At 49.9% G+C, this 57,671-nt stretch carries 45 protein-coding genes (2 of these 45 running past the window's edge); 18 read left to right on the forward strand and 27 right to left on the reverse strand.

Going from position 1 to position 57,671, the window contains the following annotated elements:
• Positions 1 to 155, reverse strand: the 5' portion of a protein-coding gene (locus tag MKX70_RS29535) for a glycoside hydrolase family 43 protein (RefSeq protein ID WP_042234353.1). It extends 1,411 nt beyond the left edge of the window; the window shows 155 of its 1,566 coding nt (coding positions 1–155); it begins with the start codon at positions 153 to 155; the stop codon falls past the left edge of the window.
• 200 nt (positions 156 to 355) lie between these two features.
• Between MKX70_RS29535 and MKX70_RS29540 the strand changes: the two genes are divergently transcribed.
• On the forward strand, positions 356 to 2,590 hold the full coding sequence (locus tag MKX70_RS29540) for an AraC family transcriptional regulator (protein WP_042234351.1): 2,235 nt from the start codon (positions 356 to 358) through the stop codon (positions 2,588 to 2,590).
• A gap of 136 nt (positions 2,591 to 2,726) precedes the next feature.
• On the opposite strand, the gene MKX70_RS29545 is transcribed toward MKX70_RS29540, so the two are convergent.
• The 3 genes from MKX70_RS29545 to MKX70_RS29555 form a co-directional block, all read right to left on the reverse strand.
• Positions 2,727 to 2,966, reverse strand: coding sequence for a hypothetical protein (locus tag MKX70_RS29545; protein ID WP_197073061.1), 240 nt, complete (start codon positions 2,964 to 2,966; stop codon positions 2,727 to 2,729).
• A gap of 316 nt (positions 2,967 to 3,282) precedes the next feature.
• The gene (locus tag MKX70_RS29550; RefSeq protein ID WP_042234347.1) at positions 3,283 to 3,672 is read right to left on the reverse strand and encodes a hypothetical protein; all 390 of its coding nucleotides are present in this window, start codon (positions 3,670 to 3,672) and stop codon (positions 3,283 to 3,285) included.
• Positions 3,673 to 3,811: 139 nt separating this feature from the next.
• On the reverse strand, positions 3,812 to 4,072 hold the full coding sequence (locus MKX70_RS29555) for a hypothetical protein (protein ID WP_042234345.1): 261 nt from the start codon (positions 4,070 to 4,072) through the stop codon (positions 3,812 to 3,814).
• 1,055 nt (positions 4,073 to 5,127) lie between these two features.
• On the opposite strand from MKX70_RS29555, the gene MKX70_RS29560 reads away from it, so the two are divergent.
• The 3 genes from MKX70_RS29560 to MKX70_RS29570 all read left to right on the forward strand — a co-directional run bounded on the left by MKX70_RS29560 (position 5,128) and on the right by MKX70_RS29570 (position 8,691).
• On the forward strand, positions 5,128 to 6,108 hold the full coding sequence (locus MKX70_RS29560; protein ID WP_052416168.1) for an ABC transporter permease: 981 nt from the start codon (positions 5,128 to 5,130) through the stop codon (positions 6,106 to 6,108).
• Positions 6,109 to 6,120: 12 nt separating this feature from the next.
• On the forward strand, positions 6,121 to 7,005 hold the full coding sequence (locus tag MKX70_RS29565) for a carbohydrate ABC transporter permease (RefSeq protein ID WP_039304534.1): 885 nt from the start codon (positions 6,121 to 6,123) through the stop codon (positions 7,003 to 7,005).
• A 141-nt stretch (positions 7,006 to 7,146) separates the two neighbouring features.
• On the forward strand, positions 7,147 to 8,691 hold the full coding sequence (locus tag MKX70_RS29570) for an ABC transporter substrate-binding protein (protein ID WP_042234341.1): 1,545 nt from the start codon (positions 7,147 to 7,149) through the stop codon (positions 8,689 to 8,691).
• 104 nt (positions 8,692 to 8,795) lie between these two features.
• Here the strand turns inward: MKX70_RS29570 and MKX70_RS29575 are convergent, their stop codons facing one another.
• The gene (locus tag MKX70_RS29575; RefSeq protein WP_042234338.1) at positions 8,796 to 9,596 is read right to left on the reverse strand and encodes an AraC family transcriptional regulator; all 801 of its coding nucleotides are present in this window, start codon (positions 9,594 to 9,596) and stop codon (positions 8,796 to 8,798) included.
• A 138-nt stretch (positions 9,597 to 9,734) separates the two neighbouring features.
• On the opposite strand from MKX70_RS29575, the gene MKX70_RS29580 reads away from it, so the two are divergent.
• Positions 9,735 to 11,984 (forward strand): FAD-dependent oxidoreductase, encoded by a 2,250-nt coding sequence (locus tag MKX70_RS29580; protein WP_042234334.1) that lies wholly within the window; start codon positions 9,735 to 9,737, stop codon positions 11,982 to 11,984.
• A 105-nt stretch (positions 11,985 to 12,089) separates the two neighbouring features.
• Here the strand turns inward: MKX70_RS29580 and MKX70_RS29585 are convergent, their stop codons facing one another.
• The gene (locus tag MKX70_RS29585) at positions 12,090 to 13,205 is read right to left on the reverse strand and encodes a glycoside hydrolase family 88/105 protein (RefSeq protein WP_042234332.1); all 1,116 of its coding nucleotides are present in this window, start codon (positions 13,203 to 13,205) and stop codon (positions 12,090 to 12,092) included.
• A gap of 36 nt (positions 13,206 to 13,241) precedes the next feature.
• The gene (locus MKX70_RS29590; protein WP_340841407.1) at positions 13,242 to 15,026 is read right to left on the reverse strand and encodes a glycoside hydrolase family 2 protein; all 1,785 of its coding nucleotides are present in this window, start codon (positions 15,024 to 15,026) and stop codon (positions 13,242 to 13,244) included.
• 537 nt (positions 15,027 to 15,563) lie between these two features.
• On the opposite strand from MKX70_RS29590, the gene MKX70_RS29595 reads away from it, so the two are divergent.
• The 3 genes from MKX70_RS29595 (at position 15,564) to MKX70_RS29605 (ending at position 18,597) form a co-directional block, all read left to right on the forward strand.
• A complete protein-coding gene (locus MKX70_RS29595; protein WP_042234324.1) occupies positions 15,564 to 16,481 on the forward strand; it encodes an ArsR/SmtB family transcription factor in 918 nt (305 codons plus the stop codon).
• Between the two features lie 141 nt (positions 16,482 to 16,622).
• Entirely contained in the window at positions 16,623 to 17,042 is a 420-nt protein-coding gene (locus MKX70_RS29600; protein WP_063840069.1) for a hypothetical protein, read from the forward strand.
• A 157-nt stretch (positions 17,043 to 17,199) separates the two neighbouring features.
• Complete coding sequence (locus MKX70_RS29605) at positions 17,200 to 18,597, forward strand: SpoVR family protein (protein ID WP_340841408.1); 1,398 nt, start codon at positions 17,200 to 17,202, stop codon at positions 18,595 to 18,597.
• A gap of 291 nt (positions 18,598 to 18,888) precedes the next feature.
• On the opposite strand, the gene MKX70_RS29610 is transcribed toward MKX70_RS29605, so the two are convergent.
• From MKX70_RS29610 to MKX70_RS29640, 7 genes are all read right to left on the reverse strand, one after another.
• Positions 18,889 to 19,821 carry a VanZ family protein gene (locus tag MKX70_RS29610; RefSeq protein ID WP_042234274.1) on the reverse strand — a complete coding sequence of 311 codons (933 nt, stop codon included), beginning with the start codon at positions 19,819 to 19,821 and terminating at the stop codon, positions 18,889 to 18,891.
• Positions 19,822 to 19,889: 68 nt separating this feature from the next.
• Positions 19,890 to 20,081 (reverse strand): hypothetical protein, encoded by a 192-nt coding sequence (locus tag MKX70_RS29615; protein ID WP_042234272.1) that lies wholly within the window; start codon positions 20,079 to 20,081, stop codon positions 19,890 to 19,892.
• A 13-nt stretch (positions 20,082 to 20,094) separates the two neighbouring features.
• Positions 20,095 to 22,047 carry an ABC transporter permease gene (locus tag MKX70_RS29620; RefSeq protein ID WP_042234270.1) on the reverse strand — a complete coding sequence of 651 codons (1,953 nt, stop codon included), beginning with the start codon at positions 22,045 to 22,047 and terminating at the stop codon, positions 20,095 to 20,097.
• Positions 22,022 to 22,792, reverse strand: a complete 771-nt coding sequence (locus tag MKX70_RS29625; protein WP_042234268.1) for an ABC transporter ATP-binding protein — start codon at positions 22,790 to 22,792, stop codon at positions 22,022 to 22,024. Before MKX70_RS29625 ends, MKX70_RS29620 begins: the two co-directional genes overlap by 26 nt.
• A 141-nt stretch (positions 22,793 to 22,933) precedes the next feature.
• Positions 22,934 to 23,929 carry a sensor histidine kinase gene (locus MKX70_RS29630; RefSeq protein ID WP_042234266.1) on the reverse strand — a complete coding sequence of 332 codons (996 nt, stop codon included), beginning with the start codon at positions 23,927 to 23,929 and terminating at the stop codon, positions 22,934 to 22,936.
• Positions 23,926 to 24,624 carry a response regulator transcription factor gene (locus MKX70_RS29635; protein ID WP_042234264.1) on the reverse strand — a complete coding sequence of 233 codons (699 nt, stop codon included), beginning with the start codon at positions 24,622 to 24,624 and terminating at the stop codon, positions 23,926 to 23,928. The genes MKX70_RS29630 and MKX70_RS29635 overlap by 4 nt, the downstream gene beginning before the upstream one ends.
• A 55-nt stretch (positions 24,625 to 24,679) precedes the next feature.
• On the reverse strand, positions 24,680 to 25,600 hold the full coding sequence (locus tag MKX70_RS29640; RefSeq protein WP_231637814.1) for an AraC family transcriptional regulator: 921 nt from the start codon (positions 25,598 to 25,600) through the stop codon (positions 24,680 to 24,682).
• A 459-nt stretch (positions 25,601 to 26,059) separates the two neighbouring features.
• Between MKX70_RS29640 and MKX70_RS29645 the strand changes: the two genes are divergently transcribed.
• The 6 genes from MKX70_RS29645 to MKX70_RS29670 all read left to right on the forward strand — a co-directional run bounded on the left by MKX70_RS29645 (position 26,060) and on the right by MKX70_RS29670 (position 37,893).
• A complete protein-coding gene (locus tag MKX70_RS29645) occupies positions 26,060 to 27,226 on the forward strand; it encodes a GntR family transcriptional regulator (protein ID WP_042234262.1) in 1,167 nt (388 codons plus the stop codon).
• A gap of 218 nt (positions 27,227 to 27,444) precedes the next feature.
• On the forward strand, positions 27,445 to 29,742 hold the full coding sequence (locus MKX70_RS29650; protein ID WP_042234260.1) for a helix-turn-helix domain-containing protein: 2,298 nt from the start codon (positions 27,445 to 27,447) through the stop codon (positions 29,740 to 29,742).
• Positions 29,743 to 29,999: 257 nt separating this feature from the next.
• Entirely contained in the window at positions 30,000 to 30,989 is a 990-nt protein-coding gene (locus MKX70_RS29655; RefSeq protein WP_331281909.1) for an ABC transporter permease, read from the forward strand.
• Positions 30,990 to 30,991: 2 nt separating this feature from the next.
• On the forward strand, positions 30,992 to 31,891 hold the full coding sequence (locus tag MKX70_RS29660; protein ID WP_231637813.1) for a carbohydrate ABC transporter permease: 900 nt from the start codon (positions 30,992 to 30,994) through the stop codon (positions 31,889 to 31,891).
• Positions 31,892 to 31,963: 72 nt separating this feature from the next.
• On the forward strand, positions 31,964 to 33,550 hold the full coding sequence (locus MKX70_RS29665) for an extracellular solute-binding protein (protein ID WP_442950507.1): 1,587 nt from the start codon (positions 31,964 to 31,966) through the stop codon (positions 33,548 to 33,550).
• A gap of 146 nt (positions 33,551 to 33,696) precedes the next feature.
• The gene (locus MKX70_RS29670) at positions 33,697 to 37,893 is read left to right on the forward strand and encodes a sugar-binding protein (protein WP_042234256.1); all 4,197 of its coding nucleotides are present in this window, start codon (positions 33,697 to 33,699) and stop codon (positions 37,891 to 37,893) included.
• Here the strand turns inward: MKX70_RS29670 and MKX70_RS29675 are convergent.
• Both MKX70_RS29675 and MKX70_RS29680 read right to left on the reverse strand, forming a co-directional pair.
• Positions 37,890 to 38,351 carry a flavodoxin domain-containing protein gene (locus tag MKX70_RS29675; protein ID WP_042234254.1) on the reverse strand — a complete coding sequence of 154 codons (462 nt, stop codon included), beginning with the start codon at positions 38,349 to 38,351 and terminating at the stop codon, positions 37,890 to 37,892. The genes MKX70_RS29670 and MKX70_RS29675 overlap by 4 nt on opposite strands.
• A gap of 144 nt (positions 38,352 to 38,495) precedes the next feature.
• Entirely contained in the window at positions 38,496 to 39,083 is a 588-nt protein-coding gene (locus MKX70_RS29680; protein WP_042241978.1) for a TetR/AcrR family transcriptional regulator, read from the reverse strand.
• A 159-nt stretch (positions 39,084 to 39,242) separates the two neighbouring features.
• On the opposite strand from MKX70_RS29680, the gene MKX70_RS29685 reads away from it, so the two are divergent.
• A complete protein-coding gene (locus MKX70_RS29685) occupies positions 39,243 to 39,959 on the forward strand; it encodes a hypothetical protein (RefSeq protein ID WP_340788962.1) in 717 nt (238 codons plus the stop codon).
• Between the two features lie 631 nt (positions 39,960 to 40,590).
• Here the strand turns inward: MKX70_RS29685 and MKX70_RS29690 are convergent.
• On the reverse strand, positions 40,591 to 42,486 hold the full coding sequence (locus MKX70_RS29690) for a PrkA family serine protein kinase (RefSeq protein ID WP_042234249.1): 1,896 nt from the start codon (positions 42,484 to 42,486) through the stop codon (positions 40,591 to 40,593).
• A 170-nt stretch (positions 42,487 to 42,656) separates the two neighbouring features.
• Between MKX70_RS29690 and MKX70_RS29695 the strand changes: the two genes are divergently transcribed.
• Positions 42,657 to 43,451, forward strand: a complete 795-nt coding sequence (locus tag MKX70_RS29695) for a DUF2161 family putative PD-(D/E)XK-type phosphodiesterase (RefSeq protein WP_340841409.1) — start codon at positions 42,657 to 42,659, stop codon at positions 43,449 to 43,451.
• A gap of 442 nt (positions 43,452 to 43,893) precedes the next feature.
• Here MKX70_RS29695 and MKX70_RS29700 read toward each other — a convergent pair whose 3' ends face one another.
• The 3 genes from MKX70_RS29700 to MKX70_RS29710 all read right to left on the reverse strand — a co-directional run bounded on the left by MKX70_RS29700 (position 43,894) and on the right by MKX70_RS29710 (position 46,548).
• On the reverse strand, positions 43,894 to 44,472 hold the full coding sequence (locus MKX70_RS29700) for a hypothetical protein (protein ID WP_340841410.1): 579 nt from the start codon (positions 44,470 to 44,472) through the stop codon (positions 43,894 to 43,896).
• A gap of 134 nt (positions 44,473 to 44,606) precedes the next feature.
• Positions 44,607 to 45,824 carry an aminotransferase-like domain-containing protein gene (locus MKX70_RS29705; RefSeq protein ID WP_042234243.1) on the reverse strand — a complete coding sequence of 406 codons (1,218 nt, stop codon included), beginning with the start codon at positions 45,822 to 45,824 and terminating at the stop codon, positions 44,607 to 44,609.
• Positions 45,825 to 45,891: 67 nt separating this feature from the next.
• Positions 45,892 to 46,548, reverse strand: coding sequence for a response regulator transcription factor (locus MKX70_RS29710; protein ID WP_340841411.1), 657 nt, complete (start codon positions 46,546 to 46,548; stop codon positions 45,892 to 45,894).
• A 277-nt stretch (positions 46,549 to 46,825) separates the two neighbouring features.
• Between MKX70_RS29710 and MKX70_RS29715 the strand changes: the two genes are divergently transcribed.
• Together MKX70_RS29715 and MKX70_RS29720 are read left to right on the forward strand one after the other, a co-directional pair.
• Positions 46,826 to 47,233 (forward strand): hypothetical protein, encoded by a 408-nt coding sequence (locus tag MKX70_RS29715; RefSeq protein WP_042234240.1) that lies wholly within the window; start codon positions 46,826 to 46,828, stop codon positions 47,231 to 47,233.
• Positions 47,230 to 48,297, forward strand: coding sequence for a phosphodiester glycosidase family protein (locus MKX70_RS29720; protein WP_042234238.1), 1,068 nt, complete (start codon positions 47,230 to 47,232; stop codon positions 48,295 to 48,297). Before MKX70_RS29715 ends, MKX70_RS29720 begins: the two co-directional genes overlap by 4 nt.
• 409 nt (positions 48,298 to 48,706) lie before the next feature.
• Here MKX70_RS29720 and MKX70_RS29725 read toward each other — a convergent pair whose 3' ends face one another.
• The 7 genes from MKX70_RS29725 to aroF all read right to left on the reverse strand — a co-directional run.
• Positions 48,707 to 48,961: an AbrB/MazE/SpoVT family DNA-binding domain-containing protein gene (locus MKX70_RS29725; RefSeq protein ID WP_039303382.1), complete on the reverse strand. Its 255-nt coding sequence runs from the start codon at positions 48,959 to 48,961 to the stop codon at positions 48,707 to 48,709.
• 174 nt (positions 48,962 to 49,135) lie between these two features.
• The gene (trmL, locus tag MKX70_RS29730) at positions 49,136 to 49,600 is read right to left on the reverse strand and encodes a tRNA (uridine(34)/cytosine(34)/5-carboxymethylaminomethyluridine(34)-2'-O)-methyltransferase TrmL (RefSeq protein ID WP_039303379.1); all 465 of its coding nucleotides are present in this window, start codon (positions 49,598 to 49,600) and stop codon (positions 49,136 to 49,138) included.
• A gap of 160 nt (positions 49,601 to 49,760) precedes the next feature.
• Positions 49,761 to 50,852: a 3-phosphoserine/phosphohydroxythreonine transaminase gene (gene serC, locus MKX70_RS29735; RefSeq protein ID WP_340841715.1), complete on the reverse strand. Its 1,092-nt coding sequence runs from the start codon at positions 50,850 to 50,852 to the stop codon at positions 49,761 to 49,763.
• A 106-nt stretch (positions 50,853 to 50,958) separates the two neighbouring features.
• Positions 50,959 to 51,843 (reverse strand): hypothetical protein, encoded by an 885-nt coding sequence (locus tag MKX70_RS29740; RefSeq protein WP_340841412.1) that lies wholly within the window; start codon positions 51,841 to 51,843, stop codon positions 50,959 to 50,961.
• Positions 51,844 to 52,083: 240 nt separating this feature from the next.
• Positions 52,084 to 54,828 (reverse strand): GH36-type glycosyl hydrolase domain-containing protein, encoded by a 2,745-nt coding sequence (locus MKX70_RS29745; RefSeq protein WP_340841413.1) that lies wholly within the window; start codon positions 54,826 to 54,828, stop codon positions 52,084 to 52,086.
• A 790-nt stretch (positions 54,829 to 55,618) separates the two neighbouring features.
• Positions 55,619 to 57,043, reverse strand: coding sequence for a type I glutamate--ammonia ligase (glnA, locus tag MKX70_RS29750; RefSeq protein ID WP_042135170.1), 1,425 nt, complete (start codon positions 57,041 to 57,043; stop codon positions 55,619 to 55,621).
• 281 nt (positions 57,044 to 57,324) lie between these two features.
• Positions 57,325 to 57,671, reverse strand: partial view of a 3-deoxy-7-phosphoheptulonate synthase gene (gene aroF, locus MKX70_RS29755; protein ID WP_042234235.1) — the end only. 700 nt of this gene lie beyond the right edge of the window; the window shows 347 of its 1,047 coding nt (coding positions 701–1,047); the start codon falls outside the window, past its right edge; it ends in the stop codon at positions 57,325 to 57,327.

Consider the following 57,671-nt stretch of genomic DNA (forward strand, 5'->3'; position numbering starts at 1 on the left):
AGCTGGCGCCAGTTCACCAGGTCCTTGCTGTGGAAGATAGGAACACCGGGGAAAAATTCAAAACTCGACGTGACAAGATAATAGTCCTCACCTACGCGGATAGCGGAAGGGTCAGGGTAAAAGCCCGGCAGCACCGGATTGCGGAATGTTCTCAATACAGAAATCCTCCTTCAAACGAGCGAAATGTAAGCATAACCAATTATAGTTCGTATAAGTTCAACTTTCTTGCTCTTTCTATGCTCTTTTTCCCGTTTTTTATACTTTCATGCTATTTGGCTCCATCTCCCATCTTGTCAATGAATAGCTTGTCCCCCTAGAATAGGTGTAGTAGGATTTACATAAAGGGGCGATCATCTTGGGAAAGAGAAAGAAACTGTATACCCGCTTTTTTATGAGCCTGACCCTGATCTCTGTCTGCTGCATTCTGGTACTGGCTATGGTGATCTTCTACTGGTACCGGAACATATCGATTGATAATGTCGACAAGGCTAACCAGAATGTGCTGCTAAATACTGAAACCGTATTCACGAACTATAAGGAAATTGTTCAGAACTATACGATGGACTTCTATGCCAACCCGAACATCAGTGCCCTGATGCGGAGCGGAGAGACGGACTGGAGTGACCAGCTCTACAGTGTCTTAAGCCAGATTCGCGGTGCGCTGGTCGTTAACCAGTATCTGGAGAACGCCTATATCTTCGGGGAGAAGGAACCTTCTGTCATCTATGAGAACATGCCGCTAAGCCCGGAAGCCAAGCTGGAGCTGGCCCGGAGGATGCGGAGCAGCCGTATTATTGAATCTCCCTTTGTGTGGCAAACCACCCAGAACAACGGCACGCCTGTCACCCTGCTGACCGTCTTCTATAACGACCGGGCCTTTGCAGACAGCGAATATTACGGCGCAGTTGCGCTGACCGTCAATCTCGCCAAGCTCCAGAACAATTTGTTCACTCAAAAAGAAGGCGGAACTACACGTTATGCCGTCATTGACCAGAATGGCGAAATTCTCATGCACAGCACACTCTCCGGCAGCACCTTACATCCGGAGATGCTGAAGCAGGTCGCTGCCTCCACCTCTGGAAGTGGCTCCTTCGTCTATAAGGGCAACGGAGACAAGCAGCTGATTACTTATGTGTATTCCGCGCAGGATAAGCTGTGGTTTGTATCAGAGATGTACTATAAAGACAGCATCCGTGAGCTTGCAAATGCCCGCAATCTGATGATTGGTCTCTGCCTGGCTCTAATACTGGCTGCTGCTGTAACTGCCAACCTGATTTCCCGGCAGATCTATAAACCGATCGGCAGGCTGTTTGGCAGCATCGCTAATATCTCCGGCAATGAAGAAGCCTTGAAGGCCGGCAGTGACCTGGATACCGTGAATCTGGAGCTGGAATCTATAGGTGTGAAGCTGGCTCAGCTCAAGAAGGAGAGCGACGGCAGTGCCCTGATGCGCTGGCTGCTCTCCCCGCGCGGTGCGGCAGACCCTTCCGGCGGCCTCCCGATGATGGGCATCGGCGCAACGGAAGGTGCTTATTGTGTCTGTGTACTGGCCGTGCTGGAACCGGGACAGACCGGGAATGCCCCGGAACCTGTCCAGGAAGTCATTCACCGGATTCAAACTGCATTCTCGGAGCTGGCCGAGGTTCAAATCTTCCGCCCCCATCAAGGGTCGGCCGTCCTTATTCTGAGTGAGCTCTATAGCGGAAGCTTCGGGGATTATGCCCATTACCGCAGTACATGGGAGGAGCTCGCTGCAATATACCTTAAGTCCGGCGGCCGCTGCGCGTTCGGCATCAGCGGGCTGGAAAGTGATCTGGGCCTGCTGAAGTCCAAATACGCTGAAGCAGCAGACTGCATGCAATATCTTAAATTCCATGCACAGCAGAATATCATATTCGCCGACGATACCGTCCATCTGAACAGCAGCCCGGTTCCAGACAGTGCGCTTGAGCCGGTACTGCAGGCGGTAAAACAGCCGGAGCTGGCCAGCCACATCCCGCAGGCTGTGGAAAGACTGCTGGCGGTAGCCTGCAGCTACCGTGCAGAGTCTGCTACCGTTGCTGTATCAAGGCTTGCCTTTGAGCTGAACCGTACGGCAGATCTGAGCAGCGGGGGCAACCGCCATTCCGGCTTTCTGGATGATTATCAGCAGGTGTGGCGGATTCAGAGCTATGACAAGCTGCGCGAGTGGATTGAACACAGCTGCAGCGCAGCCGTGGGACGGATTGCCAGCATGAGTGCGGTGCAGACCCGCAGCATTGCCGCCGAGGCTGCCGCTTATATTAGGGAGCATTATAACGACCCCGCCCTGTCGCTTAATGCGCTGGCCGAGAAGCTGTCGGTCAGCCCTGCCTACCTCAGCAGGCTGATTGCCGAAGAGGTGGACAGCAGCTTCCCGGACTTCGTCAACCAGCTGCGGCTGGAGCAGGCAGAACTGCTGCTGGTCACGGATCTTACGCTCGATATCCGCGAGATTGCCCGCCGGGTCGGATATAACAGCAGCACTTATTTTACAACCCAGTTCAAAAAGCGTTATGGCGTCACACCGTCCAAATGGAGAATGAATCACATTCTGCAGTCGCAGGAGTAGTGGGGGCTGGAGGGGAACGGACAGGGACGGATAGGGGGAAATGGAAACAGCGGCAGCCAAGGACGGATGAGGTCCTGGAATGCCGCTGGTTTGTTGAGCTAAGTTTTTTACTCCTTATGAATAAGGTTTACTCCCCCTAAGGGAATTTAAACCCGCCTAATCCATATGTACTATTAATTTGTTTAATATAATCTTCTTTATCAAAGTGAAACGTTTTTGAGTTATTAATTAACTGTTCTCTGCCGTCAATGAAAGTCCAAGTTACAATGTCTTTATTCATTTCAATAAATGAATATACCGCCCCACACCCCAGATCAGCACATGCAGGGCATATATATATTGAATTCTTTCCATTGGGGAAATCTGGCTGACTCAATAATATCAACCTTGAAATGTGTTTTAGCTGAAAATCCTCACTGCCCCACCCTAAGCATGATACAAAATCATAATGCTTAGCATAACTATCATATAAGGATTGTCCGTCAACTATAAAATCCGCAAAACGTATGGGTCCCGGATAACCATCCCTTAGACGCATTTTAAATTCAATTTTCGATTTTTTAATTATCCTCACCTCTTAATGATAAGTGCTCACCGAATCAATCTGATTTTATCAATAGTTCATTCAAAATTTGTGTTACCTCTGCATATCCGACGATCCTAGTGCCCTCCTGTATAAGAGTACCCATTAATTATTGCGGTCTAGGTCCAGCTTTAAGCCATAACACGTCATATCCCATATTCTCGAGTATTTCTAACCCATCACTGAACTCAATTCTGTTTGATCCACTCCACCCATTTTCCAGACCATACACTATAAACTGCTTCACTACTCCCGGGTAATTTAAGTTAAAATCTTCAATATCATCCGAGTCCGTCTTCTTTAAGCGAACACCAACTAGCAGAGGACTTCCTGAGATTGGGTCATCCCATGTACAAAATCGGAAAGAGCATGCCACATTCTTCTGTCCTTTTAATGATACAGAAAGATTGATTTCGCTTACGCCTTGGTGGTACTTTTGGTTAATCACATAAACGTAATTTTTATCTTGAACCTTGATTTCCCTAGTTTTTTTCTTCATATATTCATCACCTATTGGAAATTCTCCGTTTGCAACATATTCTTCTTATCCAAACTCCAAATCATTCTTAGCCAGATCCAAAGCTGTGTTCTTGATCAAATTTTCTATTACAAACACTTCAGTTATGTGAGTCTTCTTCCTACTTTCCTCTTACAGCATCTATAATAGCTCTCTTCACATCATCACGGATTAAATGTATAAATTTAATAGACAAATCCAATTTTTCTAGAGTTGTATCATTGTATAGCTGCTTTTCACCAAGTGAATTAAGCTCGCCAACCAGTTCGTCACCTAAGGATGGGAGCCCGCTCCGAACCTCTATTATGGAGAAATCATGGTCTTCAGTCTCTACAGCAAAAAACCCTAAACGCCGATACTCTGTATGCACACGACCTCTCATTATTTTGCTCCCTTCAAATTAAAACAATTGAAATTATTTATCTTTTTCTATGCGGAAAAGGATTATTTCCCTATGAACGGTTGTGGATTTTGCCCAAATCTGTTGGCTTATCCTAACTAACTCTCTTACCTTTTACACGGTACAGCTCTGTAAAGACTTAAATGTTGTACATATGAGACAATTTCATAATTCAAATCCGAGCATAGTTACACGTACAAAATCGTTATTATTAAGAATAAATATTCGGAGATCACTCTATTTCCAGTGCTAGCGATCATCAAGAAAAGCGGTTAATACGGAATTCTCCTGGTGAAAAATGTTTATGAAATTGTCTCTTTTATGCAGGATTTTCGCGCCAGCCCCATGCTTTCTTCCTCAAGTCTATCATTTAACTTTTCAATCCACCATTTCATTCTCCACAGCTTCGCCTCTACTATAACGTCAGAAATAAATTAATGAAAACCACATTGGCAAATTGCCTAGTAAGGTTTGCGGTTTGTGGTTTAAAGTAACCAGCTACCTGTATGCATTAGACTTAACTGCACTTTGTACAACTAAATCGTCTGATTTCCCACCAATTCTCCGTTTAGTTGTATTTCGTACAATTAAACGGGCACTTGTTAATAGTTTTCACTCGTTCCAGCAAATTTAGTTGTACAGAATACAGTTATACGATGCAAGCCTACCTTTTCGCTGGTTTTAATTGTACAGAATACAACTATCTCTGAATTTTCAGTTGGAACGCTGAATACATAAATTGCTGCATTGAACGAACTCACTTCTTTTGCTCTAAAGTTGTACTTGTCCCCCAAATCCAAAACTCCCTTCCCATTCACAACGCCATTTCCCCGCTTGTATCAGGCATTTAACCATCCCAATACAGAAAACTTCTGCTTTTTCTGTTTTTTTAAGCCCGCTCATTCCGCATTTTTTAACTTTTTCCCGTTTATTATGATAGCGTTTACATTCTGCGCCGGATTATGATTTGCCTTGTAAAGCGTTCTCCTGAATCACGGGATGAAATGATAACGCTAGCATAAAGGAGTGGACTGTATATGACGCAAGAGGCAACACCCGGCACCCCGGGACAGCTTGTCCCGGCAACGCGGACTGTCAGCGCCCGGCGCTTCCGCAAATCCCTAAAGAAGGACAGCTCGCTGTATCTGCTGGCCCTGCCGGGCATCATCATTCTGATTTTATTTGCGTACCTGCCGATGAGCGGACTGATTCTCGTCTTCAAAAACTACAACTTTAACGACGGGATTTTCGGCAGCCCGTGGGCGGGCTTTTCCAACTTCGAGTTTTTCTTCTCCAGTATGGAGGATGCCCTGAGGGCGACCCGCAACACAGTTATGCTGAATGCGCTGTACATGCTGACCGGCACTTTTTTCTCGGTGGCTATCGCCATTATATTGAATGAGCTGCGCAGCAAGTGGTTTATCAAAATCACCCAGAGTGTCATGTTCTTCCCGTATTTCATCTCCTGGATCATTATCGGAGCCATCCTGTTCTCCCTGCTCGACTATGACAAAGGGATTCTCAACCAGCTGCTGCAATCGCTTGGCCTGTCGCAAATGGACTGGTATTCTAGCCCGTGGCTGTTCGTAGTGATCCTGGTGCTGGCGAATATCTGGAAAAGTGCCGGCTACGGTGCGATCATCTACTATGCGGTGTTACAGGGAGTGGACACCTCCTATTATGAAGCGGCCCGGATCGACGGTGCCTCCCGCTGGCAGATTATCACCAAAATCACGATACCCATGCTGATTCCTTCAATCATCCTGATGACACTGCTCGGAATCGGAGGCATGCTGAAGGGCGATCTGAGTATGATCATGGGCGTAACGTTCCTTAATCCGCTGCTGCTGCCCACTACCGATATTATCGACGTCTATGTATACCGCACGGCCATCCGTTCCGGTGAATTCGGCTTCGCTTCCGCCATTACGCTCTATCAATCCGTCTTTGGATTCATTCTGGTGCTGGTAGCCAACAAGCTGGCCGGCTGGTATGACAAAGACAGCAAACTATTCTAGGAGACCGATACGATGCAAACTACTGAAAACAAAGGGCTGGTTATTTTCTTCTATGTCTGTATTGCGGTATTCTCGGTCATTTGCCTGGTGCCGTTCGTGCTGGCGGTATCCGGTTCTCTATCTACAGAGTCGAGAATTGCTGCGGAGGGCTATTCCTTCTGGCCCCGGGGGTTCACGTTCGAAACCTATCAATTCTTGTTTGGCTCCAAAGCAGAGCAGATTCTGCGGGCCTACTCCATGTCGCTGGTCGTAACAGTACTGGGCACGCTGACCGCTGTACTGGTGACAACTGCTTATGCCTACGTCATCTCCGTCCGGAATTTCCGGCTGAAGAACTTTTTCGCCTTCTTTGCCTACTTCACGATGCTGTTCAGCGGCGGCACACTGCCGTGGTATCTGCTGAGCACCAAATACTATCACCTTGGCGATACGCTGCTCGGCCTGTTCATTCCCTATGTGCTAAGTGTGTTCCTGATGTTCCTTATGGCCAACTACTTCCGCAGCATCCCGCATGAGATTGTCGAGTCGGCACAGATCGACGGGGCAGGCCATCTGCGGATTTTCTTCAGTATTATGATTCCGCTCGGCCGGGTCGGACTGGTGACGATTTCACTCTTTTATGCGCTCCAGTTCTGGAATGACTTCTATCTGCCGCTGATGCTGGTTAACAATCAGGATCTCTATACGATCCAATACCTGATGTACAACATGATGGCGAACATTCAGTTCCTGGCCTCCGGCAATGCCGCACAGGTGGGAGGTGCAATTATTGCCCCGCCGCTGGAGACTGCGAAGATGGCGATGACCTGTCTGACCGTTCTGCCGATCGCTATTTTGTATCCTTTTCTCCAGGGATTCTTCGTTAAAGGTATTATCGTGGGTTCGGTGAAAGGCTGATCCTCCGGACACATTGACCTAATATTGGTTGCATCAGGTGTGTGCTCCCGTGCTCCGACATGTTGTACAATAAGCTTACGGGAGCACCGCCTTGGCAATATAAGCCTCACAGATTAATTCTAATTCAGGAGGGTGTTCATCATGACAAAGAAAAAAGGCTGGTTAAGTTTGCTCCTGGCAACTGTATTCCTGGTAAGCGGCTGTTCGCAGGGCAATAATGAAAGCGCTAACCCTGGTAATACGGACAGCAACAGCAATGGAGGCTCAGCACCGGCAACGGCGGCGGGCAGCGGGACTGAAGGCACGGCTCTGGCGCCGGCCAAGCTGAAGATCGTACTGTACGGGGACGAGTCGAACCGGATGAAGGAGCTGGCCAAGACGGAGTTCTATGATGTGATCAAAAAAGAAATCAATGCCGAGGTTGAATTTCAGTTCCTGCCCTGGACGGAATACGGCGGCGGCAAAACGGACCTGATGCTGTCGACCGGTGAAGATTTCGCGACCTATACGGATGCCAACTATATGGTGAAATCTGTCGCCAAAGGACTCTACACCGACCTCACTCCCTATATCTCTGCAGCAGCAGCGGATTTGAGTGCGGCAGTGGACGAGGCATCCTTCCGGGCCTTCCAGCTAGAGGAGAAACAATATGCGGTACCTGTAGGCAACAAACCGAATTCCGCTGAATTTTACAGTGTGCTGGTCCGGCAGGATCTGCTGGAGGAAGCAGGAATGACACAGGTCTCCTCTCTTGCGGAGCTTGAGCAATTCTATGATAAAGTCCATGCGCTTCACCCCGAGCTGATCGGATATGCCAACACGGACGCCCGCAGAATGCTGCAATATGACTTCACCGACAAGAATCTGTACTGGCAAAATGATTTCATCGCCCTCGATGAGTCTGCCAAGGATGATCAGATTATCAGCTGGTTCGAATCCCCAGAATTCAAGACCTATGCCGGTCTGATGCACGGGTGGTACGAGAAAGGGATCATTCCGAAATACGCCGCAACGAATGTGCCTCAGTTGCAGTCTGACTGGAACTCCGGCAAAGCAATGTTCTGGGCAGGAACCGCAGCACGTCCGTTCGAAGGCGCAGCTACCATCTCGCAGGCAGTGCCTGAAGCCAAGCTGGTTAATTATTTCCTGGGCACCGGCCGTCCAAAAATCAGCAGAGGCACCTACAGTACCGCCTTCTTCGTCTCTGCCGCAGCCAAGGACCCTGAGCGTTATGTCATGTTCTTCAACCTGCTGCAAAAAAAACAGGAGCTGTACGACCTGTTCGCCTATGGTATTGAAGGCACCGATTATACGCTGGATGCTAACGGCCGTCTGACCAAAATCAATACCGATTCACTGATTCCCGATTGGCTGCTGATGAACAAAAACTTCATGCGCTTTGACAACACCGTACCGGATGATTTCATTGCCGATTACAAAGCATGGGATGACGGAGCAATTATCTCCAAAGGCGCAGGCTTCAACTTCGACAATACTCCGGTCAAGAATGAAGAAACCAAGCTGAACGGCGTATTCACCGAATACCTGGCCCCAATCGGCAGCGGTTTCAGTGATTATGATTCTGCTTTCCCTAAGGCCCTTGAGCGGTTAAAAGCGGCCGGTATCGACAAATACATCGCCGAATACCAGAAGCAGTTCTCTGAATGGTATGCGAAGCAGCAATAGAATTCAGCCGCAGCTGCACAGCGGTGTGACGATGACAGCCTTCATATGAACTTACCGGCAGCGCGCCCTCCTTATTAGGAGAGGCGCGTTTGTTTGGCGAATTATTATAGCCGGTGCAGCTTGCGGTATCTGGATGGGGTTAAACCAAGCTTCGCGCTGAACACGCGGCTCAGGTAGAAGCCATTCTCATAACCGCACTGCTGGGCGATGATTTCAATGGACTGTGTGGAATCTTCAAGCAGCAGGCAGGCTTTTTGGAGCCTGATTCCGGTCACAAATTCTGAAGGTGTCGCCTGATAAGCTGCCCGGAACCGCCGTGTTAACTGCACCGGTGTGATACTAAGCGTGGCCGCCAGCTCCTGCATCGTCATAGGGGTGCAGGCATGCTCAAGCAACCATTGCCTGGCCTTCTGCATATCCTGATCGGAACTCTCCCCTTCGGATTGCACTTCCTCCGCCGCAAAGCTGCGCTCGATATCAAGGAGTCTCCACAAATCCTCCAGCATATGCTTCATTCGTCCAAAGCCCGGCTCCTCCTGAATGCTTCTTCCGATGTTCCTCATATAACGGTAAGTCGACAGCAGACGCTCCACATCCCTGACCGTCCACCTTCCGCCTAGCGTTGCGGCTGCTTCTTCAAGCCCCGGCTTCTCCTCCCATTCGAACTGGATGAAATGAAAGGTTAAAGTTGTCACCGTTCTCCGGTAAAAGGCCGTACCCGGAGGACATACGATGATATCCCCCCATCCGGCCTCTCCCTCATGATCTCCGAACCGGTAGGCGAATTGTCCTTGTTCAACCGCAAAAATCGTCCACACGGGATAGGTATCATGCTCCAGCAGGAACTGCTTTTTCTGCTCCCAATAGAGATAGGCTACTGGATGAACTGACCAATTATTTCGCATGCACAGCTCTCCCTCCAAGCAATAACGAAATGAAATAAAGTATATACTCTCAGAAATTATATGCATGTTATTTGATGATATATTATTTTATCATGAAACTACGGATATATTACCATAAGTCAGAGGAGAGGTTCAATAATGCGCAAAGAAACGGTCCAAACGGATGTCACCGTTATAGGCGGAGGTCTGGCGGGAGTATGTGCGGCGATTGCAGCGGCCCGTCTAGGGCAGAGTGTCTCACTGGTCAATAACCGTCCAGTACTTGGCGGCAACTCCAGCAGTGAAGTGCGGGTATGGGTGTGCGGCGCCACCTCGCATGGCATTCACCGGTATGCCCGGGAGACGGGGATTATGGGGGAACTATTTGTAGAGAACCAGTACCGCAACAAGGACGGGAATCCGTACCTGTGGGATATGGTTGTGCTGGAAGCCGTGCAGGCAGAACCGAATATTCAGCTGTTCCTGAACACGGATGTGCATGAAGCCGAGGCCGATGAGGAAGAAGGCGGCGGGCGGCGTATCCGCTCGGTTACCGGGTGGATGATGGGGTCAGAGCGGAGCATCCGCTTTGAGAGCCCGGTCTATCTGGACTGCACCGGAGACGGGCTGGTCGGGTTCCTGGCGGGTGCAGAATACCGGATGGGCCGCGAAGCGCATGATGAACTGGGTGAAGAATGGGCACCGCTGGTTGCAGATGATATTACCCTCGGCAGCACCCTGCTCTTCTATACCAAGGATGCCGGCCATCCGGTCAAATATATAGCTCCTTCAATGGCCATAGATATTACAAAGACGTCCATCACTGAGAACCGCATCATCCGCAGCGGCGATAATGGCTGCGCCTACTGGTGGATTGAGTTCGGCGGCGAACAGGATACGGTTCATGACAATGAGGCCATTCGCAACGAGCTGTGGTCGATTATTTACGGGATTTGGGACTATATTAAGAACTCCGGGAATTTCGATGCCGGGAACATGACGCTGGAATGGGTCGGTTCGCTTCCGGGCAAACGCGAATACCGCCGCTTCGTAGGCGACTATATCTTGAACCAGAACGATATCCTTGCGCAGCGGGAATTCACGGACCGCATCGGCTTCGGCGGCTGGTCGATTGATCTGCATCCGCCGCAGGGAGTCTATGCCACCGAATCCGGCTCGAAGCATATGTATTCTGACGGCAGCTACCACATTCCGTTCCGTTCACTGTATTCCGTGAATGTGAACAACCTGCTGATGGCCGGCCGTGACATCAGCGCCTCGCATGTGGCGTTCGGGACGACCCGCGTTATGGCTACCTGCGCGGTCATCGGCGAAGCGGCCGGCACCGGCGCTGCGCTCTGCGCTGCCAAGGGAGTAACGCCGCGCGAACTGCATGCGAACCACCTGAAGGAGCTGCAGCAGACGATGCTCCGCCAGGATGCCTCTATCCTGGGTCTGAACAATGAAGACGCAGCCGACCTGGCACTCCAGGCTGCCGTCAGCGCCTCCAGCGAACGGAACCGCTTCGCAGTGGAGCATCCGGCATTCAGCGTCCCTCTTACAGCTGACATCGGCGTCACCCTTCCGGTCGATCCTCTGCTGGAAGGAATGGAGCTGCTGATCGACGCAAGTGAAGCAGCGGAGCTGACCGTTCAGCTATGGGAGACCGGACGTCCCGAGAATTATGTTCCCTATGCGCTTCTGCAATCCGCATCGGTTTCTGTCATCTCCGGTACGCAGCAATGGGTGAAGCTCGACCTGCGCTGGCAGCCGGAGACGCCGTGCAATGCTTTTCTGATCATCAAGGCTAATGCGGCAATCACCCTGCATATGGCAGATCAGCCGACTTCGGGGATGCTCGCCTATGGGCACAGCAACACACCTGTAGTATCCTTGGATTTCCAGAATCAGCCCGCACAGCCTGTAGTCCTGTGGGACAAAAAGAAATTCGATCACACGGCCCCATGCATCCGCATGTCTGGGCCAACCCAAGCCTTCGCCGCAGACAAGGCAGTGGACGGATACCTGCGTCCTTACGGCGGCCCGCATCTGTGGTCCTCTGACCGAATGAACTCCGGCCGCCCGGAATGGCTTGAGCTGGCCTGGAGCGCACCCGTAACCCTCCGTGAGGTGCACGTTACCTTCAATGACGATGTCAACGAGGATCTGATTAACCTGCATCATCATATTACGCCATATGAAGTCCTGCCGACGCTCGTCAAGGATTATCGTATTGAAGCTTACGTGAACGGCAACTGGACGGCAGTCGCCGCAGGAAGTGACAATCACAAGCGCAAGCATGTGCACCTGCTGAGCGAAGCTGTCGTAGCAGACCGCCTGCGCGTTATCGTTCTGGAGACGAACGGCAGCGAGTACGCGGAGATTATTGAGGTGCGGGTGTACGAGTAACCGGATACAGAAGATACAACAGCCTAATCCTTTGGCGTAACTGCTCAAGGATTAGGCTGTTTGTATCCAAGAAGAGATGAATAAATCTATGAGCTTACGCTGAGTTTATTTTAGAGCTTCATACAAGGCAATAAGAGTCAGGGACTGTCCGTATGCCATCGGCATGAGGGTAATGTTCTTGTAATGATCCTTATCCATTCCCATCCCGGTTCCGGCCGACACATTCAACACAGTTCCATCTCCGCTAATATTGTGACATACCGACTGAATAGCCTTATCTGCCGCAGCCTGATAGGAGGAATCGAGAATACCGGCTTTAATGCCTTTTAGGATACCTGCGGCAATTGCAGCCGAACCAGATACCTCTTCATAGCTGGTGGGGTCCTGCAGAACTGTATGCCACAGGCCGGAAGCTGCCTGAAGGGATACCAAGGCATTGACCTGAGCTTTATACGTATCCACCAGAAATTTCCGGATACCCGGGCTAATCGTATCCTGGCAAGCTTCCAGGTAATCGACGATGCCATAAGTGAACCAGGAATTACCGCGGCACCAGAAGATACTGCCGAAATTATCATTGCGTTCGAAGCTCCAGCCGTGGAAGAACAGGCCGGTATGCTTGTCGAACAGATACTTGATATGGAGCAGAATCTGGTGTTCAGCTTCATGCTGCCACTCCGGCCGGTTGAACTTGCTCCCGGCCTGGTTCAGAAACAGAACCGCCATAAAGAGCGTATCAATCCATAACTGTCCATTGTGCAAGTGAATTTCATCCCGGTTGCCAATGGCAGTGACCGTATGCTGAAAGCCTCCTTCTTTGGTTTTGGGCAACTCATGAAGGAGCCAATCCGCATGTTCCCGGCATAGCTCTTCCAGTTGGCTGGAAGGCTCAAGCTGATCCAGGAGCAGAACCAGAGCCAAATAAGGAGCTGTCGTATTAATGTTTTTGGAAGGCAGTCCAACCTCCAGATTACGGGAATACCAATTCTGTAAAAATTCAATATAGCGTTGATCGCCGTAAACCTTCTGCAGCTTGTAAAGACCATACAGACCGACGCCCTGCGGCCAGTCCCATTCTTCAATTCCGAAATCCCGTTGCACAATCCCTAACTTTGTATCGGCCTGAACCACGGTTTTATCCTTTTCATAGTCGCTGCCGCCCAGATTCATAAGCTTATCTACTACCAGCCCAATTTTTTGAAGCAGGTTTTCATTTGTCATGGATTCCTAAGCTCCTTGTCATTCAATATGTTCAGGCTAAATGGTCCGCAGATGCCATTGACTATTAATTTCTTTAATTAACGTCATATCGCATTTGGGTGTTCGATCATAGGCCAATAGACCGTTAATTTCTTGCTCCACATCGTTCAACTGCGTATAACAGTAACCATAAATAATCTTAGAAGCGTATACAGCCTTCATGATTCTCTCATATTCCAGAACAAGATCCTCGGAAGATTGTGCACTGGTATATCCCCAACCATCGTCAGCGCCTGCCTTATAGCTTATCCCGCCAAATTCAGTTAACAAGATCGGCTCTCCCCGATGCTCATAACCGTCTGCATATATACTGCGGGCCGATGGAGTTGAAGCAAGCATCGTCTCCTTCGTAGACAGCATCCGCTTATACTCTTCATACTTATTAGGCTCATCTGCCCGGCCATGCTGATAATTGTGTACCGCACATATGTCAGTCCGTGTCATTTCCCATCCATCATTCGATATCACTAACCGGGTATCATCCAGGGAATGAATAAGACTATACATGGCTAAGCTGTGATACTGCTGCTGCTTATCCGATTTCACCCTCGGAATTCCCCAGCTTTCGTTAAGCGGAACCCAGGCAACAATCGAGGGATGATTGAAGTCACGATCAATAATTTCAATCCATTCTTTGGTTAAACGGGCCACAGCATCACTATTGTAAGAAGGGCTGGCAGCACATTCTCCCCATACCAGGAACCCTAGCCGGTCCGCCCAGTACAGAAACCGCGGGTCCTCTACCTTTTGATGCTTACGGCAGCCGTTGAACCCTAATTCTTTGGCTAATTCAATATCTGTCTTCAGGTGTTCATCCGTTGGCGCAGTAAGTAATCCTTCCTGCCAGTAACCCTGATCGAGTACAAGCTTTTGATAATAAGGTTTGTTATTCAGATAGACCATACCGTTCTCTGTATGAACTTTCCGCATGCCGAAATACGACTGTATACCATCCACCTCAACCCCATGATCGTAAAGCTTCATTTCAACATCAAACAAATTAGGAGTTTCCGGAGTCCAGGTCCAGCCGGCATGATGAAAGTTAGTCCGGAATATCTTCAAACCAAAGAGATCTACCGTTCTGCGCGTTATGGGCTGCAACAATCGTACCCGATCCTGAACCACAGGCACTCCCCGAAAAGAAATACGGATATCCAAATCTAATTCTTCTGATCCGTATCCCCCACATTCAGCCTCGATGCCAATGCTCCCTTGATCTACATCGGGGTGGAACTTCACCTGATGAATATAAACAGGGTTCACCGCCTCCAGCCACACGGTCTGCCAAATCCCTGTCGTGCGGGTATACCAGATGCTATCGGGCTTCTCAAGCCAGAACTGTTTGCCCCGGGGTATAGTCTCATCCTGTGAAGGGTCCTCCACATGAACAGTCACCTGTTCCTCCTGTCCGGTTAAAGCATGCGTAATATCAAAGGAAAATGGAGTGTGCCCTCCCTCATGCATGCCGATATAATGACCATTCACATACACCCAGGCTCTATAATCTACCGCTCCAAAATGTAAGACAACACGCTTCTTAACCCAACCTGGATCAAGTGTGAAATTACGCTTATACCAGACATAGTCATGAAAAGAGGTATCGTGTATTCCACTTGCAGGGGTTTGAAAAGCAAAGGGAACTTGAATGGTCTGACTAAAATTCTGGCTTGGATCATACCATCGCTGTGCAGCTCCAACATTCTTGTCATCAAATTCAAATTGCCATGCTCCATTTAAGTTTAGCCATGCGTCTCTAACTAACTGTGGACGCGGGTATTCCATCCGATGTGACATCTAGCTTCATCTCCTATCCTATTAGTCCCGAAACAATAATAGTTAACTTTTGTGCGAGTTCAACAGTAACCCTTCCTCACAAGCAAGCAAATACTATCATGATGAAAGCGTTCTTTCAAGCTTGTATCAACGTTATTCGTGATTTTCAACTTTGTGGTATACAAAATAAAATTACCGCTCAACTGAACCTAATATTGTTAACAAAAAAGTTAACAATAAGTTATAATGTTCAATATCCGCTAAATAAGACTCACTAAAGAAATTAACAAAAAGCAAAAGAAGCGGAGGGGAAATTTGGAACTGTAGGAGCGGTAGCGACCGCCTGAAAGCTTTCCGCAGGAAAGCTCGCTACGGAAGCATACCCAGTCACCGGATTTCCACCACGAACAGCGGATTGGATGAAGAAATCTGGGGACAACAGCGGCCGGAAGTCCAAAGGTTCACCGCAGTGACGACGAAGCTTCAAGTTCAATACTTAAGTGCGTCTTATATAGAAGCTATATTGATCCCGATGAGGAGGTACTTATGTTCTTAGAACTCGATGAGAATGGTATTTCTGTTTTGAAAGCACTGGCCTCTGACACAAGAGCTTCCATTCTCAAACTATTGTTACATACACCGCTTACGGTCAGTGAGCTCGCGAAAAAGCTAAACTTAAGCAAAGCTATCGTTTCACGCCATATCCGGTTACTGGAGGACGCCAAGATCATCAAGCTCCAGGACAACTTAGAGGTTACTGATAGCCGAAAGAAGAATTTCATTCTTGCTGTTGATCATATTGCCCTCAACTTACCGAAGAAGCTCCATCTTCCTTTTAATGTAATTACTAATGAAATTAAGCTCGGATACTATTCTAATTTTTCGGTCACCCCTACATGCGGATTAGCCAGCCCCGCCAAAGTAATCGGAAAGTTAGATGATCAACGGACCTTCGTATCCAATGACCGGATCGATGCTTCCTTACTTTGGTTTGCCGAGGGCTTCGTTGAATATATGATTCCGAATGAGTTCAACCACAATTTCACTGCAGAATTATTAGAGTTATCCTTAGAGCTCTCTTCAGAGTTTCCTGGTTCCAACAATAATTGGCCAAGTGATATCGCTTTTTATATCAACGATGTTTTTATAGGCACCTGGACGGCTCCAGGTAATTTTTCAGATGTGCGCGGGAAATTAACACCAGCCTGGTGGGATAATGAACTAAGCCAGTACGGCCTTTTGAAACATTTAAGAGTCACCAAGAAAGATACTGGAATAGACGGTCAAAAAATATCATCGGTTACCCTTGCCCATTTAAAGATCGAAGATTCCCCCTTCATCAAGCTGAGGATTAGTATTGATGATCATTCTAAGAACAAAGGTGGACTTACTATTTTCGGGGAGCACTTTGGAAATTATTCACAAAATATGCTACTTAAAATATTCTACACCGAGGTAGAATAATAAATATTTAGGCTGGCTTCGAATCTCCAAGGGGTTTACGCAAAGAGGCTCTCCATGAACGATGTACATCGTTTTGGAGAGCTTTTATATGGATCATATTCTGATACAATATAAGGACAAACCAAATTCGAGGTGCCAGCCATGCAATGGGAAGAGGTTCGGAAGATTTATCCCAATCAATACGTCAAGCTGCAAATCCTTGCATCACATACCGAAGGCAACACTAAGTTTGTGGATGAAGTCGCACTGATCCGTGCTATTCAAGATCCCCAAGAAGCGACTATGGAGCTTCTACAATCTAAGGACGGCGTGATTGTGTCACATACCGGAAATGAAAAATTGAAGGTTGAGATTCGTGTTTTTTGTAGACCGAGAGTGGCTCGAATGGCCAGAATACATACAGATGAACAAAAGAAGCAAATGACTTCGATTATCTTCAATGATGAAGGTGTTCTCTCCCAACTTCAACAAGCTCAAAAGGATCGCAGAGATGGAATTTCCACATACAGTGACAGCGAAGAGGAGTTTGCCCAGTTACTGAACAAGACCCAGAACGAATAAATAGCCTAACCTCTTTGCGTATTCGCTGTGGGATAGGCTATTTTTTGTACAATAACTCATCTGCCCTCTCATGCCTCACTCTTCCCCATCATACTCCCTCCCCTCCGCCCATATACATAAGAAGAACGGTTCACAAGCTGGAAGGAGAGATGGATGCATGCCCGGTGATGAGATTAAAGCGCTGGAACGGGCGATTGCCGAGATTACGGAGATTGCTACCGGCTTCGGCCTCGATTTTTATCCGATGCGTTATGAGATATGTCCTGCGGATATCATTTATACCTTCGGTGCCTACGGGATGCCCACCCGGTTCGGACATTGGAGCTTCGGTAAGACTTTTCATAAAATGAAGTCGCAATACGATTTCGGCCTGAGCAAAATTTACGAGCTCGTCATTAACTCGAACCCGTGCTACGCCTTCCTGCTCGACGGCAACTCCCTGGTGCAGAACAAGCTAATCGTAGCCCACGTGTTGGCGCACTGCGATTTCTTCAAGAACAATATGCGCTTCTCGATGTCCAACCGGGATATGGTCGAGAGCATGGCGGCCACCGCCGACCGGATCAACGATTATTCCGTCACCTATGGAACGGATGCGGTAGAGAGCTTCATTGATTCGGTGCTGGCGGTCCAGGAGCATATCGATCCCAGCCTGATCCAGCCGCGCAAGCTCGGCAAGACCCATCTGCTCGAAGCCAAAATGAAGGAGCGCAAGGACTTCCCGCCCGGCGGTCCCGGACCGGCACATGCCTACAGCGAGCTGTGGGATCTGGAAAAAGGCCCGGATGCCGATACCCCCGCGCCGGAAACCGCCGGCAAACGCACCTTCCCGCCCGAGCCGGAAAAGGATATCGTCTGGTTCATCCAGCAGTATTCCACCGCTCTGGAGGATTGGCAGCGCGACATCATGACCATGCTGCATGACGAAATGCTCTATTTCTGGCCGCAGATGGAGACCAAGATCATGAACGAAGGCTGGGCTTCGTACTGGCATCAGCGAATTATGCGTGAGCTGGATCTGACAGCCGAAGAGACCATCGAGTACGCCAAGCTCAACTCATCTGTAGTACAGCCCTCACGCCAGAGTCTGAACCCGTATTACCTGGGACTGAAGATCTTCGAGGACATCGAACGCCGCTGGGACCGCGACAAAATATTCGAGGTCCGTGAACTGGATTCGGACACCTCTTTTATCCGCAGCTATCTGTCGAAGGAGCTGGTGAGTGATCTCGACCTCTATGTCTTCGAGAAGAAAGGTCCGGAATGGAAAATCACCGACAAAGCCTGGGAAAATGTGCGTGATCAGCTTGTGCTGGCCCGGGTTAACGGCGGCTCCCCGTACCTCGTCGTCCAGGATGCCGACTATGAGCGCAACGGGGAACTGCTGATCGCCCACCACTATGAGAGCATCGAGCTGGATCTGAAATATCTGGAGCGCACGCTCCCGCATATCTACGCCCTCTGGGGCCGCACCGTACATCTCCAGACCGTCGTGGAAGACAAAAAAGCCCTTTTTACCTATGACGGCAAAAAGGTGCAGCGGAAGTTTATGTAGGTAACGTGTATATGCTCGACTAACAAGCCGCAGGCTGATTGCGAAATGCAATTACTCTGCGGCTTGTTTGAAAATATAAGAATTTATACGTTGCAAATGATAACTTATCCTTCTATTTCTCGCTGAATGGGTACCGTCCTTTATGAGGACGGCGAAGCCGTTTCTACTTGTCGTATTAGACTTCGAAGTCAAACCGTCTACCAAGCGGTATCTGAAAATCCTTAAACACATTCGACTGCACGCTATCCTGCTCCGAATATAAGAGTTCAGCTGTAAGCCTGGGCTATGAACTTAGTTCCAGAAATATTGCATCTTCTTATACCCGACATCCCATATTTTCAATTCGCCCTTAATCGTGAGCTTCAACTCGTTCCCCGGCTCGAGGGGTATCCAGAATGGAGACGGGTACACTTCCGGATTACTCCGCTGATATTCTCCAGAACCGGTCAGGATCTCCCTGCCATCCAGGGTCATACTGATGCTTCCGGAATAATCTGTGGGTTCAGGGTTTCCGTAATTGAAGGAGAAAATCGTCTGTCCCTCAGACTTGTACGTGAACGTTCTGGAATCTCCGTCTTCAGCGCCATATAGGTTATAGCGGAGCGGTATCTTCTGTCCGTTGATTTGAATACTGTCCGGTTTAGCGGATGAATTGCCCGAACTGTCCGTCCATTCAGTGATCGCCGTAAACGGACCCTCTACTTTAGTTATTATTTTGTCTACCACCGCCCCTAATCCCCATAAAGCTATAAAGAGAACCAACCCCGATATAGCCGTTGCCACCAGATTGCGCCCGAGGCTGCGGGAACGAAAACCAAGCTTGTAGGCCCCAAAACCGAGGGCTGCTCCAATCGTATTCTGAAGCGCGTCGTTGATATCGAAGCTGCCCAGGAACGTAAGGGCCTGGATTGTTTCCAGCACAAGAATCCCTATGAAGAATAAGGTGATGAACCGGACGAAGCTGACCCGGTACAGCCATGGAATCAATATACCGAAAGGAATAAAAGCAATAGTGTTCCCGAAACCCACCATACTCATTAGGCTGGGATGCAGAAGATCAGCTGGAGACGGCAGCTTAATGAAGTTGTCAGGCATAAAAATAAAGGTGTAGCCAAGCGAGTGGTCATACGATTCTCCTCTGCCGAAGGCGAAGAACATAAAATAAAGAACAAGCAAGGTATACAATACGGTTATGGTTAGAAGAATCTTGCGTTGTTTAGCCATGGTTAACTCCTTTGCGGGATGTATATTGTTAAACTGAACTGACGGGCACATTGTACCACATCTTACAATCACCTGCTAAGTGGTTTCATGTAACCCTCTAGTCTAACCTTCATCCTCCTCTGACACTGCGCCGCCGGGGGTCTCGAAATATACTCCAGCGCAATCTCAGCAATCTCCTCTGCCGTCAGGTTCTCTCTTAGAAGCTGCTCAAAATAATCAATACTTCGTTCGATCTCCCTGCTGTAATTCAGATGCGCCACCAAATCTTCCTGTTCAAACCATCATTTTCTTCAGACTGCGTATATATCGTGATTTCACAATGATGAAAAAGACGCTTTGCAGAATCAGATACCCGGCAAATGTGATCAGTACCGGCTTGAGCACATTCATTATTCCCGTCTCCAGGATAGGGCTGATGACAACCAGACTCTGAACGGCAGCCACCACAATGGGTATATAGAAGAGTATCGCAATCTGTTTGGTTGCCGATGCTGACATTTCACTTGTGCTTAGCCCGATCTTGGATAACGCACGGTACATACGAATATCTGCAGCCAGATCACTATGCAGCTTGAAGTATAAAAAACTGGCCGATGCAACCGAAAAAATCAAAGCAACAAAAACACTGACGAAACTGAGCATGGCTGTACTTTGTTTAAGGAGCCAATAATTAGCGGCGCGTGAAGTTAAATCGAACACCTCATCACTTTCCCCTTCCATCCCGGTATTCCATTGTCTCAGCTCGGTGCCTACGATGTTCTCCTGACTGTCGATGGAAGGCAGTGAACCTGTATCCCATGCCGGAACCTTATAGTGATAACTGATATAAGGTCTGACCTCCTTTCCCTCTTCAGCCGATCGGGCTACTCTTACCACCTCCATCCACTTCTCCGGCACAATCAGCACAGGAGCAAATGAACTGATGAACCCAATCGATTCTGTAGTAACGCTCTCCTTGACATAGAGGGATACGGCGGGCTGTTCAGCCAAGGTCACCATTTGGTCACGGATATAATCATTCTTCTCAACCTCTGGCGACGCCAGAAGAACTACTTCATTTGAGCCCAGTCTGGTTACGACCGGGAGACCAGCCAAAGGCGCAAGCTCATTATATTGGGCAAGCCCGATCAGATACAAGCCGTTCTCACGCCCCCCCTCATCCTGGACCGAGGCAGAGAGCAAGTCGGTTCTCTTCTCCGTGTACTCCACACCCGCTGCCTTAAGCTCCTGGTGAATTTTGCTCCGGTCCGGATCTGCCGATGTGGTCCGGTAATACGTTTGGGTGATGGCAAAAGGTTTCCCGTTGTACTCTTCTCTTCCGGCCTGAATGATGGACAGAACATACCCTGCCCCCATACTAGCCAAGGCTGTGACTACTGTAATCATAAATAACATCCGCGAGTTGTCCCGCAGTTTATAGCTCATTTCTGAAGTCCACAACAGCCGCGTGCCACGCCAGGTAGACCTGCGGCTGCGCTTAAGCAGACGAATGAAAACAACAGACAGCTGGGAGTAGAACAAATAGGTGCCGGTAATTCCCGCAATAGCGGCCGAAATAATAGCAGAGGGACTGAGTTCAATCCGCAGGGCATAAAATCCGATAATCAGCAGCACTACGCCAATTAAGGACAGAAGGACGGAGGCTTTTGGCTGTTTTTTCGGTTTAACATTTCCCTGAAGCAGATCCAGTACTTTGTTATTGCGGATAAGCAGCAACGTAAAGATGGAAATAAACAGAAACAAGGAGACGAAGGACAGGGAGGTGACCCGCATTGCTTGGACAGGCCAGTAGAAAGGTAAATCCTCAATTCCAATTGTCCTCGTGCTGAGCAGCAGAAATAATTTGGAGAGAAGCATCCCCCCTGCGATTCCGGTTACAATGGCAACAATGCCGATCAGCATATTCTCAAGGAAGATTAGCCGGTTAATCTGGTTTGGCCGGGCACCCAGGATGGTTAGAATCCCAAACTCCAGATTACGTGATTTCAAAAACGTTCCGATGGAATACAGTACGAAGAAAAAAGCGAATACATACACAATGTAGGCTGCGACCTGCATACTCGTTACCGCCATGGGACCCATATCCTGACTCGCAATCCCGGGATGATAAATGAATACGGAATAAGCAAAAAACACCATGACCATAAAAGAACTGCTCAGGAAATAAGCAATATAAGCCCGGGCGTTACGCCGTACATTATTAAACGCGAATTGAGGAAAGCTCATGACTATTCCCTCCCCAAAACGATAGTGTGTCGATAATTTTCTGGAAAAAGGCCTGACGGTTATCGCCACGGTGAATTTCGGCAGCCAGCTTGCCGTCCTTAATGAAGATGATCCGGTTACAGTAGCTCGCTGCCTGCGGATCATGGGTAACAAGCAATAGCGTGGTGCCTTGCGTACGGTTAATGTTCGCCAGCGATTCCATAACGATCCGTGAGGAATTAGAGTCCAGGGAACCGGTTGGCTCATCAGCCAGGATCATCGCAGGAGAAGTAATAATTGCGCGCGCAAGAGCAGTCCGCTGCCGCTGTCCGCCCGATATCTCATAGGTGCGTTTATTCAGGATATCCTTAATGTTAAGTTGTTCAGCAACCTTCTGCAGCAGAGAATCCATCTCGCTTAGCTTACGGTTGTCTAGGGTAAGAGGAAGCACGATATTCTCAGCTACGGTTAATGTCTCTAGCAGATTGAAATCCTGAAAGACAAAGCCGAGTTGTCTGCGGCGGAAATGGGCCAGATCTTTCTTATTCAGCTTATAAGGATTATTGCCGTTGATATTCACCTCTCCGGAGGTGGGCTGGTCGATAGTGGATACCATATTTAGAAATGTGGTTTTACCGCTGCCTGAGGGTCCCATGATACCTACAAATTCCCCGCTCTCAACACTGAGATGAATATCTGTAAGTGCCTGGGTCTTCACTTTGCCGGGATATACTTTATTCAGTCCTTTGACTTCCAATACGATCACTGAAATCATCCTTTCCTTAAGGAAACAAGTGTTTACCTGTGTGTTGGTCTTTATCCTTGTTCCAATGTACAGGATGAGCTATTCCGCTGCTATGGTTTTACCTTAAGGCTATCTTACACATCGCTTAAGGTTATGTTCGGTTTACTGTGCAGGGGCTTGGCCGTTAAAAATAATCCGCACCGCAGTTCCTACTCCGGGCTGGGATTCCAATTCGACGGCATGTCCCAGTCTGGTGCAGATTTCCTTAACCAGATAAAGTCCCATTCCGGTGGACTCATGGTATTGACGCCCGCGTTCACCGGTAAAATATGGGTTGAATACCCTTTTTAAATCCTCGGGAGAAATGCCGATACCCTGATCTGAAATCTCCAGAACTGTATCCTTGCCGCGGGGGTGTGCAGAGATCGTCACCGCTTTGCCGGAACCGACCGTGTAATTGACAGCATTGGTCAAAATTTGGCCCAGCATGAACATCAGCCATTTGGCATCGCTGTATACATGGGTCCCGGCATCAACCAGAATATTCACGGAGACCCCCCTGCGGATAAATAATCTCCGGTTCCCGGATACCGCATTGGCGACGGTCTTGCGGAGGGACAATAGTTCTACTTGAAAATCATTCTCAAAACGTTCCAGACGGGAGGTATGGATGACCATTTCCAGTCCTTTGCGCAACTTCTCCACCTCCTCCTGAATACTGCCGGCGGTTTCGTCCTCCAGATCCTGCAGTATGAGCTGTATGACAGAGATAGGGGTCTTCATCTGATGCACCCAGCGGTTAATGAACACAATATGCTGGTCCATCTGCCGGATATGCCCATTCATCTTCTCCTGATACTGGCGGTCCATGTTCTGTAGTAACTCATGAATGGCCTCGGGAAGCGCAACATCTCCAAGGGGGGTCAAATCATCCGCAGAGAAGTTACGTGGAGTGCTTAACAGCTTATATAACCTGCGGTGTTGAACATAACGGTAACCGAGGTACAGGAGAAGAATACTGCCGCTCAGGAGTACACCGTATCCTATGATCACGGGAGGCCTGTTCTCGCCTGAGATCCAATACAACACCGGAACCAGGAGCACTTGCAGCAGGTAGAAGAGCAGCAGAGGAAGCTGGTCCTTCCAGAATAATCTCATGGTGCTTTCCCCGTTAGATTCAGAAGATAGCCGGCGCCCCTTACCGTTTCTACAACATCTCCCACGCCAAGATCCTTGAGCTTCCTGCGGACACGTGTAATATAGACATTCAAGGTATTATCATCAATGAAATGCTGGTCCTCCCACATAAGATCCAGCAGCTTCTCCCGGGTGACCACACGCCCCTCCTTCAGCAGCAGCGCTTCTATCAGGATGGCCTCCTTCTGGGTCAATTCCATGGATTCCCCGGCATACTGGATAGTATAACGTTCAGGAAACAGGGTTAGAGCGCCTGAATGTAGTGTACGCTCCCCCTGAATTTGTGCATAAGAACCATAGGCTCTGCGCAAATGGCTGCGGATTTTGGCTAAAACGACTTCGTAGTGGAACGGTTTGGTAATATAATCATCGCCGCCGTTCTCCAGCGCCATCACCTGGTCCATCCCGCTGTCTCTAGCCGAAATGAACAGAATTGGACAAAGCGAAATTTGGCGGATCTGGCGGCACCAGTAATAACCGTCATACTTGGGCAGATTGACATCCAGCAGCACAAGACCGGCAGCGCTTTCCTTAAAGGCTTCCAGCACGTTAGTGAAGTCTTCAATAATGATGGTATGATAATCATATTTAGAGAGGTATGCACTCAGCAGCCCTGCAAGCTTGGCATCATCTTCAATGATCAGGATTGTTTCCATAGGTCCCCTCCTTTGTCCGTTATACAGTAACACAGGCGGGGAAAATCATGCAAAATCAGCCCCTGCTTCCCGGCCGCTCCACTACAGGAACATAGATCTCCATCACCGTATCCACCCGCGCATGACACCGCTCGTCATAGAACTCGAAGTTCAGCTTGCCCTTGGCGTGCTCATATCCGCTTTCCGGGAACCAATCCTCAAAGATATGTCTCCACGTACTCTTCACCACCTGGGCAAAAGCGTCCGGATTCGCCTCATCGGTGGCATCCACCGGAGGCGTAGTAAACACGGCATACTGCGCAGCAGGCACAACAGCCGTAAGCATATCCTCAGCCACAAGGCTGAAATCATCGACAATGACACCCAGCAGGTAGACGGCATTGCCGCCGCCTTGCGCCGGGACACACAAACCGACCTCACCGTGCTTCGGCGGGTTCAACAGGGCATACATTTTGTTCTCCAGATTATCTCCGTCATAGCAGTACCAGAAGGAAGCGACATCCTGCGTATAACTCCCGGACTCCACGTTCGTCTCTATGCCATAACCAGCCACCTTAAACGCCGGTTTGCTCACCATCACGGGCTCCCTAATATAATCCCCGATTTGGTACACCGATCTGTCCCGGAGATAGCCGTCCATCCGTGCCGCATACTGCGAGGGACTATAGCCGAAGGCCTTGCGGAAGGCTTTGGCGAAACCGCCGGGAGTCTCAAAACCATAATCCAGCGCGATATCCATAATCCGCCGCCCGTTAAACAGCTCTACTGCTGCCAGGGACAGCTTCCGGCTGCGCACATATTCCATAACCGGCATCTCCCGGCACTGGCTGAACATCCGGCAAAAATGATACAGCGAATACCCCACCTGGGACGCGATGTCTTCCGCCGTCAGGTTCTCCCGCAGATGCTCCTCAATATAATCAATACTCCGCTCGATCTCCCTGCTGTAATTCAGGTGCTCCACCAGCCTTTCCATGACACATAGCTGATTCCATTATAACAACCGGCAGCCAGCGGGTCTGTTCCTAATTTGCTGCTTTTCATGTTACTTCTCCGTTTTTTAATGATTTCCCCATTATCCGATCGGGTCAGAGGCAAGCTTGAAGGTGAACACCTTATACGGGTTTATGCTGAATGCTGAAACGCCGTCACGTATCGTGATGCTGCGCCCTGTGGCCTCCTCCATCAAATCTGTCTCAGTCAGCCTACTCTCCTAGCTGAATAAAATGTTCGATTCTTTTGGCAAACGGTATATTGGATTCCTCCAGATTAAGTTGTATATTTGTATATAAAAAGTAATATATATACGAGACATTATACATATGCATGCACCATACGTAAGTAAGCAATTAGTAATGATTTTTCAGCTTTACTTCTGCTTTTTTAACTTATATATTTGTATATACCAATATACAAAAGTGTGAAAGGGAAACAGATGAAGGAGCCAAACAAACGAATTCCAATCTACCTGCAAATACGCGAATACATCACTGAACAAATCCGCCTCGGAAGCTGGAAGTCGGGAGATACGCTCCCCTCGGAGAATGAGCTGGCCCGGTTGTTCCAGGGGAGCCGGATTACGGTGAAGCAAGCCTTGAAGACACTTGTCGAAGAAGGAGTTGTATACCGGGTTCAAGGAAAAGGAAGCTTTGTGGCAGAAGGCGCGGATAGCATTATGCAGGCGATGGACAGCCCAGTCTCCATAAACTCATTCTCGCTCCATCCAGTGGCCGGAGCGCCACAGTATGCGGGAGAAAGATTATCAGCCCCCCCGTTCATAGCCTTTATTATTCAAAACACGTTGGACTCTATATGCTCCGAGCTGCTTCTTGGCATTGAAGCAGCAGCAGCCGATGGAGGCTTCCGGGTCCTGTTCATGAACGCCCGGGAATCCCGGGAACGGGAGCTCGCTATGCTGAAGGAAGCTGTCCAAAGCGGCGCCAAAGGTATTATTTTGTTCCCGGTTCATGGTGAAACATATAACGAGGAAGTGCTTCGTCTGACCATGGAGCAATATCCTGTCGTTGTACTGGACCGTTATTTGCGCGGCGTGGAGACCAATTGTGTCTGTTCAGACAATGAGAACGGAGCATATCAGGCAGTCTCCTACCTGATCAGCAAGGGACACCGGAGAATTGGCTGCATCTCGTCCCCTGTTCTTGGCACAACCTCGCTGGAGGACCGGCTTCACGGCTATGAGCAGGCTTTGGCCGACAACCTTATTCCGGTGGATCACGCTGCCCGGCTGTTCGAACCTACACCTGAAGGCATTATCAATTTCCTCAGGACTCAGACTACCCTTACCGGGCTGGTGGCCTTCGACAACGTACACGGCTCCCTGATTATGAAAGCTGCTGAACATTTGGGCATCCGAATTCCCGAAGATCTTTCCCTGGTCATATTCGACGATTATTCCTACCCGGAACTGTTCAGGGTTCCACCCACTGTTATCGTACAGCCCTTTCGGAAGATGGGGCAGGAAGCCGCTCTGCTCCTGATGGAGTTGATTCACAGCCCCCAAGCAGAACGCAGACGCATCACCCTTCCGGTTCAGCTGATTGAGCGGAAATCAGTGGAGAATCCGCCTTCCAGCCCCCGGTAATAGCCTGAGCCAGTCCAGCGGATGGAAAGACTCTCTGGCTACCAGCTGCAGCAGAGAGTCTTTTTTTCGTTCATTTTAACCCTCCGGCCTGCGACTTTGCTATTGTTAATATTTAATACGAGTCTGCTCCGCTGGTACATCTATTTGAAATGTTATCGGCGTTTCATCTCATCACGCTTTATGATCATGGAATTTACAACTTTTGAGGGGGCGCTGAAATGAAATCCAGTTTCACAGGCAGGGTAATCCTTATTTACGGCGGTCTTCTGCTGGTGGTCATATCCATGACCTTCCTCTTCTCTTACATGGGAACCGTCAGAGGGCTCCGCAGCCAGTTGAAGGAAACTAATTTTGCACTTTTAAACCAGATAAATCAAAAATTAGAACTTTCCTTCAAGCAGACGGAAAAGGATTTGCTGCAGTTGACCAATGAGCTTGAATTTGTCTATTTCATGAACAACGTCTATAAGGATGATGCGCAGAGATATGCCAATTTTTATGGGTTGGACAGTAAGCTTGGGACGTTCATGAACCGCAATCTGCAATTTTCATCCATTTACGTTTACTCTCATGTAAGCGGTGACATTCTCACCCAGCAAAATTACATCAGTAACGATGGAACAGAGGACCAATGGCTTACCCAATATCTGAATATGGATGGTTACTTCAAATGGCTGCCTACACACCAGATTTCCGACGGCATGGCCTTGGAGGATGTGGTCACCTTGATCCGCTCTTATCCGGCATTAAGCAAGCCGGGCTTCCGCACCGGGCTGCTGGCAGTAAATATGAAGGAAAGTGTGCTCTACCAGATGATTCAGGATATTTACCAGGATGGAAACAAGGGGCAAACCTTCGTTATTGACCAGCAGGGTCAAGTCGTTACCCATAATGATAAATCCAAGCTGCACAGCTCCTTAAAGGATATGCCATATCTTGAAAACGTACTGATTGGCCCGGATGCCGGTTCCTTCAGCATCAAGCCGGAGCAGGAAAAGCAGATGGTGTTTTATACAACCTCGACTTACACAGGCTGGAAGATTGTCAGCATTGTACCGGAGGACCAGATGTACCGCCCCCTTACAGTGACCCGCAATTTGCTCCTTGCTTTTAGCGTACTGATGTTTGCAATTGCGCTAATCATTCTTTTCTACGTCAGCCGCAGAACTTTCCGTCCTATGGACGCATTGATTGGCAAGCTGTCCGGCAAGTATCGGCCTGTGCAGGCTGGACGGTTTGACGGCACTCCCCATAAGGGATTGTCCTATCTGGACGATGTCATCGAGCAAATGTTTTTGGATCGGGAAGGTCTGGAACAGCAGGTGAGAGATGCCAAGCCTATGCTGAAATGGCGAACCGTGATGGATATATTGACCGGTTACCGGACTGTATATTCGACGGTGATCCCTCATCTGGAATTTACAGGAGTACGCTTGTATCCCGAATGGTTTGTCGTGTGCACCGCGGAATTCGGCAAGGAAGGCGGAATTTCCCCACGGGATGAAATTCTCTATGCCTATGCGCTATGCAATGTGGCCGAGGAAATTATCTATAGAGAGAACGCAGGTGTGGCCATTGATCTTGGAGGTTGCCGGGTTGTTATCCTATTGAGTTTCTCGGAGGGAGACGAGGCACAGAATCATCTGCGTGCCGCCACACTGCTGGAGCATATTCTGGATGTAATGAGCAAACAAATCGGGCTGGTGGTCACCGCAGGTGTAGGGAGATGCTACCGGGAGCTGGGCAACGTTCCCCGCTCTTATGAGGAGTCCAAGGTTGCATTACGCTACAAAATGGTAACCGGACCCCAGACCGTCATCTCCATTGAGGATTTGCAGCCCCTGCAAAGCCAGGATTATTATCAATTTCCCCAGCGAATTGACCGCATTCTGGAAGCCCTTAAGCAGGCAGATCGGGACAAGCTTCAAATGCTGGTTCAGGATGTCTTTATGTCAGCGGTCAAGAACAATGCTCCGCCAGAGCTTTTCAAGCAATTATCGTTTGAGCTGGTCATGAGAGCCATGCAAATGATAGACTCCATCGGCATTGACGTCAATGAGATCCAGGCGGAAATCGGCACGGCACACGAGGTGATTCAGAAATCTGACAACTGGAGGCAAACCGAGGAATTGGTAAGTACTTTGCTGCTCCGGCTGTTGGGGGCTATAGAAGAGAAACGGATGCAAAGGGGCAAAAATGATACCATTGACCAAATACTGATTTATATCCGGCAACATTATCAGGATAGTGATCTGTCCCTAGACAAGCTAGCTGATGAATTCCATTTGAATCCTGCGTATATTAGCCGGCAGTTCAAAGAGCATGCCGAAGGCAACTTCATCGACTACTTGATCGAAATCCGCATCAACGCAGCCAAAGAGCTTTTGAAGGATAAAACCGTCCGGATTTATGACGTATCCGAGGCAGTCGGCTATACCAACAGCCGGAGCTTCATGCGCAGCTTCAAGAAGTACACAGGTCTTACACCAACGGAATACCGGGAGCGCTTCTTGTAAGAGAGGCCATCGCAGAGTCCTGCCTGATATCACGGCAGGGCTCTTTGTATTCACAAAAAGCCTTACGGAATAAGGCTTGTGAGGAGCACACTGCAAAAATGGATACCATAGTAGAAAAATGAAACCTTCCATTTGTCAAAAAAAGCGACGTTCGTCATAACGAATCTGTATCCAGCCGCCTGTCATGCCAGTAAGATTAATTCTGCGAGGGGGCCCCTCAAACATATAAATGCTGTGGTTTGGAGAGGATGCGAGAGATGAGAAAGCAACAGTCGTTAACTGCTATAGAGGCTTCCGTTTCACCGGAAGCCCTGACAATGCGTGCTTCCATGGCGAGAAAAAAATTCAAATGGAAGCGTATTAAATATGATAAATCCCTGTACATCATGCTCCTGCCCGTAATTGTTTTCTACCTGCTGTTCAAATATTCACCGATGGCCGGTGAAATTATTGCCTTCAAAAACTACCGGTTTGCCGATGGCATTGTAGGAAGCGACTGGGTAGGATTCAAGCATTTTCGGATGCTGTTCGAAAGCACAGACTTCTGGCGCGTATTCCGCAACACTCTGCTGCTCAATGTGTACAGCCTCGTTGTAGGCTTTCCGGTCCCGATAGTACTGGCTCTCCTATTGAATGAAATTCGGTTGGAAGGCTTCAAACGCCTGATCCAAAACCTGCTGTACATCCCGCACTTCATTTCCTGGGCAGTGTTGGGTGGAATCCTGATTACTATGCTGTCACCCAGCACAGGGGTCATTAATCTGATTTTGCAGCATGTATTCGGCATGGAGCCCATCTACTTCATGGCCAGTTCCAGCTGGTGGCCGGTGGCATACACTGCTTCCTCCATCTGGCGGGAAGCTGGCTGGGGAACGATCCTTTACCTGGCTGCCATGTCCGCTATTGATACACAGTTGTATGAAGCAGCCAAGATTGATGGGGCCAACAAGCTGCGTCAAACCTGGCATATTACCTTACCGGGCATCCGCAGCACCATTGCCATCCTGCTTATTCTGCGGATGGGCAGCATGATGGATGTGGGATTAGAGCAGACCCTTTCGCTGCAAAATGACTCTGTACTAGATGTAGCTGATGTCATCAGTACCTACGTTTTCCGGGTAGGACTGCAAAATATGAACTACAGCTATACGACAGCCTTGGGCTTATTCCAATCCCTGATCAGTCTGATTCTTGTTGTTGGTGTGAACCGGTCGATCCGCCTGTTCGGGGAAAGGGGGCTATGGTAATCATGATGAAAAGAATGATGAAAGATGCCTCGCCGCTGGCTCTTGCCGGCAGCCTATTGAATTATTTGCTTCTGGGGCTGCTGTCTCTCCTCACCTTATATCCTTTCTGGTATGAGATATCCGCATCCTTCAGCAGCAGCAGAGCCATTACTGCCGGAGAGGTATACTTTTGGCCTGTAGAGTTCAATGTACAAGCATACCGTAGGCTGCTCGAGGATGGCCAACTGCTCCACGCCATGGGTAATACGGTCATCGTAACCTTAGTGGGCACCGCCTTAAACATACTTATGACCATTCTGGCAGCTTATCCCTTGTCCCGTAAAAGGCTGTATGGCCGGGGACCGATTCTCTTGTTCATCACCTTCACCATGATCTTCATATCCGGAATTATTCCCAATTTTATTCTGATCAAGAACTTGGGAATGATGGATTCCTACTTGGCCTTATGGTTGCCGGGGCTGATCAGTACCTACAACATGTTCGTCATGAAAAGCTTTATGGAAGGGCTGCCGGAGGAAATTGAGGAATCCGCCTCCATTGATGGAGCTGGAAACTGGCGTATCCTGATCCAGATCATGTTGCCCTTATGCAAGCCAATTATCGCGGCGTTGTCCCTATTCTATGCTGTGGGATGGTGGAATTCCTATTTTAACGTCATGCTCTATATTAACAGCTCCAAGCTCCAGACCTTGATGCTCAAGCTTTACCAAATGATCAAGCAGGTGGACGAGAGTCTGCTGAACAGTGGAGGCGGCAGTGAAGGGGCGACCGCCGTCATCCTGACACCGGAAGGAATCAAGGCAGCTTCCGTGGTTATAGCCATCCTGCCGATTCTATGCGTTTATCCATTTCTCCAGAAGCATTTTGTCAAAGGTGTATTAATTGGCTCCGTTAAAGGCTGATATCATTGAAGAAGAGCTGCAACAGCTGCCTTCTCTTGATATATAAAAAATTTTTTTAAGGGGATGAAGCAATTGGCAACATTCAAGAAAGCCGCCTTAACAGTAGTGATAGCCTGCCTGGCGGTATCAGCTCTGGCAGCCTGTGGTTCCGACAAGGATTCAAGTGCCTCGACAGCGGGTGGGACAAGCCCCTCCTCGCAAGCTTCAGCCAAGAAAGAGATCAGCATTTCGGTCTTTGATCGTGGCGAAGTGCCTGCTGAGGAGGGAAACTATGAAAGCAATCGTTGGACCAAGTGGATCAATAACAATGCTCCTGCGACTGTCAAGTGGGTGCCGGTTCCCCGGAACGAGGCCCAGACCAAGCTGAATACACTGATTGCTTCCGGCAGCGCTCCAGACCTCATCTGGGAGTACGACCGCAACTACATTGCCCAACTGGTCAATCAGGGTGCGATACAGCCTATAGATTCTTATATAGAGAAATACAGCACCTCCTACAAAAAATATTTGGAGGAGCATCCGGAGCTCGACTCCTATCTTACCTTTGACGGAAAAAAGTACGCCGTTGCCAGTGTGCGCGGCGTCGAAAGCATTGCCAATCATGGCATGTGGATCAGACAGGACTGGCTGGAAAAGCTGGGACTCAAGACCCCGACAACCGTAGACGAATTGATCGAGGTAGCCAAGAAATTCAAGGATGGTGACCCGGACGGCAACGGCAAGGCGGATACTGTGCCGATCGTGTTCAACGGCAATGGCGTACCGATTATTAGAGAATTATTTATGGCATCGGAGAGCCAGTGGTATGTAAACGGCGACAAGCTGGAATACGGCAGAGTAACCGACCGCTATATGGACAGTCTGGCCTTCCAAAAGCAGCTTTTCGACGGCGGTCTGATTGACAAGGAGTATATCACAGATAAAAACTTCCAGAGATCCATGCAATTCTGGACGACGGGCAAGGCAGGCATTATGCTGGGGTCCTGGAATATGGAAGCCGAGTTCCTTGATTTGAAGAAGAATGTGCCTGAGGCCAAGATGACAGCACTGGAATCCCTTTCCACCCCATATGGCAAAAGCGGCTTGTATCAGGAGGCATCACCGGGTATCTTCGTATCATTTAACAGCAATCTCAAAGAGGACAAGATTGAAGCAGCCTTCAAATTTCTGGATTGGATGATCGACACTGGCTGGAAGCCTCTGAAGTACGGAGAGGAAAATGTGCATTACAAAGATGTAGACGGTGTACCCCAGATTATTGATGCTGATAAATTCCGCAAGGAAGTTACTTTTGCCCGGGAGCTGCCTATTGTCAACCAATATGAGCAGAAGCCGGAATGGTTCCCGGTCATGGCGGCCTCCGACGCCTTGTCCCAGGAATACGCCAAGGAAAAGGCCAACTCCCTGACACTGGCCATGAAAAATACGTACCGCCGGGATATCGCTTACGGTCCGAGCCAGCCGGAGGTCAGCCAATTGATTGCCACCTTCGCTCCGATTGCCCAGCAAATTGAGGCCAAGGTCGTGACAGGTGGGACCTCCATGACTGCAGAAACCGGCATTGATGAAATCCGCAAGGAATGGAAGCGCCTGGGAGGCGATGCCGTAGAGAAGACGGTCAACGAGTGGTATCTGGAGAACAAAAACCAATTAAAATAATTTCATGCAGAAGCTGCGGAGCGGGTCAGCTTGAATGGCGGCTTGCTCCGCTTAAATCGGAGTACATCCACCCATGTTTCTGAATTTGCCTTATTAACTATCAGTCTATTATAGGGAAATGGGGTTACAGCATGAGAATTCATTGCATGAAGTATATAAATTATCATTCAAAAAAACTGGCAGCGCTCCTTGCGGCAGTTCTCCTTCTGATGAGTGCGCTGCCCGCCTATGCGGCAATCGATCGGTTATATACTGCACCGGCTGGAGCCACCGCTACGACCCCTGCGGACAATCTGTTCCGTTTGGCAGATGGCACGCGGGAATTCGTTTTGCTCGACAGTACTGTAACGGCGGGAGTTTACCAGTATTTCGTGCTGTCCAAAAATAATTACGGCGCCAGCACCTTTGATCCGGACAACACTGCAAAGTTTGATGTAAGCGATACCAATAATATCGCCTACTGGTTGAATCATGATTTTATTGACCCCAGCTCCACAAGCTCTGTCAAGCTGGAGCCAGCTATCGTCAACCATATTGACTTCCAGCATCAGTGGCTGACTGAAGGCGGCAATGTTAATACGACCTATACACAAGACTTCACCACGACGGCCGGCGTCGCCTTGCTGTCCCAGACCGAATATGCCCAGTATGCCTCAAAACTGGGATATAAGGATAATATGACCGCCTGGGGCTGGTGGCTTCGTTCCGCACGAGGCAAAAATGTGGGCACTAACATTGTACTGTGCGTGCCATCAGGTGGACTAGGAGAAACCTCCGGTGCTGAAGCCAAAACCACTAACATGATCAGACCGGCCTTTTTCCTCAAGGATAGCTTCTTTGGCACTGTAAAGCTGGATGTATCTACCATGGGCAGCAAGGTGAAGCAGGTGCTGCAGGACCACTATTCCATCGAGCAGCTTCGCCACATCGGCTACACCGAACGGGAGCTGGGCCTTATCGGCTTCGATGTGCCTGAGATTGTCGAGGTCAAGATGGCCCGGACAGACCGGGTATATAGCCCGGATACCGTATCCTATTCGGTCTATTTCACCAATAATACGGAGCATTCGGTAAATTACAGCGTCTATCATCAGATTGCAGGCGGACCGCTGGAGGAACAAAGCATCATGGTTACGGCCTCTCAATCTTTGGTGAAAACCATCATGCTGCCTCCACAATTAAATGGCATCCATTCCCTTCACGTAGAGGTGAAGGAGGCTCAGCGCCAGGTGGTCAGCTTCGATTCCGCCACCTTTGCGGTGTTTCCCGATTACGAGCGGCAATTCGGCGATGATCAGTCCTTGTTTGGAGTAGCCACCCACTTTGATCAGAGCAACAAAACGGATGCCGCAGACACACTTTTGATGGACAGGGCGGGTATCCGCTATATCAGAGATGGTATATCCTGGAACAAGGTGGAGAAGGTAAAGGGTGTTTTTGATTTCACCCAGACCGACAAATGGGTGAATGACGCCGTCTCCAAGGGTATGCAGATTGTTTCACTGCTGTGCTTTTCCAATTCGCTATATAATGGCGGACAGGATGTAAAGGTCGGACCCGCCACCCAAGAGCAACTGGATGCCTACGTCAACTATGTGGAACAGGTGGTAAGCCGCTACAAGGGCAAGATCAACACCTTCGAGCTGTGGAATGAGCCCAACATCAGCTTCTGGCAGCCGGAGCCCAATGTCAGCGACTATGCACGTCTAGTGAAAGCCGCTTCGCTGACCATCCGCAGAATCAATCCCGATGCGGTGATCATTGCGGGCAGCGTAGCTAATCAGAACGGTCCCCAGTACTTGGATGACATGTTCCTGCAGGAGGTATATCCCTATATTGATGCGGTTTCGTTCCATCCATACATCTATCCTAACGATCCGGATACAAGCTATGAGGCCAAACTGAAATCATATACCGACATAACCAAGAAATACGGAGCCTGGAAAGACCAAAATATTACTGAGGTGGGCTGGCCAACCTCTACCGATGCCAGAGGCGTCAATGAAGAGCAGCAATCCGTCTACCTGACCAAGCAGTTTCTGATCTCTTCCGCCAATGGTATTAGGCAGAGCGCCATCTATGATTTGCGTGATGACGGTACCAACCCTGCGTATACTGAAGACAACTTCGGCATCGTGCGGATTGACCGGATGCCCAAACCAGCCTTGATTTCCTTTCAGCAGCTCAACAGAGCCTTGGCAGATGCCTACTTTGTCGGTGAAATGAATTCAGGAAGCCAAGTGAAATCGTATTTGTGGAAAAAGGAACAGGAATATGTTATCACTGCCTGGTCCTTGACAGGCGGGAGCCAATCTATTGCTTTGACCGGCAATCTGACGCAAACCGACTACATGGGCAATCCGCTTCCATCCCACAGCTCCGGCAACAGCTATACCGTTGGCTCTTCTCCGGTTTATTTTACCGGAATTGACCCGGCTTGGGCCAAGGAGCAGTTGAAGGTATTAGCGGTAAGCCTCCACCAGAATTGGTTGGCGGAATGGGGTAGCTCCTTATCCGCAGCCCCGGCTCTCCAGAGCCAATTGCAGAGTCTGTACGCGAGCGGCTTCGGCAGCGGTGCATACGCCGAGATCAAGGCTTTGGCAGATCAATATGAGCTGCTGGGCCAAGGCATCGTGGAGGAAGCACAGGCGGGAACCTTCACCATGGAGAATGCGATGAGTATGCTATACGCCTATCATCTGGCAGTGAAGCCTTTGGAGGCATTGATGCAGGACTCACAGAACCAGCCGACGCTGACCGCCTTGTCCTCCACTGCTGAGCTTGTGAATACGAGCAGCCTGATCCAGGCCAAGCTGCAGAATATTTCTGGAGGCAGTCAGTCATTTGCCCAGGAGATCATGCGACATGCCCGTGAATGGAACGTGAAGGCAGCTACCTACTTGCAGGCTGACCGTCCGGAGATGGCGCTGGCCTGGGATCAGACTGCCGGGCGTTTGGCGCGTTGGGCTGCCAAGATTAGCGAATTCGAGGCTGCAGAGCCAACAAACTTGCTGCTGAGCAGCTATCCCTCCAAGGTGTCCTTGTTCGAGGGAGGATCGGCCTCGATCCAGGCTGCCGTAACCAATGCAAGAGGAGCGACGCTGTCCGCCAAGGTTAAATTAGTGGAATCAGGCGCAAACCGAATCATTGCCGAAACAGAAGTATCCGTTGAGCCGGGGACAAATATGCAGATTCCCTTCACTATTCATTCTTCTGATTTTCAATTAAGCAGCCCCTCTTCTCTTGATCTGATATTGGAGAATCCAAACGGCGAAGTACTGCGAACCAAAGCTATTCCCGTGAACATTGCCGAAAAGGTGAGTTATAGCCTGAAGCCTAGTGGGCAAACCATGGATCAGCTCGACAGTATCACGGTCAACTTGAACAATCTATTCACTGATGTGCTAAGCGGTACTGTTGAAATTGACCCTCCTCCAGGGTGGATCATGGATGCCAGCAAACCTTATAGCCTGAGTGCCGGAGAGATTCAAGCGGTGACCTTTTCCGTAAGCTCGGTCCGCAACCAACCGCTACACGAATATTCGTTTGCAGTCCGGGTGAAGGACACCGAGGGGAATCTGCTAAAGTCCGCCATACTGCCCTTGAGCTTTGCGGTAATGGTGAGGGCGGAGCAGCCCTTGACAACAGCAGGCTTTGACGGCAATCTGGAGGCTTGGAAGAAAGCCTATCCCATCTACCTCAATCCGCCTGCCGATCCCCTGTCCGCCGAAGCCTGGCAGACTAGCAATGTGGCAGCCAGAATGTATACTCAATGGGATGAGGATGCCTTGTACGTGCTAGCCCAGGTGTATGATGATTACCAGTTCAATAATAAATCGGGTATGAATATCTGGGATGGAGATAATGTGCAGATCAGCATCGACCCCTTGAACGACAAGGCCACCAAATACAGCACGGATGATTACGAATATGGTTTTGCTTACACCGGAGCAGGCAATGAGGTGTATTCCTGGCAGGCAGCAACGGCATACGGCCAGAGCTACGGGCAAAAGCCATCGGAATGGGTTCAGGTGCTGCGGGACGAAGCGCTCAAGCTGTCCACATACTTGATCCGGTTGCCCCTGGCTAATATGACGCCTCTTCAATTGCAGGAAGGGACCGTCTTTGGCTTTAACGCTGCAGTCAATGACGCAGATATATTGAACCGGGAGCGCTTGGTCGAATTTACAGGGGGCACTGCCACCAGCAAGAACCCCAGCCTATACGCCAACTGGCAACTGAGCGGGGTGGAGCCGGACTTTCAGGCATCAACTGTCTATAGCATTGTTATCGACAGCCTGACCGGAGGCAGCATAACCGCAAGCACTGCAGCAGCCAACTAGTCCACTTTAGACTTATTTACAATTTGAAGAGACGCACCAGCCGCAAATGCACGGGCATCCTCGAAATCCTGCTCATCGGGATGCCCTTTTTTATCCAGATTGAAGCCCAGCGGACTGAACTCCCCGGGACAGTGGAACTCACCGACGACGTTGCAGCCTTTGGCTGCCAGCTTGGCCTGGACCTGTGCTTTGTTCTTGAATTCCCCCGACCCGGATGTGCAGAAAATAAAGACGTTCTTATCCCGGAGCGGCATCTTCTTGATGAACTTGGTCAGCTTCCGGTGGATTTTGGAGGCGTAAATGCCTGAACCTAGACCGATCAGATCATATCCGGACAGCATCTCCGGCTTAACGTCCTCCACTTTGGCCAAATCTGCACCCAGCACTTCAGCCATAGCAGCTGCAATCCTGTGTGTATTCATACTGCGGCCTGACCGGTAAATAATAATTGTCTTCATAATAGCGCCTCGATTCTATATATTCATAATATGAATGAACTTAATTATATTCATTCATCACTAGCTAAAATAAAATGTCCAGTACATTCCCTGAACATTTAATAATGTATTCCGCCTCCGGCCAAAAGATGCCTGATGCTCTTGTCAGGACTGTGTATCCGTCAAGCCTTTCATGATAAACTCGACCAAATAATCCAGAATCTGTGGAAAATAGCTAACCCCGATCTCTTCCTTGTGGATGTCAATATACGGCACGGAGTTGAACAAGGCAAGAATCATGCCGTCCTCCAGATCCTCTCTGATCTTCCCTTTGGTCTTCCAGTACCGGATTAATTCCAGCGTACCGCTGTTCATCATTTCATGAATACCCTCTATTCCGCCATGCTCATAGAATTCCTTCTCCAGCTTGCTGAATAGAGCTTTGTTGTACCATTCCTTCAGGATTGGATTACTATGGATTCCGCTGTAATTAAGCGCCATGATTTCTTTGAGCACCTTGGCAGGCTCATCGTCCAGATTAACCGAAGACTGCAGGATGCTCCGCTTCAGCTTCTCGTTCTCCTGCAGATAAATATCGATGAACAGCTTCTCCTTCGAGGCGTAATAATTGTAGAACGTGCCTACGGCGAACCCGCACATTTTGGTGATGTCGGAAATATTGGTGTCCTTGAAGCCTTTGGAGCTGAACAGCTCTTTGCCGCATCTGAAAATCTCAGCCTTCTTATCTTCCATCCGTAAGCCCTCCGTGCCTGAGTGAATAATATTTAATTCATTCATAATGTAGCACAGCGCTGCTGTCATTACAACACACTTTTAACTCCCCTGAATCGTATCACTTCAAGGGTGAGATGAATAGGCTGTTGTAATTAATTGAATAATGGAGGTACCCTCATGACCTTTGAGAACGAATATCTGAACAGTCAAGCTTATCCATCCGCCTATCCTTATGCTCCGCGTAACACTTCCTTTCCTTACTCGCATTATTACCATCTGGTCCGCTCAGAACCCGGTCACACCCTTACGGCAACAGAAAACCAAAGTGTAAAAAATGAATTCGTAAAAGGGCATATGAACGCAGATGTCGGCAGCGGGCAAGGGATTCATGTAGATGCCGGAGGTGAAGTAGGCGGTAAACACGGCATCGGTGTAAATGCCGGCGGGAATGTAGCATACACCGGCGCTGGTATGCATGCAGGCGGCCATATCGGCAACACTTCTTATGGAATCCAGGCACAAGGTAACACCCATCTGGACAGCGGCCAGGGTCTTGGACTTAATGCAGAAGCCCAGGCCTTCGGCAAATACGGCCTTGCTGCCCAGGCAGCTACCCAGCTGGGCGGCGGCCAGGGAGCCAATTTCCATACAGGGGCGCAAGCCGGAGGTGAACACGGTCTGAGTGCAGAGGCCGGCGGTCATCTGGGCTTAAGTCAAGGGGCCGGACTCCAGACCCAATTGCAGCTCGGCGGTGAGAATGGGCTCGGTGCCCAGGCCAAGGCGCAACTCGGCGGAGGTCAGGGCGCAGGCTTAGGCGTTACCGGACAGGTAGGCAAATATAACGGACAATTAGGCTTTACTATTGGCGGCAAGAATCAGGAGGCCAAGGAGTAACCGGGCCGGAGGTTTGATCCGCCCCTGACTTTTAGTGCAGGAGGGGGCGGTCAGCCCCTATTCTCCGTGCGCCGGTATACATACGGACAAGCGTGAAGCATATAAATTATACTTCAATTGGAAACGGCTTTACCGCCCTTTTTCAAGACTATACCTCGTCCGCTCAACATCTGTTCAGTAACAGTATCTGTATATGAAAGTTCCGCTGAGCTTTAGCAGAACCGCCAGCGACTTTCAGAAGGATCACTGAGCTGGCTGTAGGGCTGGAAACCAGCTGTTCCCACAAGCAAGTGGAGAAAGGTGTCTTAATTATTCGATTTCGGAGGTTCATAGGACATTAATTGGAAAAATGACATCTATTGCTCGGGGTTTCAGCGACTTTGAGTGATCTGAAACTATTTAAGTGCTCTTTTTCCAACTGCTGTTTTAGCAAGGCTCTGTTGTTCATCAGCAAGTGGAGAAAATCCAACTGCTATATTTTAATTCTGGCGCATATTCAAGTGGAAACGGATACCGTCCTTAAGAGGAGGGTATCCGTTTCAGCGAGAAATAGAAGAATAATTTATGGCGAATCTTATATCTTAAAAAAAGGACCGCCAGCAGGCAGTCCATATCCTATTCTCTGATAGCTTTAGCGGTTCAGCAGGCTTCCGACATATTTCAGCAGCTCATTGGCGCAGATCGGGCAGTAATTGTGCTCATCAATCAGGCGGCGGCTGACTTCGTTGATGCGTTTCAGCTGGCTCTCATCCGGCGTTTTGGAGGAGGTGGTGATTTTGACGATATCCTTCAGGTCGGTGAACAGCTTCTTCTCGATCGCTTCCCGCAGCCGGTCATGGTTGTTGTACTCGAACTTCTTGCCTTTGCGGGAGTACGCGGAAATGCGGATCAGGATCTCCTCGCGGAAGGCCTTCTTGGCATTCTCGGAAATGCCGATCTGCTCTTCAATGGAGCGCATCAGCCGCTCATCCGGCTCCATCTCCTCATCCGTGAGCGGGTCGCGGATTTTGGACCAGTTGCAGAAGGCTTCGATATTGTCGAGATAGTTCTCGAACAGTGTTTTGGCGGATTCTTCAAAAGAGTACACAAACGCCTTCTGCACTTCACTCTTGGCGAGAATATCGTATTCCTTGCGGGCAATGGAAATGAAGTTCAGGTAACGTTCGCGTTCCTCCTTCGTGATCGAAGGATGCTGGTCCAGGCCGTCCTTGATCGCCCGCAGCACATCCAGTGCGTTCATGCACTGCAGGTCGCCTTTGATCAAGGCGCTGGAGATACGGTTGATGACATAACGCGGGTCGATACCGGACATCCCTTCATCCAGATACTCAGTCTGCATTTCCTTAAGATCGGCTTCCTTGTAGCCCTCCACCTCTTCGCCGTCGTACATGCGCAGCTTCTTGATCAGGTCCATGCCCTGCTTCTTGCTCTCCTTGAGCCGGGTCAGGATCGAGAAGATCGCCGCCGCACGCAGCGCATGAGGAGCAATATGCACATGCTTCATATCACTCTGTCCGATGAGCTTGGCGTAGATTTTCTCCTCTTCTGAGACCCGCAGATTATAAGGAACCGGCATGACGATCATGCGCGACTGGAGAGCTTCGTTCTTTTTATTGGAGATAAAAGATTTGTACTCGGTCTCATTGGTATGAGCAATAATCATCTCATCCGCCGAGATTAACGCGAAGCGCCCGGCCTTGAAATTGCCCTCCTGGGTCAGCGACAGCAGATTCCAGAGGAATTTCTCATCGCATTTGAGCATTTCCTGGAACTCCATTACCCCGCGGTTAGCCTTGTTGAGCTCACCGTCGAAGCGGTAGGCACGCGGATCGGATTCCGAGCCGAATTCCGTGATGGTCGAGAAGTCAATACTGCCCGTCAGGTCGGCAATATCCTGTGACTTGGGATCGGATGGGCTGAACGTACCAATCCCCACCCGTTCTTCCTCTGACAAAAGCACCCGGACTACCGCAACCTGTTCAATGTCACCGTGATACTCATTCTTCAGCCTCATCTGGCAGGACGGGCAGAGGTTGCCTTCGATGCGTACACCCAGCTCCCGCTCGATCTCCGGCCTCAGCTCCAGCGGAATCAGATGCAATGGATCCTCGTGCATCGGGCAGCCTGCAATGGCATATACCGCACCTGCATCCGTGCGCGAATATTGCTCCAGTCCGCGTTTGAGCAGAGTGACGAGAGTCGATTTCCCTCCACTGACCGGTCCCATCAGCAGCAGGATCCGTTTGCGCACATCCAGCCTCCGGGCGGCGGAATGGAAATATTCCTCCACCAGCTTCTCCACCGCACGGTCCAGCCCAAAGATTTCCTGTTCAAAAAACTTATACCGTTTACGTCCGTTGATGTCCTCGACGCCGTGTGACTTGATCATGTCGTATACGCGGGAATGAGCCGTTTTAGCGGGAGAGGGGTCTTTTCTCAGCAGTTCTATATAGTCCTTGAAAGTGCCGCTCCACGCCAAACGGTCGTTCTCAGCCCGATACGAAGCTATACGCTCAAAAATATCCATGGCTCGCTGCCTCCTCTTGCGCTCCTACTTGCTCCACCAAGCTTAGAAAGTGTATTACATACCTATGCGGCGAGCCCGGAATAGTTGACCTCTTTTTTGCTGTGCTATAATAGAGAATCATGATTTCCCTTAAATAATTACGCTGCATTAAGAGCGCAGGAGTGACTACAATGGCAATCAAACAGGAAACGGAGCTGTATGCTCCTTTGAAGAGTTTTTTTGAGCGGCAGGGCTATGACATCAAGGGTGAGGTGCGGACCTGCGACCTGGTCGGCATCCGGGAAGACGAGGATCTGCCGCTGATTGTGGAGATGAAAAAATCGTTCAACCTCGCCCTGCTGCTGCAGGGGGTGGAGCGGCTGCGCCTTAGCCCGAATGTCTATCTCGCCGTGGAACGCGTACGGGATAAGAAAGGCGCGGTGAACCAGCGCTGGGGCGAGCTCAGCGGGCTCTGCCGCCGACTCGGACTCGGGCTGATCACCGTCGTCTTCTACAAGACGAAGGCCCCGCTCGTCGAGGTGCTCGCGGAGCCGGGCGAGGCGCCGCCGCAGGCCCGCAGCGCCGTACGCCGCCGCGAGCGCTTGCTCTACGAGTTCCGCGAGCGCAGCGGGGACTACAACACCGGCGGCAGCACGCGCGTCAAGCTAGTGACGGCCTACCGCGAGAAGGCGCTGCGCGTGGCCGCCGCGCTGCAGGCCCTGGAGGCCGAAGCCGCTGCTGGCGCGGCCGGCCTCACAGATGGGCGCGCCCCGCTGGGCGGCGCGCCCGACCCAGCCGTGCGCGGCGTGACGCCCGCCGCGCTGCGGGGGCGAAGCGGCGTGCCGGGCGCCGCCGCCTACCTGCAGAAGAACTACTATGCGTGGTTCTTCCGGGTCGGTCGCGGCCGCTACACGCTCACGGCCGCCGGCACTGCAGCGCTGATCGAATACGCGGCGATCGCGGAGATCAGTGCAGGCAAGCTGTAGGAGGCTTGCCTGCAGGAGGGGGCTATGGATTCTTTGAATCATGTTTGCGGTTAGCACTTCTCGCACGTTCTCTGCGGGTGCTTGGCGGGGTTTGTCATAGCCCATCTGGACCATTCGCTAGTCAGACGGACTGGAAATCCGCTATTTTCCCAAATCTGTCAGTTTTTCTCGCTAAGTGGACTCAGATTCCGTTATTGGGTCTGCCGCAACCCGTTTCAAGTCCAAATGAACAAGTTAGCGGATTCTCAGTCCGATTAAGCCTCAGAATCGGGTTTTTTCGGGAAATAAGGTCTTTTGAGTCCGCTTCACTCTGCTGAGGGTATGCTCATCTGCGCTTCCAACTGTCCAGTGCAACCTTCCTTCTGTATCCTTTGGTCAAATTGCTGCACTCCAGTATGTTCTCTATTACATCATTCCTGCTCATCGGAAACTTACAGGTGTGTTATTTCTGCTGGAGCAGAATCAATGATTGGGCTGTCTGCTCAAAATCCTTCCGGTCAAACATTCTGGCTGAGAAGATTTCAAAATGGGTGTTATCTATTTCACCATACAAATATTCCAACGTACTATCCTCTTCGCTAATCCACTTTCCTTCCAATTGCGGGGACAGCTGCACCTTCTTAACCGTTCTATTTCCGCCCGCGGGCTCCAGCTCCTCCATAGACTCAGTTATCGCCATCCGGATGAAATGAAGGGTCAACCTTTTTCCGTCCACCTTGGCCTCTTCAAAATAATCATCCGGACCGCCGCCAATCTCAGGAATATATACGTTCACCAGGCCGGCTTTTTGCGCCGCTTCCCGGATCTCCTGGAGCTGATTCCGGCTGTAGTGCAGCTTGTGGACCGGTTCCTCACATACAGGAGTATCTAAAGCCGAACGGCCCGTTTCACCAGTGCCAGAGGCTGGTCCTGCGGTTTCAGTGGGTACAGCCGCATCCGGTGGTTGCGGATTACTGCTGCATCCTCCCAGTAGCAATACTGCAATACAAGCTGCCAACCTATATGGTTTGTTTATTTTCATTTTCTTTCAGCTCCGGTTCCTTGGGTTTGAAATACATTCGACACTCAGCCCAAAAAAAGAAGGACAACCGCCCGCCATTCCATGGCAAGCAGTCATCCTTCTTCTATATCATGCTCCGGTTATTCCCGTCACTCTCAGCTCCGCGCCGTAAACTCCGATACCGCTTCACTCATCAGATTCATGCCCAGCAGCAGCTCATCCCGGCCGGGGTGGCTGAAGTTAAGCCGGATCCGGTCCGAGCCTCCGCTTACACTGCAGAGCGGTCCGGGCAGAAAGGCTACGCCTTTAGCCAATGAGACACGCAGCAGTGCCATGGCATCCAGCCCCTCCGGCAGCGACACCCAGAGGAACATCCCGCCAACCGGCATATCATACACGCTGCTCTTCCAGGCCGGGCGCTTCAGAAGCTCGGCCATCAGCTTCAGGCGGGTGTTGTATTCCCGGTTCAGCAGGGTGATATGCTCCCGCAGATCAAAGGCGCTTACACTAAGCAGATGATGCAGCAGCCGCTGGTTCAGCGAGCTGGACTGCCAGTCCGCCATCTGCTTCGCAGCGGTCATCATCCCGATCAGTTCGCGGCTTCCCGCCGCCCAGCCCGTCCGCAGCGCCGGCGCAACCGTTTTGCTGAATGAACCGATATACAGCACATGCCCGCCCTCGCTGACATTCTCCAGCGCGTAGAGGGAAGGATATCTCAGAGATGGATGCTCATCATAACGCTGGAAATGCAGATCACCGTACGAATCATCCTCAATAATCAGCACGTTATGCGAGGTGCACAGCTCAAGGATTTCCTTGCGCCGTGCAAGGCTCCACAGCACACCGCTCGGATTGGTAAAGCTCGGCGTGGCAAATAGCATTTTGGGCCGGTGCTGGCGGATTCCGCTGCGCAGATGATCGGGCAGCAGGCCGTCCTTATCCCCCTGCACCGGAATGATCACGGCTCCCTGCATCCGTAGCGCCTGCAGAATGCCCGGAGAGGTCGGATTCTCGACCAGCACCCGGTCACCGGGATCTATATAGACTCTGGCCAGCAAATCGATGGCCTGTTGGCTTCCCGTTGTCAGAAGAACTCCGCCTTCGGCCACATTTACCCCTTTGCCTCCCAGCCAATCTCCGGTAAGCCACTCCCGCAGCGGGCCATAGCCCTCGGGATCGCCGTACTGCAGAGCTCCGGCATCTGCTGAAATCACTATCGACGCCGCTTCTGACAATAGCGGCAACGGGAATAATTCCTCCGCCGGCAGCTCTTCCGCCAGTGAGATCAGTGTCCCGCGCCGCGTCTGTTTGCGGATACTCAGCAGTGGTGATGACAACAACGTATGTGCGCGCGCAGAAAATTCATACTTCATACGCTCCCCCCTTTACCCTGGTTAAAGAATATTCCAGCCCGGACGGCATTATGTCGTTATACGGGGATTAGGCGTAGATTTGCTTCGTCTGTCTTGAGAATAGGGCGAATTTCTCGATCGCCTGTGCCCTCGTAGATACTTCCAGCTTAACATAAATCTTGCGTAGATAGTTATCGATCGAGCGGCGGCTGACTTCAATTTCCAGGGCAATCTTATCGTATGTAATCCCTTGCACAATGCGTTCCATAATAAACATCTCTGTCTGTGTCAGCTGCATTACAGCGTCCAGCCCTCTGGAAGAGGTCACCGGACGCAGCCCCTTCTCAATCCATTCAAGCGGAATGGAAAGGAAGCCTTCACGGATTCCACTAATCATCTGCAGCAGCTGATTCGGAGTCGCCCCCTTGGACAGTACTCCGCTGGCCCCAAGCTCAATCAGTGGCTGAAACATTTCTTTATCGTTCTCTTCAGTCATAATTATGAAATGGGAGCTCTGGGAGCTCTGCTTCATCTCTGGCAGAACATCCTCTACCGTTCCCTCCGGCATTTGATAATCACTGAGTACCAGGTCCGGCCCGGTATCCCGCACCATGGAAACGCATTCGCTCCAGGTGGAATACATACCTGTAACCTCCAGCTCGCCCCCTTCTTCCAGAATCAATTTTGTTCCCAACATACTTGTGGGATGACATCCCACGATGACCACCCGCCAGACTTTCATCAATGCCCAGACCTCCTGCTATCTATATAATTTACCAGAATGGAAAGCGCGATAAGCGTTTCCGGTTAACACGCAAGCAAGGAACTATGATGTCTTGTCTGTTCTTCCTACTTTTACCTTGAATACGCCCCTCAGATATTCCAATCTATAGAAATTGTATCGCAGTAGTTTAACTGGATGCAATTACTTTTTCTTGTTTTCACAAGCTCTTTCACTTTTGCGAAAATAGTAAAAGTCTGATAGAATGGGGACTTGAAAAAAAATGGCTTGAGGTGATGAAATGCAACCGCTAGCGGAATCGACCCGGGTACACTCGCGCCGGAGCGCAGAGAGAAGCGGACCTTCCGTAAAATGGTTTCTACTGTTTTGGATTTTGATGATTGCACTCGGCGTTTATGCCGTGTACAGCTACACGAACCATCTGAAAGATCAGGTGCTGAGCGAGCTTGGATCACAAAGCCAGCAGCAGCTTACCGTTTTGAAGACCGATTATGAATCCAAGATCTCCGTCCTGACCGAACAGGTGAAGGAACTGCAGAGTACCGTGCAGACCTTTAATGAATTATTGACCTTCACCAAAGATAACGCCAGCAACAAGACGGACAACAGTAACAAACTGTATACGCAATTAAGCGAGGTCAAGAAACAGCTGGATGCGCTTAAGAAAGAGATGGATCTGCTCAAATGATGACTCCTGTCAAAAGAGTAAACCGCTTCTTCATGCTCCTGACCGCGCCGCTGTTCGGACTGCTGCTCTGCCTGTGGCTGTATCAGCCGCCGCTCAACCTCAAGCTGGATACCGGGCCCTTTATTGCTGTCTCCGGCCCTGTTAGTGAGACCGCTAAGCTTAAGCAGGATCTGGCCGTAGCCAAGAGCTATGCGTCTTACACCATCAATTCGATCAGTGCCAGTGCCCTGCTGTACAAGCAGACCACGAATGCCATGAATGCGCTGGTCAATACGGCGGCAGCCCAGACTTCCCGCCCGGAGCGGATCTACAATAACCGGATTACCTCCCGGCTGGGCATACCTGCCGATGTAATTACCAGTGACAGGATTACCATTGAATTGTACCGGCTGAACCCCGGAAACTATAAAGCATACGCGCTAAAGATCAGGCTGAAAGACCCTGCCGCCATGAAGATGAGTCTGGCAGGTGACGGCACTGGCGCATCCGAGACCACCATGCAGGCCGTGAACCGCTATGGTGCATCCGCCGGCATTAACGCCGGCGGGTTCGCCGATCAGAACGGCAAACGTTATCCGCTGTCTACAACCATTGTCGGCGGCCAGTATTTGTATGGCTTCGAACCCAGCTACAAAGATCTCAGCTTCGTCGGCCTGAATAAGTCCGGGCAGCTGATCGGAGGCAAGTTCAGCAGCAGGGCACAGCTGGATCAGCTGGAGCCCGTTTTTGGCGCCACCTTCGTGCCTGTTCTGCTGAAGAATCACACCAAGACTGTGATCCCGCAGAAATGGCAGATCACGCCGAAGCGCGCACCGCGCACCGTGATCGGCAACTTCAAGGATGATCAGCTGCTCATTCTGGTGGCCGACGGTTATGACGAGAACGGCAATTCCGGGGCTACTCTGGCAGAGCTTCAGGACAAGCTGTATGACCTTGGCGTTATTGATGCCTACAATCTCGATGGAGGCGGATCTTCCTCGCTGATCTTCCGGGGGAAGGTAATCAATAAGCCTTCTGACGGCAATTTGCGGCGTGTACCGACGAACTTCCTGTTCTTTAAGTAAGCAATTCAAAGTTCGTCAATGCCATAAATCACATTTCCATTTATTTTTGCGGAATGAAAGCGTATAATCAGATTAACGAATAACAGTCACTAACGGAGGTGCACAGCATGTCGTTCTCCCTGACTTTTTGGATCGTGACCCTGGTTTTTCTGCTGTTTCTGGCCGGCATCCTTACTTCTTCCTACAACGACGACAAGACCAAGGGCTTATGAGTCCGCTGAGCGTTTACAAAAAAAGGAGCACCGCACTGATGTGCGGCGCTCTTTTTTCTTGCTGAAACGGCACCGTCCTTGTCAAAGGACGGCAAAGCCGTTTCCATTGGCTTTCAAGAAAAGCTTTTCCAAACAGCAGCCCTGTTACAGGACGCCGTTCAGCGCTTCTCCTATGTAGACAGTAATGCTGTTTAGACTTACGCGTGTCTTGGCAATTGAGTCATTTCCGAAAGGCAGCTTGCACAAATATAACGGTCTTTATATTCGCTTACGCCTTCCATACCTCCGCAAAAGACACACTTAGGACGGTAACGCTCCAGAATGATGTGATCGCCCTGAACCAGAATTTCTACAGGGTCCCCTTCATTCATTGAATACCTTTTACGCAGGGACTTAGGCAGAACAATTCTACCCAGCTGATCTACTTTACGTACAACGCCAGCAGGTTTCATATCTAACTTACACTCTCCTGTTCAACTGATAATAGTAGCTACATAAGGTGAACATAAGAATGAGAGTTCTCATTCTTATGTTCACGTTCTATACTACTTATTTCGGCACTAATTAACTATTTCGTTACTAAAATGTCGAATCCTGCTGAAAAAAATAAAAATTAATGTCAACTTTTAGAAAAGTTGCGGGAAATCCATCTGCCGGAGTGCTTCATAAACAATAATCGCTGCAGAATTAGATAAATTAAGCGACCTTACGGCTTCGCTCATCGGCATGCGCATTCTGGTTTCCTTGCCCGCTTCCAGAATATCTGCGGGCAATCCCTTGGTTTCCTTGCCGAACACAAAGAAATCACCATCCTGAAAGGTGAAATCCGTATAACGCTTCTCCGCCTTTGTCGTGGCGTAGAAGAAGCGGCCCTCCTTATACTTCTCAAGTACTTCACTGAAGGAATCATGATACTCAATGGTTACCGCATGCCAATAATCGAGTCCGGCACGTTTCAGTGTTGCATCATCTGTACGGAAACCGAGGGGACGTACGAGATGGAGATGGGTTCCTGTAGCCGCACAGGTGCGGGCAATATTGCCTGTGTTCGCCGGAATTTCCGGTTCTACCAGCACAATGTGTAATGCCATAATTCGGATGCTTCCTCTCTGTAGGGTCCTAAAGACTTACTTGGCCCTGTAATGAATTCTTGATGATGGCTCCAGATACAAGGCGGAGCCCGGTAATCCTGAGCTGCGGGCAAGAAGAAGACCCTCCGCCACCAGGCGGAAGGTCAGGAGCGTTCTTTCATTAACCTTGGGTTTGCTGGAAATGCTTCATGAAATCGACAAGCGCCTTAACGCTCTCATGAGGAACGGCATTATAGATGGAGGCACGCAAGCCGCCCACGCTACGGTGGCCCTTGAGGCCGACAAAGCCTTCCGCTTCAGAAGCTTTGATGAACTGCTTCTCCAGCTCCTCCGATTGCATCCGGAACGTTACATTCATAATGGAACGGCTGCCTTCTTCCGCAACTCCGCGGTAGAAGCCGTCACTGCCGTCGATATAGTCATAGAGGAGACCTGCTTTATCACGGTTCTTGGCTTCGGTACCGGCAAGCCCGCCCTGTTCCTCAATCCATTTTAACACTTCATTAACCATATATACAGAGAAGGATGGCGGCGTATTGTAGAGAGAGTTGTTCTTATAATGTGTATCATACCGCAGAATCGTCGGAATATTCGCAGGAGAACTGGAAATCAGCTCTTCCTTGGCGATCACTACAGTGACGCCTGAAGGTCCGAGATTCTTTTGCGCACCGGCATAGATCAGACCGAATTTGTTGATGTCGAAGGAACGGCTCAGTATGTCACTGGACATATCTGCGATCAGCGGAATAGAACCGGCATCCGGATACTCTGCATATTGTGTCCCTTCAATCGTTTCATTCGATGTAATATGCAGATAAGCGGCATTGTCCGCAGCCTTGATGCTGTCAAGCTCCGGAATCGCCAGGAACTTCTTATCCTCTGAGGATGCGGCTACATGCCCGCCGCCTGTCAGCTTGGCTTCCTTCAGGGCCTTGTCAGCCCAGCTTCCTGTCATGACATAGCTGCCGACCTGGCCTGCAGAGATGAAGTTCATCGGCACCATAGCAAACTGTGTGCTTGCTCCGCCTTGAATGAACAATACCTTGTAGCCTTGTGGATTGCCGAGGAGCGAAAGCAGGCGTTCCTGAGCTTCATTATGCACGGATTCGTATATAGCTCCGCGGTGCGACATCTCCATAATGGACATTCCGCTCTCCCGGAATTCAATAAACTCCGCTTGTGCACGTTCCAATACTGTAAGCGGCAATGCTGCCGGACCGGCATTAAAATTGTATGCTCTCTTGCTCAAAATTGCTCCCACCCTTTCTCTCCTATGAATATGGATATCGCTATGATAGCAGATAACATTAAACAGCAGCAAGTATAATTATTCACATAGGAGGTAAGCTAGACAGGCTTCAAGAGGCAAAAAATTGATAGCTGCGCTTCCAACCCTTGCTGTGACGCGGTAAAATGGTGATGTCAATAAAAACTTCGGGAGAAATTACATGTTTTTCACCCCATAGAATGATCCGCTCCGCCGTGAAATCCCCGCTCTCCCGGATTCCGGCACCGCTTGGCTTATGGACGAGCTCCCAATAATAATCAGCCGCCGCGTTCTCCCAGCCCTCCAGCCGACAATAGAACGGACGGTCCGGCTCTTCCTTCCACGTAAGACTGTTACCAGACAGGCTCAGCAAATTGTCCGTATATGAGGATTCTGGTGCTGCAATCCGGAGCATGCCCGGCAGTTTCAGCTCATATTCTCCGCCGACAGCCGCACCGTTGATCCCGACAAAGTTATGAATATATTCCTCTATGCGCAGCGGCTTGTCTCCTACATTCTCAATCTCGTAGGTAATATCCAGCCGGTCCTCATTCAGCGTTATCGTCTTAATCAGCCGCATACTATAACCCCGGCACTCCATCGGCTGGACGGTGTAAGTGACCGAATGCCTGCTGAGCTCTTCATGAATGATGAAGGGAACGAGGGGATACTTCCCGAAAAAATCGTATGCTTCATCGCTCTGCTTCTGCAGCAGCCCGACCCCAGGCTTCGGGAACCACTCCCCGGCAGCTGCTTCCTCATAGCCGATTGCCCGGGAAATGGCGAACTCATTGCACAGGCCTATACCTCCGCTGCCCTGTCCCGGAACCAGACTCTCCGGCACACAAAAGGTATGTCCCCCCTGCTCCAGAGTCACTCCTGTAATAAATCCGCTCCAATCAAACCGGGTGCCGCTATATGCTCCCGGCTCTGCGATCTCCACTGTAAGTATTCCGTTTGATAGAATATGTGCCATTTAATGCCCTTCCTTTCCACTTTCTATGTTTGGCCTATGATCGATCTATGCTTGATCTATGGATTCTAAGCTTACCCGTTACGGCTGTGATTACACAAGCTTCCGGCTGCTATTTCTGCGGTTATCCTGAAGTTACACTCTTATGAGCAGCTACTGCACCATATATAGGGCATCTCATATGAAAACGCCCGCTCCCGGCGGACCGGCAGAGCAGGCGTCTTAAATTCCTATCTTCCGGCGTTACGCCAGTTCAACCTCAAGCAGATGGATTTGGCCTTCAGGGAGGGCACTCAGCAGACTACGTAAGATCATAGCCCCTTCTGAGACGCGCTGAAGCGTTACCTCAGCCCCGTTTAGCTTCACGGCATGTATTTGGTACTCTCCGTATTCAACGCTTCCTGAAGCCGTATAGACGACTTTCAGCTCACGTCCGGCAAAAATAGTTTTGATAGAAGCGCGGCCTTCGGCATCAAACTGTTCTTTAACCAGCTTCGGCTGCAGCAGCAGATCGCCCAGCCTGCCTTTGACACCAAATACCTCTGTGACCATCGTCAGCAGCATCCAGCTTGCAGAACCGGTCAGATACGTATACATCCCTCTACCCTGCTCATTGATATATTCCGGGATACCCGGGTACATCCGGCTGACTTCAAAGTTCGCGCTCAGGCTGTACAGCGAATCGAGTACCTTGCGTCCTTCTTTAACAAATCCGCGTTTATACAGCGCATTCCCATACATTACAGTCATATGGCTGAACATGGCTCCATTCTCTTTGTGGCCAAAAGCGAAGCCGAAGGCACGGCCTAGATTTTGCTGAATACCGCCGAAGTTGCTGTTCAGACGGTAGCCGATTTTGTCATCGAACAGATTGCGTTCCACTGCCGAGACAATGCTTGAAATCTGCTCCGGTGCAGCAGCATGACCCAGCAGCGGGAAGACCTGCCCCGTCAGCGTCATGCGGGTACCTTCAGCGAACTCACCCTCCACACGTTCCCCGTCGTTATTGTAATAGCCGTTGAACCAGCCGTCGCCATGCCCGCTTTCTACCCATTCATTGCGGCGCAGGTGATCGAAGATCCATTCTGCTTTGCGGGCCAGATCCGCTGCAACCTGTTCCAGCTTCAGCTGGACACGGATTCCGCTAACCTTATTCGGTGCTGCGCCATAGTAGCGGTCCAGCAGCCCGTGTTTGGCAGGAATAGATTCATAATCAACGGATTCGCCAAGCGAATCCAGCAGCAGCGTCATTTCTTCCGCAAGCTCCAGGGTATCTCCTCCGGTACGTTCCTTAAGCGTGATCAGCAGCCGGGAGAGATCCAGCAGATTGCTGGCATAGAAGGCTGTGAAGGTTACACTCTCCCCCCGCTGAGCAGCCATATCCAGCCCGTCATTCCAGTCAGCGCCTTCAAGCAGAATATTGTTATGCTCACCCACATTGAAGAATGGAACCAGATTCTGCAGCAGGATATGCTCCAGAATGGTGCCTGTATACACTTCACCTGCTGAAGTCTGCAGGCTGCTGCCGGCTCCAGGCTCCCATGACGTATCGCGTTCCCTGCAGCGGCTCATGAAGGAATCCCGGAAATAGGTCTGCTCCTGCAGCAGGAAGTCGAGATCACCGCTCTGATCGAGGTACAGCATCGTAGTGAGGAATGGCCATGCGCCGTGATCCATCCAGACGCGGGGAATATTATTACGGTCTGCTATGAATTCACCAGGCTGCTGCCCGATGATCGTTGCATTACTGCCGTCGATTCTGACACCGGCATAATTGTTCAGCAGCAGGCTACGCACATCAGCAGGCTCCATGATCAGCAGAGCGAGACAGTCCTGCCAAAGATCACGCCAGCCGCGGCCGCCTCTTCCATAGTCATGATAAGGCAGGAAGGAGTTACCGTACAGTCTGCGCAGCACGGGCTGCAGAGTAACCCATTTCATCCATTCATCAGCAGCATGATCTCCCGTATGGAATTCTACCGTATTCACTTTTTCCGCCCAGAAGGTCTTATTCTCCTCCAATAATGTATCAAAAGCCTCGGTTGAGCCGTACTTGGCCATCAAAGCCGGCACGCCGATTCTGTCATTCTCTATCGTAAGCACAACTACATAGGAATGGCTCTGTCCCGGAGAAAGTGTAACCTCTGCAAAACGCAGTCCGCCAAGCGCTTCATACCCTTCCTTGTGTATTCCGCCCCCTTCACCTATCTCCGGAGCCAGATTGCGCACCACCGCTTCCGGCCAGTCCAGACTTCCGCCTTCACCGATGAATTCCTCCTGCACCGGGAAGAAGCCAACCGGCTGTGCTCCGCCTTCCGCAGCACCAAACACACCGTAAGAGGTATGATTTACACGGTGCCCGCGTTCGTCGAAGGAAAGTGCTGGCTGTACCTCCACACCGTAAGCGGAAGTATAAGTCCGGTTCAGCAGCGAAGTAACATGACGGTGATCCCGCAGATCATCTGCAGAACGCGCATACAGCGGAATAGCAGCCGTCGGAGTCAGCGTGAGCTCCTTCGTGCCTCTATTTGTCAGCACAACCTTCATCAGCTCTACTTTGTCATTGCCGCAGGGTACGAAGCTCGTGATCTGTGCTCCTAACCCCAGCTCCTTATTGTTGCGGGACACTTTATGCCATAACAGCCCGGCTTCCAGCAGAGATTCGTCAGCACCCTCGCCATATACCGCAGCATTCTGCCGGGCGGAGTCTCCCGTAGCTGACCATGCGCCTTGTCCTTCGATATATACCCAGAAATTGCGGGAAGCGCGGGAATTATGCAGATCCTCCACGGAGAGCGGCGGAGTAAGGAATGTATTATGACCTGAAGTCACCTGACCATGCAGCTTCGGGCTGACCGAGGACATCATGCCCCCCTCATTCACCAGCGGAAAATATAAAAAACTGCTCCGGTCCGGCTGCTCCAATCTGAAATCCCCATTATTGCCGGTGAAGCTCCAGCCTGATTTTATCTTGTGATCGTGATTCACTGTATTCATCCTCTCTATAATACAAAGATAGATTGCATTTTTATCACAGTTTCCGAAATCGGTTTCGTTTTTCATTATTGCATCGTTATAAATCTTTGTAAAGGTTTTTTTCATGTTCTTTGATGTGCAAAATAGTTACCATAACAGCTGATATCACAGCCTTTTATGTGTATTTCATCAATTACGAAACCACTTTCGTTATCAGACTTATATTATATATAAATCTGGCCTAAATATAGTACAAACACGCCTGAAATTTCACATATCTGAAATACATGCGAAATGTAAACGTTATATATAATCAAGTTGAGATTTTATAGAATATAATCTATTAAATAACACGAAAAATTACGAAATCGCGACCAATCATCAGGCCATGCCAGACTGGACTCTCCACATCCCCTAAGTTAGTGAGTTGGAATGAGAATCCGTTATTTGAACAAATCCAGGGGATTCACTTGCCAAGCGGATTCAGATTCGCTTATATAAGCATCTCCCCCTCCTTTCGGGCTCGAATGAAATACATAACGGAATCTCAGTCCGTTTGGGCCTCGTTAGGAGGCTTTTTGACGAAATAGAGTCCTCTCAGTCCGCGTTAAATTACTGATGATCCTCCGCCCCAGACCGATCAGCAGCCCGGCCTTTGCAACCGCCCGTTTCCGCCAATGCCGCTATACTACAATCATTTGTGGCCATACCAGTTACTCCCGTACGAACACAACAGAAAAAGCCCCCGGAATCAAATGATCCTGGAGGCTTCTTCATCAAGCTCTATTCAAGTTAACTTATCTTATACATCAAAGTACAGGGAGTATTCATGCGGATGAACACGAATCGCAACGGCTTGCGCTTCAGAACGTTTCAGAGCGATGTAGTTATCGATGAAGTCCTTAGTGAATACGCCGCCTTCTGTAAGGAACTCGTAGTCAGCTTCCAGAGCATCAAGCGCTTCGTCCAGTGTACCTGGAACGCTGCGGATCTTCTCTTTGTCTGCATCAGACAATTCGTAGATGTTCTTGTCCAGTGGACCATAACCCATTTCTTCAGGGTTGATCTTCTTCTTGATTCCGTCCAGACCCGCCATCAGCATTGCGGAGAATGCCAGGTATGGGTTAGCCGTGGAGTCCGGTGTACGGAATTCAATACGACAGCCCTTAGGAGTTACAGCAGCTACCGGTATACGGACAGCAGCGGAACGGTTACCCTTGGAGTAAACCAGGTTGACCGGTGCTTCATAACCAGGAACCAGACGTTTGAACGAGTTGGTGCTTGGGTTAGTCAGCGCGATCAATGCAGGAGCATGATACAGGATACCGCCGATGTAGTGCAGAGCCAATTCACTCAGGTTAGCATAAGAGCCTTTTTCGTAGAACAATGGCTCGCTGCCGTTGAAGATCGACTGGTGAACGTGCATACCGCTACCGTTATCGCCGAACAGTGGCTTAGGCATGAAGGTTGCTACCTTGCCGTATTGGCGTGCAGTGTTCTGTACAATGTATTTGTAAGTTAGGAGATTGTCAGCTGTTTTCTTCAGGGTGTCAAAACGGAAGTTGATTTCCGCCTGGCCTGCAGTCGCCACTTCATGGTGATGGCGTTCGATTTCAAGGCCTGCTTCAGCAAGCAAACGGCACATTTCACTGCGGATATCCTGTTGGGAATCTACTGGAGCTACAGGCACGTATCCGCCTTTAACGCCAACTTTGAATGCCAGGTTGCCGCCTTCGTCTTTACGGCCAGTGTTCCAAGCTGCTTCTTCGGAATCTACGAAGTAGGAGGAGCTGTTCATTCCGCTCTCATAACGAACGTCATCGAAGATGAAGAACTCGGATTCAGGTGCGAAGAATGCAGCTGTACCTACACCACTGGATTGCAGGAACTCTTCAGCCTTCACAGCGATACCGCGCGGGTCACGCTCGTAACGTTCGCCATCCGGTGTGAAAATATCACACATGATGTTAAGCGTTGGGTGAGCTGTAAAAGGATCGATGTATGTAGTGCTTGGATCAGGCATCATTACCATATCCGACTCTTCAATCCCACGGAAACCTGTAATGGAAGAACCATCAAATGCTACACCATTCTCAAATGTTTCTTCTTCAACTGCGGATGCTGGCAACGAGATATGGTGAGCACGTCCACCCAAATCTACAAACCGGAAATCCACCCATTCGATATTGTTCTCCTTGATCGTCTGCAATACTTTTTCAACCGACATGCTTTATTCCTCCCCAAGTTCCGAACATTAGGCCGCTCACAGTATCAAATGTTCTTGTTTTTATTTTTTTGCTGTCGTCATTATAAATCTCAAACCTAACATCGTCAATGCTTATGTCAGGTATTTCTTACGACAATGTAAGATATTCTGACGCTTTGGTGAAAAAACTCTGTTCATCCGATTCCCATGTCACCTTTGTCCTATATTCAATAAAAATAGCCCCCTTCCTCCGCCCAAAGCGGGAGAAGAGGGCCTGTAAGAAGCTAATCCGCACTTGAAATTCAAACTACCGGGGCTGCTTCCAGTGAAGGAGAGAACTTGCGTCCGACAAGCGGGGCCAGCTTCTCAAGATCTCTAAGCAGGCTGTCGAACTGTTCCGGGAACAGAGACTGCACTCCGTCACCTGTCATTGAATTATCAGGGTCGGTGTGCATCTCGATGATCAGACCATTGGCTCCCGCAGCAACCGAAGCCTTGGCCATAGGCGCAACCAGCTCACGGCGTCCAGTGCCATGGCTTGGATCAGAAATCACCGGCAGATGGCTGAGGTTCTGCAGCACAGGAATAGCTGAGAGATCCAGCGTATTGCGTGTGTAGGTTTCAAAAGTCCGGATTCCGCGCTCACATA

It is taken from the genome of Paenibacillus sp. FSL R7-0312, assembly GCF_038004445.1.
In the GTDB taxonomy this organism is placed as follows: Bacteria; Bacillota; Bacilli; order Paenibacillales; family Paenibacillaceae; genus Paenibacillus_AQ.

Coding starts and splice junctions, on each gene's coding strand:
- MKX70_RS29680 (WP_042241978.1), bottom strand. CDS start 39,083: ATGGAAGATAAGAAGGCTGAGATTTTCAGATGCGGCAAAGAGCTGTTC.
- MKX70_RS29645 (WP_042234262.1), top strand. CDS start 26,060: ATGAAGGAGCCAAACAAACGAATTCCAATCTACCTGCAAATACGCGAA.
- MKX70_RS29715 (WP_042234240.1), top strand. CDS start 46,826: ATGCAACCGCTAGCGGAATCGACCCGGGTACACTCGCGCCGGAGCGCA.
- MKX70_RS29610 (WP_042234274.1), bottom strand. CDS start 19,821: ATGGCTAAACAACGCAAGATTCTTCTAACCATAACCGTATTGTATACC.
- MKX70_RS29655 (WP_331281909.1), top strand. CDS start 30,000: ATGAGAAAGCAACAGTCGTTAACTGCTATAGAGGCTTCCGTTTCACCG.
- MKX70_RS29585 (WP_042234332.1), bottom strand. CDS start 13,205: ATGACAAATGAAAACCTGCTTCAAAAAATTGGGCTGGTAGTAGATAAG.
- trmL (WP_039303379.1), bottom strand. CDS start 49,600: ATGGCATTACACATTGTGCTGGTAGAACCGGAAATTCCGGCGAACACA.
- MKX70_RS29720 (WP_042234238.1), top strand. CDS start 47,230: ATGATGACTCCTGTCAAAAGAGTAAACCGCTTCTTCATGCTCCTGACC.
- MKX70_RS29725 (WP_039303382.1), bottom strand. CDS start 48,961: ATGAAACCTGCTGGCGTTGTACGTAAAGTAGATCAGCTGGGTAGAATT.
- MKX70_RS29640 (WP_231637814.1), bottom strand. CDS start 25,600: ATGGAAAGGCTGGTGGAGCACCTGAATTACAGCAGGGAGATCGAGCGG.
- MKX70_RS29560 (WP_052416168.1), top strand. CDS start 5,128: ATGACGCAAGAGGCAACACCCGGCACCCCGGGACAGCTTGTCCCGGCA.
- MKX70_RS29675 (WP_042234254.1), bottom strand. CDS start 38,351: ATGAAGACAATTATTATTTACCGGTCAGGCCGCAGTATGAATACACAC.
- MKX70_RS29565 (WP_039304534.1), top strand. CDS start 6,121: ATGCAAACTACTGAAAACAAAGGGCTGGTTATTTTCTTCTATGTCTGT.
- MKX70_RS29620 (WP_042234270.1), bottom strand. CDS start 22,047: ATGAGCTTTCCTCAATTCGCGTTTAATAATGTACGGCGTAACGCCCGG.
- MKX70_RS29670 (WP_042234256.1), top strand. CDS start 33,697: ATGAAGTATATAAATTATCATTCAAAAAAACTGGCAGCGCTCCTTGCG.
- MKX70_RS29595 (WP_042234324.1), top strand. CDS start 15,564: ATGTTCTTAGAACTCGATGAGAATGGTATTTCTGTTTTGAAAGCACTG.
- MKX70_RS29650 (WP_042234260.1), top strand. CDS start 27,445: ATGAAATCCAGTTTCACAGGCAGGGTAATCCTTATTTACGGCGGTCTT.
- MKX70_RS29605 (WP_340841408.1), top strand. CDS start 17,200: ATGCCCGGTGATGAGATTAAAGCGCTGGAACGGGCGATTGCCGAGATT.
- MKX70_RS29555 (WP_042234345.1), bottom strand. CDS start 4,072: ATGAGAGGTCGTGTGCATACAGAGTATCGGCGTTTAGGGTTTTTTGCT.
- MKX70_RS29690 (WP_042234249.1), bottom strand. CDS start 42,486: ATGGATATTTTTGAGCGTATAGCTTCGTATCGGGCTGAGAACGACCGT.
- glnA (WP_042135170.1), bottom strand. CDS start 57,043: ATGTCGGTTGAAAAAGTATTGCAGACGATCAAGGAGAACAATATCGAA.
- MKX70_RS29635 (WP_042234264.1), bottom strand. CDS start 24,624: ATGGAAACAATCCTGATCATTGAAGATGATGCCAAGCTTGCAGGGCTG.
- MKX70_RS29660 (WP_231637813.1), top strand. CDS start 30,992: ATGATGAAAAGAATGATGAAAGATGCCTCGCCGCTGGCTCTTGCCGGC.
- MKX70_RS29740 (WP_340841412.1), bottom strand. CDS start 51,843: ATGGCACATATTCTATCAAACGGAATACTTACAGTGGAGATCGCAGAG.
- MKX70_RS29685 (WP_340788962.1), top strand. CDS start 39,243: ATGACCTTTGAGAACGAATATCTGAACAGTCAAGCTTATCCATCCGCC.
- MKX70_RS29570 (WP_042234341.1), top strand. CDS start 7,147: ATGACAAAGAAAAAAGGCTGGTTAAGTTTGCTCCTGGCAACTGTATTC.
- MKX70_RS29600 (WP_063840069.1), top strand. CDS start 16,623: ATGCAATGGGAAGAGGTTCGGAAGATTTATCCCAATCAATACGTCAAG.
- MKX70_RS29580 (WP_042234334.1), top strand. CDS start 9,735: ATGCGCAAAGAAACGGTCCAAACGGATGTCACCGTTATAGGCGGAGGT.
- MKX70_RS29700 (WP_340841410.1), bottom strand. CDS start 44,472: ATGAAAATAAACAAACCATATAGGTTGGCAGCTTGTATTGCAGTATTG.
- MKX70_RS29575 (WP_042234338.1), bottom strand. CDS start 9,596: ATGCGAAATAATTGGTCAGTTCATCCAGTAGCCTATCTCTATTGGGAG.
- MKX70_RS29630 (WP_042234266.1), bottom strand. CDS start 23,929: ATGAGATTATTCTGGAAGGACCAGCTTCCTCTGCTGCTCTTCTACCTG.
- MKX70_RS29550 (WP_042234347.1), bottom strand. CDS start 3,672: ATGAAGAAAAAAACTAGGGAAATCAAGGTTCAAGATAAAAATTACGTT.
- MKX70_RS29590 (WP_340841407.1), bottom strand. CDS start 15,026: ATGGAATACCCGCGTCCACAGTTAGTTAGAGACGCATGGCTAAACTTA.
- MKX70_RS29705 (WP_042234243.1), bottom strand. CDS start 45,824: ATGAAGTATGAATTTTCTGCGCGCGCACATACGTTGTTGTCATCACCA.
- MKX70_RS29695 (WP_340841409.1), top strand. CDS start 42,657: ATGGCAATCAAACAGGAAACGGAGCTGTATGCTCCTTTGAAGAGTTTT.